The 52,869-nt window shown below is 66.8% G+C and carries 62 protein-coding genes and 1 tRNA gene (1 of these 63 only partly in view); 26 read left to right on the top strand and 37 right to left on the bottom strand.

The genetic code is table 11. The annotated features are described in order from the left end of the window. Positions 1 to 1,330, bottom strand: the 5' portion of a protein-coding gene (locus tag ACS5NL_RS19955) for an aldehyde dehydrogenase family protein (protein WP_439355720.1). It extends 122 nt beyond the left edge of the window; 1,330 of the gene's 1,452 nt are visible here — the first part of the coding sequence; the start codon lies at positions 1,328 to 1,330; its stop codon lies off the left edge, out of view. A gap of 114 nt (positions 1,331 to 1,444) precedes the next feature. Between ACS5NL_RS19955 and ACS5NL_RS19950 the strand changes: the two genes are divergently transcribed. Then, a complete protein-coding gene (locus ACS5NL_RS19950) occupies positions 1,445 to 2,401 on the top strand; it encodes a LysR substrate-binding domain-containing protein (RefSeq protein ID WP_439355719.1) in 957 nt (318 codons plus the stop codon). Positions 2,402 to 2,622: 221 nt separating this feature from the next. On the opposite strand, the gene ACS5NL_RS19945 is transcribed toward ACS5NL_RS19950, so the two are convergent. Next, a complete protein-coding gene (locus ACS5NL_RS19945) occupies positions 2,623 to 3,435 on the bottom strand; it encodes an SDR family NAD(P)-dependent oxidoreductase (protein ID WP_439355718.1) in 813 nt (270 codons plus the stop codon). A 124-nt stretch (positions 3,436 to 3,559) separates the two neighbouring features. On the opposite strand from ACS5NL_RS19945, the gene ACS5NL_RS19940 reads away from it, so the two are divergent. Beyond that, on the top strand, positions 3,560 to 4,483 hold the full coding sequence (locus ACS5NL_RS19940; protein WP_439355717.1) for an SMP-30/gluconolactonase/LRE family protein: 924 nt from the start codon (positions 3,560 to 3,562) through the stop codon (positions 4,481 to 4,483). A gap of 19 nt (positions 4,484 to 4,502) precedes the next feature. Further along, positions 4,503 to 5,432, top strand: a complete 930-nt coding sequence (locus ACS5NL_RS19935; protein ID WP_439355716.1) for an aldose 1-epimerase — start codon at positions 4,503 to 4,505, stop codon at positions 5,430 to 5,432. Positions 5,433 to 5,465: 33 nt separating this feature from the next. On the opposite strand, the gene ACS5NL_RS19930 is transcribed toward ACS5NL_RS19935, so the two are convergent. Next, the gene (locus ACS5NL_RS19930; RefSeq protein WP_439355715.1) at positions 5,466 to 6,452 is read right to left on the bottom strand and encodes a 3'-5' exonuclease; all 987 of its coding nucleotides are present in this window, start codon (positions 6,450 to 6,452) and stop codon (positions 5,466 to 5,468) included. Between the two features lie 13 nt (positions 6,453 to 6,465). Then, positions 6,466 to 6,541 (bottom strand) — tRNA-Arg (locus ACS5NL_RS19925). Positions 6,542 to 6,892: 351 nt separating this feature from the next. On the opposite strand from ACS5NL_RS19925, the gene ACS5NL_RS19920 reads away from it, so the two are divergent. The 11 genes from ACS5NL_RS19920 (at position 6,893) to ACS5NL_RS19870 (ending at position 21,534) form a co-directional block, all read left to right on the top strand. Beyond that, positions 6,893 to 7,804, top strand: a complete 912-nt coding sequence (locus ACS5NL_RS19920) for a carbohydrate porin (RefSeq protein WP_439355714.1) — start codon at positions 6,893 to 6,895, stop codon at positions 7,802 to 7,804. A gap of 150 nt (positions 7,805 to 7,954) precedes the next feature. Beyond that, a complete protein-coding gene (locus tag ACS5NL_RS19915) occupies positions 7,955 to 9,022 on the top strand; it encodes a LacI family DNA-binding transcriptional regulator (RefSeq protein ID WP_439355713.1) in 1,068 nt (355 codons plus the stop codon). A 212-nt stretch (positions 9,023 to 9,234) separates the two neighbouring features. After that, the gene (locus ACS5NL_RS19910; RefSeq protein ID WP_439355712.1) at positions 9,235 to 10,515 is read left to right on the top strand and encodes an ABC transporter substrate-binding protein; all 1,281 of its coding nucleotides are present in this window, start codon (positions 9,235 to 9,237) and stop codon (positions 10,513 to 10,515) included. 65 nt (positions 10,516 to 10,580) lie between these two features. Then, the gene (locus ACS5NL_RS19905; RefSeq protein WP_439355711.1) at positions 10,581 to 11,489 is read left to right on the top strand and encodes a carbohydrate ABC transporter permease; all 909 of its coding nucleotides are present in this window, start codon (positions 10,581 to 10,583) and stop codon (positions 11,487 to 11,489) included. Continuing rightward, the gene (locus ACS5NL_RS19900; protein WP_439355710.1) at positions 11,489 to 12,325 is read left to right on the top strand and encodes a carbohydrate ABC transporter permease; all 837 of its coding nucleotides are present in this window, start codon (positions 11,489 to 11,491) and stop codon (positions 12,323 to 12,325) included. The genes ACS5NL_RS19905 and ACS5NL_RS19900 overlap by 1 nt, the downstream gene beginning before the upstream one ends. A gap of 34 nt (positions 12,326 to 12,359) precedes the next feature. Further along, a complete protein-coding gene (locus ACS5NL_RS19895) occupies positions 12,360 to 14,000 on the top strand; it encodes an alpha-glucosidase family protein (protein WP_439355709.1) in 1,641 nt (546 codons plus the stop codon). A 26-nt stretch (positions 14,001 to 14,026) separates the two neighbouring features. After that, entirely contained in the window at positions 14,027 to 15,166 is a 1,140-nt protein-coding gene (locus tag ACS5NL_RS19890; RefSeq protein ID WP_439355708.1) for an ABC transporter ATP-binding protein, read from the top strand. A gap of 123 nt (positions 15,167 to 15,289) precedes the next feature. After that, positions 15,290 to 16,930: an alpha-D-glucose phosphate-specific phosphoglucomutase gene (locus ACS5NL_RS19885; protein WP_439355707.1), complete on the top strand. Its 1,641-nt coding sequence runs from the start codon at positions 15,290 to 15,292 to the stop codon at positions 16,928 to 16,930. A 17-nt stretch (positions 16,931 to 16,947) separates the two neighbouring features. Next, positions 16,948 to 18,816 carry an alpha-amylase family protein gene (locus ACS5NL_RS19880; protein WP_439355706.1) on the top strand — a complete coding sequence of 623 codons (1,869 nt, stop codon included), beginning with the start codon at positions 16,948 to 16,950 and terminating at the stop codon, positions 18,814 to 18,816. Next, entirely contained in the window at positions 18,813 to 20,588 is a 1,776-nt protein-coding gene (locus tag ACS5NL_RS19875) for a glycoside hydrolase family 13 protein (RefSeq protein ID WP_439355705.1), read from the top strand. Before ACS5NL_RS19880 ends, ACS5NL_RS19875 begins: the two co-directional genes overlap by 4 nt. A 100-nt stretch (positions 20,589 to 20,688) precedes the next feature. After that, entirely contained in the window at positions 20,689 to 21,534 is an 846-nt protein-coding gene (locus ACS5NL_RS19870) for a c-type cytochrome (RefSeq protein WP_439355704.1), read from the top strand. 79 nt (positions 21,535 to 21,613) lie between these two features. Here the strand turns inward: ACS5NL_RS19870 and ACS5NL_RS19865 are convergent, their stop codons facing one another. From ACS5NL_RS19865 to ACS5NL_RS19855, 3 genes are read right to left on the bottom strand one after another with little or no spacing between them, the layout of a single operon-like run. Further along, positions 21,614 to 22,180 (bottom strand): DUF2946 family protein, encoded by a 567-nt coding sequence (locus tag ACS5NL_RS19865; protein WP_439355703.1) that lies wholly within the window; start codon positions 22,178 to 22,180, stop codon positions 21,614 to 21,616. 7 nt (positions 22,181 to 22,187) lie between these two features. After that, positions 22,188 to 23,186 carry a YheT family hydrolase gene (locus tag ACS5NL_RS19860; protein ID WP_439355702.1) on the bottom strand — a complete coding sequence of 333 codons (999 nt, stop codon included), beginning with the start codon at positions 23,184 to 23,186 and terminating at the stop codon, positions 22,188 to 22,190. A 4-nt stretch (positions 23,187 to 23,190) separates the two neighbouring features. Continuing rightward, the gene (locus ACS5NL_RS19855; RefSeq protein ID WP_439355701.1) at positions 23,191 to 23,628 is read right to left on the bottom strand and encodes a YybH family protein; all 438 of its coding nucleotides are present in this window, start codon (positions 23,626 to 23,628) and stop codon (positions 23,191 to 23,193) included. 37 nt (positions 23,629 to 23,665) lie between these two features. Here ACS5NL_RS19855 and ACS5NL_RS19850 point away from each other — a divergent pair, with 37 nt between their 5' ends. From ACS5NL_RS19850 to ACS5NL_RS19840, 3 genes are read left to right on the top strand one after another with little or no spacing between them, the layout of a single operon-like run. Further along, positions 23,666 to 24,265, top strand: a complete 600-nt coding sequence (locus tag ACS5NL_RS19850) for a LemA family protein (protein ID WP_439355700.1) — start codon at positions 23,666 to 23,668, stop codon at positions 24,263 to 24,265. Further along, complete coding sequence (locus tag ACS5NL_RS19845) at positions 24,262 to 25,167, top strand: TPM domain-containing protein (protein WP_439355699.1); 906 nt, start codon at positions 24,262 to 24,264, stop codon at positions 25,165 to 25,167. Before ACS5NL_RS19850 ends, ACS5NL_RS19845 begins: the two co-directional genes overlap by 4 nt. 2 nt (positions 25,168 to 25,169) lie before the next feature. Further along, positions 25,170 to 25,697, top strand: a complete 528-nt coding sequence (locus ACS5NL_RS19840; RefSeq protein WP_439355698.1) for a TPM domain-containing protein — start codon at positions 25,170 to 25,172, stop codon at positions 25,695 to 25,697. 12 nt (positions 25,698 to 25,709) lie between these two features. Here ACS5NL_RS19840 and ACS5NL_RS19835 read toward each other — a convergent pair whose 3' ends face one another. From ACS5NL_RS19835 to ACS5NL_RS19790, 10 genes are all read right to left on the bottom strand, one after another. Continuing rightward, positions 25,710 to 26,285, bottom strand: a complete 576-nt coding sequence (locus ACS5NL_RS19835) for a Crp/Fnr family transcriptional regulator (protein ID WP_439355697.1) — start codon at positions 26,283 to 26,285, stop codon at positions 25,710 to 25,712. A gap of 121 nt (positions 26,286 to 26,406) precedes the next feature. Then, the gene (locus ACS5NL_RS19830; RefSeq protein WP_411366365.1) at positions 26,407 to 26,823 is read right to left on the bottom strand and encodes a F0F1 ATP synthase subunit epsilon; all 417 of its coding nucleotides are present in this window, start codon (positions 26,821 to 26,823) and stop codon (positions 26,407 to 26,409) included. A 72-nt stretch (positions 26,824 to 26,895) separates the two neighbouring features. Then, the gene (gene atpD / locus ACS5NL_RS19825) at positions 26,896 to 28,302 is read right to left on the bottom strand and encodes a F0F1 ATP synthase subunit beta (RefSeq protein ID WP_439355696.1); all 1,407 of its coding nucleotides are present in this window, start codon (positions 28,300 to 28,302) and stop codon (positions 26,896 to 26,898) included. A gap of 38 nt (positions 28,303 to 28,340) precedes the next feature. Beyond that, complete coding sequence (gene atpG / locus ACS5NL_RS19820; protein ID WP_439355695.1) at positions 28,341 to 29,207, bottom strand: F0F1 ATP synthase subunit gamma; 867 nt, start codon at positions 29,205 to 29,207, stop codon at positions 28,341 to 28,343. Between the two features lie 30 nt (positions 29,208 to 29,237). After that, positions 29,238 to 30,800 (bottom strand): F0F1 ATP synthase subunit alpha, encoded by a 1,563-nt coding sequence (gene atpA / locus ACS5NL_RS19815; protein WP_439355694.1) that lies wholly within the window; start codon positions 30,798 to 30,800, stop codon positions 29,238 to 29,240. Between the two features lie 61 nt (positions 30,801 to 30,861). Beyond that, complete coding sequence (locus ACS5NL_RS19810) at positions 30,862 to 31,392, bottom strand: F0F1 ATP synthase subunit delta (RefSeq protein WP_439355693.1); 531 nt, start codon at positions 31,390 to 31,392, stop codon at positions 30,862 to 30,864. A gap of 50 nt (positions 31,393 to 31,442) precedes the next feature. After that, positions 31,443 to 31,913 (bottom strand): F0F1 ATP synthase subunit B, encoded by a 471-nt coding sequence (locus ACS5NL_RS19805; RefSeq protein WP_439355692.1) that lies wholly within the window; start codon positions 31,911 to 31,913, stop codon positions 31,443 to 31,445. A 128-nt stretch (positions 31,914 to 32,041) separates the two neighbouring features. After that, positions 32,042 to 32,290 (bottom strand): F0F1 ATP synthase subunit C, encoded by a 249-nt coding sequence (gene atpE, locus ACS5NL_RS19800; protein WP_374407998.1) that lies wholly within the window; start codon positions 32,288 to 32,290, stop codon positions 32,042 to 32,044. A 73-nt stretch (positions 32,291 to 32,363) separates the two neighbouring features. After that, positions 32,364 to 33,248 (bottom strand): F0F1 ATP synthase subunit A, encoded by an 885-nt coding sequence (gene atpB, locus ACS5NL_RS19795; protein ID WP_439355691.1) that lies wholly within the window; start codon positions 33,246 to 33,248, stop codon positions 32,364 to 32,366. A gap of 28 nt (positions 33,249 to 33,276) precedes the next feature. After that, positions 33,277 to 33,789 carry an ATP synthase subunit I gene (locus ACS5NL_RS19790; protein ID WP_439355690.1) on the bottom strand — a complete coding sequence of 171 codons (513 nt, stop codon included), beginning with the start codon at positions 33,787 to 33,789 and terminating at the stop codon, positions 33,277 to 33,279. 118 nt (positions 33,790 to 33,907) lie between these two features. Between ACS5NL_RS19790 and ACS5NL_RS19785 the strand changes: the two genes are divergently transcribed. From ACS5NL_RS19785 to lipA, 4 genes are read left to right on the top strand one after another with little or no spacing between them, the layout of a single operon-like run. Next, positions 33,908 to 34,786: a D-amino acid aminotransferase gene (locus ACS5NL_RS19785; RefSeq protein ID WP_439355689.1), complete on the top strand. Its 879-nt coding sequence runs from the start codon at positions 33,908 to 33,910 to the stop codon at positions 34,784 to 34,786. Between the two features lie 8 nt (positions 34,787 to 34,794). Continuing rightward, entirely contained in the window at positions 34,795 to 35,079 is a 285-nt protein-coding gene (locus tag ACS5NL_RS19780) for a DUF493 family protein (RefSeq protein WP_439355688.1), read from the top strand. 17 nt (positions 35,080 to 35,096) lie between these two features. Next, positions 35,097 to 35,789 (top strand): lipoyl(octanoyl) transferase LipB, encoded by a 693-nt coding sequence (gene lipB / locus ACS5NL_RS19775; protein WP_439355687.1) that lies wholly within the window; start codon positions 35,097 to 35,099, stop codon positions 35,787 to 35,789. 28 nt (positions 35,790 to 35,817) lie between these two features. Next, positions 35,818 to 36,828 (top strand): lipoyl synthase, encoded by a 1,011-nt coding sequence (gene lipA / locus ACS5NL_RS19770; protein ID WP_439355686.1) that lies wholly within the window; start codon positions 35,818 to 35,820, stop codon positions 36,826 to 36,828. Between the two features lie 280 nt (positions 36,829 to 37,108). On the opposite strand, the gene ACS5NL_RS19765 is transcribed toward lipA, so the two are convergent. Then, entirely contained in the window at positions 37,109 to 37,465 is a 357-nt protein-coding gene (locus tag ACS5NL_RS19765) for a carboxymuconolactone decarboxylase family protein (protein WP_439355685.1), read from the bottom strand. 82 nt (positions 37,466 to 37,547) lie between these two features. Here ACS5NL_RS19765 and ACS5NL_RS19760 point away from each other — a divergent pair, with 82 nt between their 5' ends. After that, on the top strand, positions 37,548 to 38,381 hold the full coding sequence (locus tag ACS5NL_RS19760) for a DMT family transporter (RefSeq protein WP_439355684.1): 834 nt from the start codon (positions 37,548 to 37,550) through the stop codon (positions 38,379 to 38,381). Positions 38,382 to 38,392: 11 nt separating this feature from the next. On the opposite strand, the gene ptsP is transcribed toward ACS5NL_RS19760, so the two are convergent. The 5 genes from ptsP to ACS5NL_RS19735 are packed head-to-tail and all read right to left on the bottom strand — an operon-like array spanning position 38,393 to position 42,654. Then, entirely contained in the window at positions 38,393 to 40,168 is a 1,776-nt protein-coding gene (ptsP, locus tag ACS5NL_RS19755) for a phosphoenolpyruvate--protein phosphotransferase (protein ID WP_439355683.1), read from the bottom strand. Then, the gene (locus tag ACS5NL_RS19750) at positions 40,165 to 40,434 is read right to left on the bottom strand and encodes an HPr family phosphocarrier protein (RefSeq protein WP_411366381.1); all 270 of its coding nucleotides are present in this window, start codon (positions 40,432 to 40,434) and stop codon (positions 40,165 to 40,167) included. The genes ptsP and ACS5NL_RS19750 overlap by 4 nt, the downstream gene beginning before the upstream one ends. Further along, positions 40,403 to 40,849 (bottom strand): PTS sugar transporter subunit IIA, encoded by a 447-nt coding sequence (locus ACS5NL_RS19745; protein WP_439355682.1) that lies wholly within the window; start codon positions 40,847 to 40,849, stop codon positions 40,403 to 40,405. The genes ACS5NL_RS19750 and ACS5NL_RS19745 overlap by 32 nt, the downstream gene beginning before the upstream one ends. Before the next feature lie 9 nt (positions 40,850 to 40,858). Next, positions 40,859 to 42,121 (bottom strand): MFS transporter, encoded by a 1,263-nt coding sequence (locus ACS5NL_RS19740; protein WP_439355681.1) that lies wholly within the window; start codon positions 42,119 to 42,121, stop codon positions 40,859 to 40,861. Next, positions 42,118 to 42,654 (bottom strand): hypothetical protein, encoded by a 537-nt coding sequence (locus ACS5NL_RS19735; RefSeq protein WP_439355680.1) that lies wholly within the window; start codon positions 42,652 to 42,654, stop codon positions 42,118 to 42,120. Before ACS5NL_RS19735 ends, ACS5NL_RS19740 begins: the two co-directional genes overlap by 4 nt. Before the next feature lie 56 nt (positions 42,655 to 42,710). Here ACS5NL_RS19735 and ACS5NL_RS19730 point away from each other — a divergent pair, with 56 nt between their 5' ends. Both ACS5NL_RS19730 and ACS5NL_RS19725 read left to right on the top strand, forming a co-directional pair. After that, positions 42,711 to 43,949: a CaiB/BaiF CoA transferase family protein gene (locus ACS5NL_RS19730; RefSeq protein ID WP_439355679.1), complete on the top strand. Its 1,239-nt coding sequence runs from the start codon at positions 42,711 to 42,713 to the stop codon at positions 43,947 to 43,949. Between the two features lie 65 nt (positions 43,950 to 44,014). Then, positions 44,015 to 44,545, top strand: coding sequence for a TlpA family protein disulfide reductase (locus tag ACS5NL_RS19725; protein ID WP_439355678.1), 531 nt, complete (start codon positions 44,015 to 44,017; stop codon positions 44,543 to 44,545). An 88-nt stretch (positions 44,546 to 44,633) separates the two neighbouring features. Here ACS5NL_RS19725 and ACS5NL_RS19720 read toward each other — a convergent pair whose 3' ends face one another. Next, entirely contained in the window at positions 44,634 to 45,086 is a 453-nt protein-coding gene (locus ACS5NL_RS19720; protein WP_439355677.1) for a c-type cytochrome, read from the bottom strand. A 150-nt stretch (positions 45,087 to 45,236) separates the two neighbouring features. Between ACS5NL_RS19720 and ACS5NL_RS19715 the strand changes: the two genes are divergently transcribed. Then, a complete protein-coding gene (locus ACS5NL_RS19715; RefSeq protein WP_439355676.1) occupies positions 45,237 to 45,911 on the top strand; it encodes a cytochrome b/b6 domain-containing protein in 675 nt (224 codons plus the stop codon). A gap of 66 nt (positions 45,912 to 45,977) precedes the next feature. Beyond that, on the top strand, positions 45,978 to 46,499 hold the full coding sequence (locus tag ACS5NL_RS19710) for a GNAT family N-acetyltransferase (protein ID WP_439355675.1): 522 nt from the start codon (positions 45,978 to 45,980) through the stop codon (positions 46,497 to 46,499). 57 nt (positions 46,500 to 46,556) lie between these two features. Here the strand turns inward: ACS5NL_RS19710 and ACS5NL_RS19705 are convergent, their stop codons facing one another. From ACS5NL_RS19705 to ACS5NL_RS19645, 13 genes are all read right to left on the bottom strand, one after another. Continuing rightward, the gene (locus ACS5NL_RS19705; RefSeq protein ID WP_439355674.1) at positions 46,557 to 47,069 is read right to left on the bottom strand and encodes a peroxiredoxin; all 513 of its coding nucleotides are present in this window, start codon (positions 47,067 to 47,069) and stop codon (positions 46,557 to 46,559) included. 129 nt (positions 47,070 to 47,198) lie between these two features. Continuing rightward, on the bottom strand, positions 47,199 to 47,468 hold the full coding sequence (rpsQ, locus tag ACS5NL_RS19700; RefSeq protein ID WP_411366389.1) for a 30S ribosomal protein S17: 270 nt from the start codon (positions 47,466 to 47,468) through the stop codon (positions 47,199 to 47,201). 11 nt (positions 47,469 to 47,479) lie between these two features. Further along, positions 47,480 to 47,677, bottom strand: coding sequence for a 50S ribosomal protein L29 (gene rpmC / locus ACS5NL_RS19695; protein WP_439355673.1), 198 nt, complete (start codon positions 47,675 to 47,677; stop codon positions 47,480 to 47,482). Between the two features lie 15 nt (positions 47,678 to 47,692). Further along, positions 47,693 to 48,109, bottom strand: a complete 417-nt coding sequence (rplP, locus tag ACS5NL_RS19690; RefSeq protein ID WP_066157696.1) for a 50S ribosomal protein L16 — start codon at positions 48,107 to 48,109, stop codon at positions 47,693 to 47,695. Positions 48,110 to 48,111: 2 nt separating this feature from the next. Beyond that, the gene (rpsC, locus tag ACS5NL_RS19685) at positions 48,112 to 48,972 is read right to left on the bottom strand and encodes a 30S ribosomal protein S3 (protein ID WP_382174890.1); all 861 of its coding nucleotides are present in this window, start codon (positions 48,970 to 48,972) and stop codon (positions 48,112 to 48,114) included. A 16-nt stretch (positions 48,973 to 48,988) separates the two neighbouring features. Next, complete coding sequence (rplV, locus tag ACS5NL_RS19680; RefSeq protein ID WP_411366390.1) at positions 48,989 to 49,324, bottom strand: 50S ribosomal protein L22; 336 nt, start codon at positions 49,322 to 49,324, stop codon at positions 48,989 to 48,991. A 9-nt stretch (positions 49,325 to 49,333) separates the two neighbouring features. Further along, positions 49,334 to 49,609 carry a 30S ribosomal protein S19 gene (rpsS, locus tag ACS5NL_RS19675; protein ID WP_411366391.1) on the bottom strand — a complete coding sequence of 92 codons (276 nt, stop codon included), beginning with the start codon at positions 49,607 to 49,609 and terminating at the stop codon, positions 49,334 to 49,336. Positions 49,610 to 49,621: 12 nt separating this feature from the next. Continuing rightward, the gene (gene rplB, locus ACS5NL_RS19670; protein WP_066261951.1) at positions 49,622 to 50,446 is read right to left on the bottom strand and encodes a 50S ribosomal protein L2; all 825 of its coding nucleotides are present in this window, start codon (positions 50,444 to 50,446) and stop codon (positions 49,622 to 49,624) included. Between the two features lie 2 nt (positions 50,447 to 50,448). Continuing rightward, positions 50,449 to 50,760: a 50S ribosomal protein L23 gene (rplW, locus tag ACS5NL_RS19665; protein ID WP_439355672.1), complete on the bottom strand. Its 312-nt coding sequence runs from the start codon at positions 50,758 to 50,760 to the stop codon at positions 50,449 to 50,451. Beyond that, positions 50,757 to 51,377: a 50S ribosomal protein L4 gene (gene rplD / locus ACS5NL_RS19660; protein WP_439355671.1), complete on the bottom strand. Its 621-nt coding sequence runs from the start codon at positions 51,375 to 51,377 to the stop codon at positions 50,757 to 50,759. Before rplD ends, rplW begins: the two co-directional genes overlap by 4 nt. After that, positions 51,377 to 52,045 carry a 50S ribosomal protein L3 gene (gene rplC / locus ACS5NL_RS19655; RefSeq protein WP_411366393.1) on the bottom strand — a complete coding sequence of 223 codons (669 nt, stop codon included), beginning with the start codon at positions 52,043 to 52,045 and terminating at the stop codon, positions 51,377 to 51,379. Before rplC ends, rplD begins: the two co-directional genes overlap by 1 nt. 209 nt (positions 52,046 to 52,254) lie before the next feature. Then, the gene (gene rpsJ, locus ACS5NL_RS19650; protein ID WP_068174613.1) at positions 52,255 to 52,569 is read right to left on the bottom strand and encodes a 30S ribosomal protein S10; all 315 of its coding nucleotides are present in this window, start codon (positions 52,567 to 52,569) and stop codon (positions 52,255 to 52,257) included. A gap of 11 nt (positions 52,570 to 52,580) precedes the next feature. Further along, the coding region (locus ACS5NL_RS19645; RefSeq protein WP_500684336.1) for an EF-Tu C-terminal domain-related protein at positions 52,581 to 52,869 on the bottom strand (289 nt) is incomplete at its 5' end.

The following is a 52,869-nucleotide window of genomic DNA, read 5'->3' as shown; positions in this document are numbered from 1 at the left end:
CGGTCGGCAGGTTCACCATGGTCATGCCCACCTGCGCGTGGCGACGGAAATGCATCGCGTGCTTGAGCGAGGTGGTGCAGAGGCCGGCGCACAGCCCGAAGGGCGTGTCGTTGGCCAGCGACAGGGCGTGCTCGTAGCCGTCGGCGCGCAGCACGCAGGCGATGGGGCCGAAGATTTCTTCGCGGGCGATGCGGTGCTGCGGTTCGGCCAGCCACAGGGCCGGGCGCATGTAGTGCCCCGGGGTGTCGCTGTCCAGCAGCTCCCCGCCCCAGACATGCTGCGCGCCTTCGTTCGCCGCGATCGCCATGTAGGACTGGTTCTGTTCCAGCTGCCCGCCGTCGACCACCGGGCCCATCTCGGTGCCGCGCGTCAGCGCGTGCCCGACCTTGAGGGCTTGCAGCCGGCGCGTCAGGCGCGCCACGAATTCGTCGTGCACCGGCGCGTCCACGATCAGGCGGCTCGACGCGGTGCACCGCTGTCCGGTGGAGAAGTAGGAGCCCTGCAGCGCGCAGTCGACCGCCTGGTCCAGGTCGGCGTCGGCCAGCACGACCAGCGGGTTCTTGCCGCCCATCTCCAGCTGCACCTTGGCCTGGCGCGCGGCGGTGGCCGTGAGGATGCGGCGCCCGGTGGGCACCGAGCCGGTGAAGCTGATCGCGTTCACGCGCGGGTGCTCGACCAGGGTCTGGCCGACCTCGCGGCCGCTGCCCATGATGAGGTTGAAGGTGCCGGCGGGCAAGCCGCAGCGGCTGAGGATCTCCGCCAGCGCCCAGCCGCAGGCCGGCACCAGCTCGGCCGGCTTGAACACCACGGTGTTGCCGTAGGCCAGCGCCGGCGCGATCTTCCAGGCCGGGATCGCGAACGGGAAGTTCCAGGGCGCGATGATCGCCACCACGCCGACCGGCTCGCGGGTGATGTCGACCTGCACACCCGGGCGCACCGAGGCCATGGTCTCACCCTGGATGCGCAAGGCCTCGCCGGCGAAGAACTTGAAGATGTTGCCGGCGCGAGCGACTTCGGCAATCGCCTCGGGCAGGGTCTTGCCTTCCTCGCGCGCCAGCAGTTCGCCCAGCTCCTCCTTGCGCGCCAGCAGCTCGCTGCCCACCTGGTCCAGCGCATCGGCGCGGCGCTGCGGCGTGCTCAGGCTCCACTGCGGCAGGGCATCGGCGGCGGCGGCGATCGCCAGCTCGGTCTGGTTGCGGTCGGCGCGGGCGAACTCGGCCACCACCTCCCGCGTGTCCGAGGGGTTGGTGCTGATGCCGGTGGTGGCGCCAATCACCCAGCGACCATTGATGAGGTGTCGCGGTTGGTGTCGGATTTCGCCGTGCTTCATGACGTCGGTGCCTTGTGTGTGTGTTGCGCCGGCAGTCTATGAAGCTTTTTGATATCAATCCAATCATTTTTAGGAGAAAATTGATATCGATCCTGGCATTCTGGAAAACCCCCGATGAGCAACTACAACCACTGGTTCATCCGCGCCCGCCTCAAGACGCGCCAGCTGCTGCTGCTGGTGGCGCTGGCGGAGGAAGGCAACATCCACCGCGCGGCCCAGGTGCTCAGCATGACCCAGCCCGCGGCCTCCAAGCTGCTCAAGGACCTGGAAGACGTGCTGGGTGTGCCGCTGTTCGACCGGCTGCCCCGCGGCATGAGCCCGACCTGGTACGGCGAGACCATGATCCGCCACGCGCGCATGGCGCTGGCCAGCCTGAACCAGGCGCACGACGAGCTCATGGCGCTCAAGTCGGGGCACTTCGGGCAGGTCGGCGTCGGCGCGATCACCTCGCCGGGCCTGAGCCTGCTGCCTTCGGCGGTGGCGCTGGTCAAGCAGGAGCATCCCAACCTGCGGATCTCGCTGGAGATCGAGACCAGCCCGGTGCTGCTGGACCGGCTGGAGCAGGGCAAGATCGACATCGTGATCGGCCGCCTGTTTGCCGAGCACGACAAGAGCAGCCTGCGCTACGAACCGCTGACCGGGGAGATGGTGTCGGCGGTGACCCGGCCCGGCCATCCGCTGATGGGCGTGAGCCACCTGAGCCTGCGCGACCTGCACGGCGCCGGCTGGATCGTGCCGCCGGACGGCAGCGTGCTGCGCCACCGCTTCGACCTGATGTTCCAGCAGGAAGGCCTGAGCCCGCCGATCAACACCATCGAGACCTCGGCCCTGCTGTTCATGACGCGCATGCTGCAGCAGAGCGACATGGTGGGCGTGCTGGCGACTGAGGTGGCGAACTACTACGCCGCCCATGGCCTGATGGCCAGGCTGCCGATCGAGCTGCCCTGCCAGATGGACGCCTTCGGCCTCATCACCCGCAACGACCGACTGCTCTCGCCCGGTGCGAAGGTGCTGATGAAGGCGCTCAAGCAGACCTGCCTGACGCAGTACGGCATCAAGCTGGAGGCGTGAGGGCACCCCCTGCGCCGCTTCGCAGCTTCCCCCTCTCTCGCCTGCGGCGGGAGGGGGACGGCACCTGAGGCCCGGCGAAGCCGGTTCCTCGGTGCCACCGGAAAGCGTGGCCGCGGACCGCAGCTTGAGACGGGAATTCAGCGCCGGGCCGCCCCAAGCTGAATTCGCGCTCCCTCGGGGGGCAGCGACCCGCTCAGCGGTGGAGCGTGGGGGTCACATGTTCAGGTCCAGCCGCCGTCGACCACGAACTCCTGCGCGGTGCACATCACCGCATCGTCCGAGGCCAGGAACAGCACCATGTTCGCCACGTGCTGCGGCAGCAGCTTGTCGGGCATGCACTGGTTGCGCGCGATCTCGCGTTCGCCCTCGGCATCCAGCCACAGCCGCACCTGCCGCTCGGTCATGACCCAGCCGGGCGTGACCGTGTTGACGCGGATGCGGTCCTTGCCGAGCGAGGCGGCCAGCCCGCGCGTCAGCCCGTTGACCGCCGACTTGGCGATCGCGTAGCAGGGGTAGTCGGGGTTCTTGGTCTGCCAGCCGACCGAGCCGAAATTGATCACCGATCCGCCGCCGAGCCGGCGCATGCCCGGCGCCACGGCCTGCACCGCGAACAGCGCGGGGCGCTGGTTCACGGCCATGCGCTCGTCGTAGTAGTCCGGCGTGACCGACTCCAGGGTGTGGCGGTCGTCGCTGGCGACGTTGTTGACCAGCACACCGAAGTCGCCCAGGGCGGTGGCCGCGTCGGCGATGGCGCCCTGCAGCGCGGCGATGTCCTTGACGTCGACGGCGCGCCACCAGGGCCGGGGGAGGCCTTCGTCGGCGAGTTGCTGCGCCAGCGCTTCGGCCGCCTGCGCCGCCACGTCGACGAACGCGACCTGGGCGCCCTGGCGGGCAAACGCGGCGACGATGGCCGCACCGATGCCGGTGGCGCCGCCGGTGACAAAGACCTTGCGGCCCGGCAGGCCGGCGTAACGGGAAGCCCGGGCGGCGTCGGCAGCGGCCGGAACGTCCGGATTCGAAGAAAAGGTTGTCATTGCAATATCGATATCAATAGATAAACAAATCAGATCAAATACATATCAATCTGATCGCATAATGCCCCGGACGTCAAGCCCCGGGCCCCTGCCGCAGGCGGCCGACCGCCATTCAGGAGACGACATGCCATCCAACGACCGCCCCTTTCCCAAGCCTGCGCCCGCGGGCGATGTCCGCTGCGTCTGGCCGGCGGCCGCGGCGCTGGGCGAAGGCGGTCTCTGGTCCGTGCGGCGGCAGTGCTTCTTCTGGGTCGACATCCTGTCCCGGCGCATCCACCGGCTCGACCCGGCCACCGGCGCACAGGACAGCTGGACCTTCGACGAAGAAGTCTCGGCCCTGGCCGAGCGGCGCGAAGGCAACGGCCTGGCGATCGCCCTGCGGCGCGGCCCGGCCTTCTGGGACCCCGAACGGCCGGACGAAGCGCCAAGACACCTCTGCCAGCCGGAGCCGGAGCGCGCGGGCAACCGCTTCAACGATGCCAGGTGCGACACCGCCGGGCGCTGGTGGATGGGCAGCATGGACTTCGACTGCCGCGCCCCGACCGGTGCGCTCTACCGGGTCACTCCCGATGGCGGCTGGACCCGCATGGACGACGGCTTCGCGGTCACCAACGGCCCCACCTGGCTCCGCGACGGCCGCACCATGCTGTTCAACGACACCGTGCGCGGCCAGGTGCTGGCCTACGGCAGCGACCCGGCGACCGGCGAACTCGGCGCGCGCCGGCTCTGGCTGCAGTTCGCCCCGGAAGACGGCGTGCCCGACGGCATGACCACCGACGCGCTGGGCCGCGTCTGGATCTGCCACTGGGGCGGCGGCTGTGTGTCCTGCCACGACCCCGACACCGCACAGGAACTGGGCCGCGTGCGCCTGCCGGTGAGCCAGGTGACCTCGTGCACCTTCGGCGGCGCGGACCTGTCCACGCTGTACATCACCTCGGCCAGGATCGGCCTGGATGACGCCGCCCTGGCGAAGGAGCCCCTGGCGGGCGGGCTGTTTGCCGTCGACATGGACTGCCAGGGCCGCGCCGCCGCGGCGTTTGGTGGCTGAACACTCAGGGAGCGACGCGATGAACCCGGCTTTGAACTTCGATGGTGCGCACTGGCTGGACAGCCACGCGCAGCGGCTGTGCCTGCTGCCTTCGGCAGGCGGTGGCGTGGCGGCCTGGCAATGGCTGCGGGGTGGCGAACCCGTGGACCTCTGGCGCCCTTGGGACGGCCGGACCCCGCGCATGCAGGCCCTGGCCAGCTACCCGCTGCTGCCCTGGTCCAACCGCATCGGCGGTGGCGGCTTCGAGCACGCGGGCCGCTTCCACCCGCTGCGGCCCAACACACCGGACGACCCGTACCCGATCCACGGCGACGGCTGGCAGCAGCCCTGGACCCTGGTCGATCCACGGCCCGACGGCGCGGGCATGGTCCTGCACAGCGAACGCTTTGGCGGCAGCCCCTACGTGTACGAGGCGCGGCAGGGGTTCACGCTGTCCGATGGCGGCCTGCAGCAGACCCTGACGGTCACCAACCGCGGCCCCGAGGCACTGCCCTTCGGGCTGGGGCAGCACCCCTGGTTCACGCGCACACCGGGCTGCCGGCTGACCACCGGCGTGGCGGGCGTCTGGATGTCCCGCCCCGACCGGATGCCCACCGGCTACACCACCGAATTCCCCGAGGGCTGGGACCTCAACGCGGGCGCGATGGTCGACCGTCTCGTGATCGACAACGGCTTTGGCGGTTGGAGCGGCGAGGCGCAGATCGAGTGGCCCGAACGCCACCTGACGCTGCACATGCAAAGCAGCCTGACGCTGCCGGACGGCACTCCCGGTCGGCCGGACTGTCTGCTGTACGCACCGGAGGCGCCGCCCGTGTTCTGTTTCGAACCCATCAGCCATCCGATCAATGCGGCGCATTGGCCCGGTCGCCCTGGCTGGGTGGCGCTGGCGCCAGGGCAGTCGATGTCGCTGCTGGTGCACTGGCGCTTTGACCACGTTCGGCCGGGCTGACGCGGCCCCATCGAGGCGCCGGCCCGTCGCCGGTCAGAGATCCCGGCGCTCCTGCTGCCCCGGCCGCAGCGCGAACCGCGTCCGCGCGTCCCGCAACTCCAGCTCGACCTGAGCCCGGCGGTGGCCGTAGACCTCGGCCCTGAGCCAGGCGAGTTCGGCCTCCAGCAGGGCTTCGTCCGCCAGACCGCGGTACCAGACCTTGGCATCCCCGTCCCAGCGGTAGCCGCGGGCCTTGAGCCGGTCCTTGCTGTCGAACGGCGAACCGGTGGCCCGCAGCGTGAAACTCGGCCGGTCGGCGGCGGCGATCAGCTGGCCCAGCCCGGTCGAAACACCGTCGGCCGCGGGACTGGCCAGCACCTGCAACAGGGCATGGCAGTCGACCAGCGCGCGGTGCGCGTCGTAGAACCAGCCGCGGTCCTGCGCCAGTGCGCTGAGCTTGGCCGACTCCGCGCCCTGCGCCTTCCAGTCGATGTCGGCGAACGAACAGGCCCAGGGCTTGGCGGCAAAACCCGGAAAGCGGGCCTCCACGAACGGCCGGTCAAAGCCGGCGTTGTGCGCGACCACCAGGTCGGCTCCGGCCAGCAAGGCCTCGACCTGCGCACCGTCCAGCCGCTGGCCGCGCACCATCTCGTCGGTGATGCCGGTGATCTCCCGCGCGATCTCGGGGATCGGCATGCCCGGGTCTTCAAAGCCTTCGAACGTTTCGACCGGCCCGAAGGGGCGCCCGGTCGCGGCGTCGACCGACACCCGCAGCATGGCCAGCTCGATGATGCGGTCGCTGGCGTGGGACAGGCCGGTGGTTTCGGTGTCGAGGATCAGGACGCGGCACACGGCCTGCGGCGCATCGGGCGCGGGGCCGTAGTCCGGCAGGGGAACCAGCCGGCGCAGCACCCGGTAGTCGGGGTGCGCCTGCAGCTGTTGCGCCATCTCTTCGGGCGCCAGGGATCGAACGGCGGTGGGCTCGCTGGCGGAAGGCTTTCCCGGCGGCGACGCGTCGAATTCGAAACTGAGTTGACCCAAGGGGGAAAGGAGATGGTGCGGCTGGCGGGGATCGAACCCACGACCCTTGGCTTCGGAGGCCAATACTCTATCCACTGAGCTACAGCCGCACTGGCTGGAAAGCCCGCCATTGTCTCACAGGCGCTTTGCCGCCTTCTTCCATGCCCGCACCGGGGCGCCTTCCGCCCATTCGCGCAGCACGGACCTCCGGCGCTATGGTTTTATGTACCTTTATTACAATGCAAACCTTTGCACCATTGAGGTTTTCCCGGGCGCACCGGGATGTTGCATTTAAGCAGTTACGTACTGGTTACGCCGTATTTTTTCAGGGTTTTCACTGAGCGCAATCGTTTGCATCGATGGTCGAATTCCGGGGCTTTCCCAACCGTTTGTTACCGCATCGCTTGAAACATCGGTACAGGAAAGAGTGGTTCACAACATTCACACTCCGGAGATTCCTCATGCAACACAGCTTCAAGATCGCGGCCGCCGCCGCCCTCTGCGCCACCACCTTTGCCGCCCACGCCGAACTGACGATGGACGCCAACCTGGAACTGGACACCACCTACCAGAGCAAGGTCAGCAAGCCCGCGACCAACGCCCGCGACAGCGACCTGAACCAGGGCGGTCGCGTCGAATTCAACGTCGGCGGCAAGGCCACCAACGGTGACGCCTTCGTGCAGGCCCGCGGCACGCTGCTGATCAAGAAGGACGGCGACACCGGCACCGACGACATGTGGGTCCAGTTCGGCAACGCCGGCATGGACGTCAAGATGGGCCGCTTCGAAGCCATGGACCTGTTCCCGCTGGGCAAGGACACCCTGGTCGAGAACTCCGGCTACGGCGGCTACCACGCCAACGCCCTGCGCGGCCGCTTCGGCAAGGACACCGTGCACATCGCCCCCGGCTTCAACGCCGGCCCGGCCCGCATCGAAGTGGGCTTCGTCTACAGCAAGGAAAAGGGTGAGGCCCGCGGCGTGCGCCCGGCCGTCAGCTTCGGTTCCGGCCCGGTCACCGTCCGCGTGGGCGCCGAGTCGGTCAAGAAGGTCGGCAGCACCACCGGCAGCACCAACGGTTTCGGCGCCTCGCTGGGCTACGCCCTGAGCGCCGACAGCAGCCTGAACCTGAACTTCGCCAAGATGGAAGACGACAAGTCGGTCGGCTTCAACGCCACCATCGGCGCCGCCGGTGTCGGCCTGATCCTGGACAAGGGTGCCAACGGCGCCAAGAACAACACGTTCTACGCCGCCTACTCCTTCCCGCTGTTCGGCGTGAAGGGCGCGACCATCACGCCCGCCTTCAGCTACGCCAAGGGTGGCAAGGGCACCGAAAGCCAGACCGCCGCCCGCGTGCGTGTCAACTACGCGTTTTGATCGGGGGTTCCCGATCTTTCCGGGGTGAGAGAACCTGAAAAGGGGATCGAACCCATTTTCCTCTCGGCAATCAGAGTTGGCCCGGGTGTCGCAAGGCTCCCGGGTCTTTTTTCGCCGGCCGCTATCGTTATTGAGTGAAATAATCGGCCGATGCCCCGCACGCCGAACGCCCCCGCTCCCGCCACTCCTGCGCCCGCTTCACCGGCACCCGAGAAGGGCCGCAAGCGCATGCAGATGGCCGACATCGCGCGGCTGGCCGGCGTCTCCGCCTCGACCGTCTCGCGCGCGCTCAGCGGCAGCCCGCTGATTCCCGAGGCCACGCGCAACCGCATCACCGAGCTGGCCAATTCGCTGGGCTACCGCGTCAACGTCGGCGCCGCCAACCTGCGCAAGCGCGACATCCAGACCGTGGGCGTGGTGGTGCTGGGCGACAGCATGCAGATGATCTCGGACCCGTTTCTGCTGAGCATCCTCGGCACCGTGGCCGACGCGCTCGACGAACGCGGCATGAGCCTGCTGCTCACCCGCATGCACGAGAGCCGCCGGCACATGATGAACGAAATGTTCGAGAGCGGCCAGGTCGCCGGCCTGATCGTGATCGGGCAGCTGACCTGGCACGAGCACCTCAACCAGCTCGCCCGCCAGGGGCTGCCGATGGCGGTCTGGGGCGCCTGCCTGCCCGACGCGGTCTACCCGGTGGTCGGCGGCGACAACGCCCAGGGCGGCTACCTCGCCACCCGGCACCTGATCGACCAGGGCTGCCGGCGCATCGCCTTCTTCGGCGACACCACGCACCCCGAAGCGGGCCTGCGTTTTGCCGGCTACGCCCGGGCCCTGGCCGAGGCCGGGCTGCCGCTGGACCCCAAGCTGCAGCAGTCCTTCCTGTTCGGCGACACGCGCATCCGCGAGGTGATCGACGGCTGGCTGGACCAGAACCTGGCCTTCGACGCCATCTTCGCGTCCAGCGACGTGACGGCGATCTCGATCATGGGCGCGCTCAAGGAGCGCGGCATCGCCGTGCCCGAGCGGGTGCGGCTGGCGGGCTACGACGACATCGCGCTGGCGGCCCACGTGCATCCGACGCTGAGCACGATCCGCCAGCCCACCGAACAGGCCGGGCGCGCGCTGGTCGAGCTGCTGTTCGAATCGATCCAGGGCCAGCCCCGCCGCGCGGTGCTGCTGCCGGCCGAACTGATCGAGCGCGACAGCAGCCGCTGAGCCGCACCCTGGCACCGGGCAACCCGCCCCGGTCGCCGGTTTTCACCGTCTGTCGGTTCCTGAGTTACGGATTCGTTACGACCGGCCGGGTAGGTGAAAACCCCATCATGCAATCGTTTGCATCAGTGCTCCAATTTGATCACTGCCCGCTCACACAGGCCCCGCACGCCCGGCAGTTCGAACGGATCAACAACCATCCAAGAGGCAAACGCATGAAACTCAATTCCCTTTCCCTGGCCGCCAAAACCGCCGCCCTGGCCCTGACCGCCCCGCTGTGGATCGCCAGCGCCCAGGCCGCCACCATCACCATCTCCTGCGGCTCGGTCGGCCAGGACTTCGAGTTCTGCAAGCAGACCACGGCCGAGTGGGCCAAGAAGACCGGCAACGAGGTCAAGCTGTTCACCATCCCCAACAGCACGACCGACATCCTGGCCCTGTTCCGCCAGATGTTCGCCGCCAAGTCCACCGACCTGGACGTGATCAACGTCGACGTGGTCTGGCCCGGCGTGATCAAGGACCACCTGCTCGACCTCAAGCCCTACAGCAAGGGCGTGGAGAAGGAACACTTCCCGGCCATCGTGGCCAACAACACCGTGGACGGCAAGCTGCTGGCCATGCCCTGGTTCACCGACGCCGGCCTGCTGTTCTACCGCAAGGACCTGGTCGAGAAGTACGGCGCCAAGGCCCCGACCACCTGGGAAGAGCTGGCCGCCACGGCCAAGAAGATCCAGGACGGCGAGCGTGCCGCCGGCAACAAGGACTTCCAGGGCTTCGTGTTCCAGGCCAAGGCCTATGAAGGCCTGACCTGCGACGCCGTCGAGTGGATCCACAGCTTCGGCGGCGGCAACATCGTCAACGACAAGGGCGAGATCACCGTCAACAACCCCAAGGCCGTGCTGGCGCTCAAGACCGCCGCCTCGTGGGTCGGCACCATCGCCCCGCAGGGCGTGCTGAACTACGCCGAGGAAGAAGCCCGCGGCGTGTTCCAGAACGGCAATGCCGCCTTCATGCGCAACTGGCCCTACGCCTGGTCGCTGGGCAACGCCAAGGACTCCAAGATCTCCGGCAAGATCGGCGTCTCGGCCCTGCCCAAGGGCGGTGCCGACGGCCAGAACGCCGCCACGCTGGGTGGCTGGCAGCTCGCCGTGTCCAAGTACTCCAAGAACCCCGAAGCCGCCGCTTCGCTGGTGATGTACATGACCAGCACCGAGGTGCAGAAGATGCGCGCGATCAAGGGTTCGTACAACCCGACCATCGCTGCCCTGTACAAGGACAAGGACGTGCTGGACGCCAACCCCTTCTTCGGCAGCCTCTACAGCGTGTTCACCAGCGCCGTGCCGCGCCCGGCCACCGCCACCGGCGCCAAGTACCCCGAGGTCAGCGCCGCGTTCTGGAACGCCACCTCCGACGTGCTCTCGGGCAAGGCCACGGCCGAAGACAGCCTCAAGAAGCTCGAAGGCAAGCTCAAGCAGGTCAAGCGCGACAAGTGGTGATGACATGACCCCCACGCTCCACCGGGGCGTGGGGGATCGGATGTGAAACCAGCAGGAGCCCACCCATGAACAGCAAGACCCGCACCGCCTGGACCTTCCTCGCACCCATGTTGCTGGTGCTGATCCTGGTGGCCGTCTGGCCGCTGGGCCGCACCATCTGGTTCAGCTTCACCAACGCCAACATCAACGACCTCGACGCCACGAAGTTCGTCGGCCTGGAGAACTACTTCGGCGAATTCGGCCTGTTCGCCAACCCCAATTACACCGATGGCTTCTTCGCCAGCGACTGGGGCATGGCCATCCTCAACACGCTGAAGTTCAGCGTCGTCTCCGTCACGCTCGAAACCCTGATGGGCCTGGGCGTGGCGATGCTGCTCAACCAGGACTTCAAGGGCCGCACCTTCGTGCGCACCGCGGTGCTGGTGCCCTGGGCGATTCCCACCATCGTCTCGGCCAAGATGTGGGGCTGGATGCTGCACGACCAGTTCGGCGTCATCAACCAGTGGCTGGTCGACCTGGGGATCATCACCACCAAGATCGCCTGGACCGCCCAGCCCGAGTTCGCGCTCTGGACCGTGGTCGCGGTCGACGTCTGGAAGACCACGCCGTTCATGGCGCTGCTGATCCTGGCCGCGCTGCAGACCCTGCCCAAGGACTGCTACGAGGCCGCCGAAGTGGATGGCGTGCATCCGCTGCGCGTGTTCTGGAAGGTGACGCTGCCGCTCATCAAACCGGCGCTGATGGTGGCAGTGATCTTCCGTCTGCTCGATGCGCTGCGCGTGTTCGACCTGATCTACGTGCTGACCTCGAACAACAACAGCACGATCTCGATGTCGGGCTTCGTGCGGCGCGAAATGATCGACAACGGCTACATGGGCTACGGCTCGGCCGCCTCGACCGCGCTGTTCCTGATCATTGGCCTGTGCACGGTGGTGGCGATCAAGCTCAGCCGCATGAAACTGGGAGAAGACTGATGAAAGCAGCCTGGTACTGGCGCGTGGCGCTCTATCTCGCCGCCACGATCGTGGTCGTGGTCTCGGTCTTCCCGTTCATCTACGCGGTCTCGACCTCGCTCAAGTCGGGCTCGGCGCTGTTCGAGTCGACGCTCTGGCCGAAGTCGTTTTCGCTGGACAACTACATCTCGCTGTTCACGCTGGCCGAGCAGCCCTTCGGTCGCCACATCCTCAACTCGGTGATCGTGGCGGTGCTGGTCGTGACGCTGTCGATCTTCCTGGGTGTGACCGCCGCCTACGCGCTGGGCCGCATCCAGTTCAAGGGCCGCGGCCTGCTGCTGACCGCGGTGCTGGCGGTGTCGATGTTCCCGCAGGTCGCGGTGCTGGCCGGCATGTTCGAGCTGATCCGCGCGCTGGGCCTGTACAACAAGTCGCTGGGCCTGGTGCTGCCCTACATGATCTTCACCCTGCCCTTCACGGTGTGGGTGCTGACCACCTTCATGAAGCAGCTGCCCAAGGAGCTCGAAGAGGCCGCGATCATGGACGGCTGCGGCCCCTGGCGCATCATCAAGGACGTGTTCCTGCCGCTGCTGTGGCCCGCCCTGGTGTCCACCGGCCTGCTGGCCTTCATCGCAGCCTGGAACGAGTTCCTGTTCGCGCTCACCTTCGTGCTGGACAACAACGAGCGCACCGTGCCGGTGTCGATCTCCCTGATCTCCGGCGCCAGCAAGTACGACATCCCCTGGGGCAACATCATGGCCGCCTCGGTGCTGGTCACGATCCCGCTGCTGGTCCTGGTGCTGGTGTTCCAGAAAAAGATCGTCTCGGGCCTAACCGCCGGCGCGGTCAAGGGCTGACCCCTTCCTCCTCTTTCCTTCGTTTTCCCCACCCATGAAAGCACCCAACAACGGCTGGTGGCGCGGCGGCGTGATCTACCAGATCTACCCGCGCTCCTTCCAGGACAGCAACGGCGACGGCATCGGCGACCTGCCCGGCATCACGCAGCGCCTGGAGCACATCGCCGCGCTCGGCGCCGACGGCATCTGGCTCTCGCCCTTCTTCAAGAGCCCGATGAAGGACTTCGGCTACGACGTCAGCGACTACTGCGATGTCGACCCGATGTTCGGCACGCTGGACGACTTCAGGGCCCTGGTGGCGCGCGCCCACGCGCTGGGCCTGAAGGTCATGATCGACCAGGTGCTCTCGCACACCAGCGACCAGCACCCCTGGTTCCTGGACAGCCGCGCCAGCCGCGACAACCCCAGGGCCGACTGGTACGTGTGGGCCGATGCGAAGGACGACGGCAATCCGCCCAACAACTGGCTCTCGATCTTCGGCGGCAGCGCCTGGCAGTGGGACACGCGCCGCTGCCAGTACTACCTGCACAACTTCCTGACCAGCCAGCCCGACCTGAACTTCCACAACCCGCAAGTCCAGGACGCGCTGCTGGCCACGGTGAAGTTCTGGCTCGACCTCGGCGTGGACGGCTACCGGCTGGACACGGCCAACTTCTATTTCCACGACGCCGAACTGCGCAGCAACCCGGGCAAGGGCGCGCCCGATCCGAGCAAGCCCGACCCGGCGGTCAACCCCTTCAATCCCTACGCCTGGCAGCAGCACCTCTACGACAAGAGCCGGCCGGAGAACCTGCCCTTCCTGCAGCGCCTGCGCGCCCTGCTCGACCAGTACTCCGACACCACCATGGTCGGCGAGATCGGCGACGACGACGGCCTCGCCCGCGTGGCCGAATACACCCGGGGCGGCGACAAGCTGCACATGGCGTACTGCTTCGACTTCCTCGGCCAGCCGCACGACGCTCCCTTCCTGCACGGCGTGCTGCAGCGCTTCGACACCGTGGTCGGCGACGGCTGGCCCTGCTGGGCACTGTCCAACCACGACTGCGAACGCTCGGCCACGCGCTGGGGCGGCCCGAATCCCGACCCGCGCCTGATCCGCCTGGCCGCGGCCTTCCAGGTCAGCCTGCGCGGCACGGTCTGCCTCTACCAGGGCGAGGAGCTGGGCCTGCCCGAAGCGCAGCTGCGTTTCGAAGACCTGCAGGACCCCTACGGCATCACGCTCTGGCCGCAATACAAGGGCCGCGACGGCTGCCGCACGCCCATGCCCTGGCAGGCCGATGCGCCGCACGCCGGCTTCTCCACCGGCGCCCGCCCCTGGCTGCCGGTCGCCGATGGCCACACCGCGCTGGCGGTCGACCGGCAGGCCGGCCGCGACGGCTCGACGCTGGGCTTCTTCACGCAACTGCTGCACTGGCGCCGCGACCAGCCGGCCCTGCGCCATGGCCGCATGCAGCTGTTGCCCCGGCACCCGCAGGTCGTGGCCTTCGAGCGCGACGACAGCGTGCAGCGCCTGCTCTGCGTCTTCAACTTCAGCGACCAGCCGGCCACCCTGGCCCTGCCCGCCGGCTGGATTGGCGCGGGCACGCTCGCCGGCAGCGGCCTGAGCGGCGCCCGCATCGAGGGCGACACCCTGCATTTCGAACCCTGGGGCGGCCTGTTCCTGCAGGCCCCCTGAGTTCACCCACCGAGGAGACAAGCACCATGTCCAGGATCGACTTCCAGAGCGTCTGCAAGCGTTACGCCCCCAACGCGCCGCTCACGATCAACAACGCCAACCTCACGATCGAGAACGGCGAGTTCTGCGTCTTCGTCGGGCCCTCGGGCTGCGGCAAGTCCACGCTGCTGCGCATGGTGGCCGGGCTGGAAGAGATCAGTTCGGGCGACCTGTCGATCGGCGGCGAGCGCGTCAACGACCTGCCGCCGGCGCGCCGCGGCGTGGCGATGGTGTTCCAGAGCTACGCGCTCTATCCGCACATGACGGTGCGCGAGAACATGGGCTTCGGCCTCAAGGTGTTCGGCGCCAACGCGGCCGAGATCGACAAGAAGGTGCGCGAGGCCGCCGAGATCCTGCAGCTGACCCACCTGCTGGACCGCCTGCCCAAGCAGCTCTCGGGCGGGCAGCGCCAGCGCGTCGCCATCGGCCGCGCGATCGTCAAGGAGCCGCGCGTGTTCCTGTTCGACGAGCCGCTGTCCAACCTCGACGCCGCGCTGCGCGTGCAGACCCGGCTGGAGATCGCCAAGCTGCACCACGCGATCGGCACCGCCAGCATGATCTACGTGACGCACGACCAGGTCGAGGCCATGACGCTGGCCGACAAGATCGTGCTGCTGCGCGCGGGCGAAGAGGTGCAGACCAAGGGTTCGGTCGCGCAGATCGGCACGCCCATGGACCTCTACCACCGCCCCAACAGCCTGTTCGTGGCGGAGTTCATCGGCTCGCCCAAGATGAACATCCTGCCGGCGCAGTTCGAGTCGGGTGACAGCCACCGCGCCACCGTGCGGGTCGCCGGCACGCCGTTCGAGGTCGCGGTCGACGCCGCGCAGCTCGCGGCCGGCACCCGCGTGAGCCTGGGCCTGCGGCCCGAGCACATGCGGCTGGCCGATTCGGAGAGCAGCCCCAACAGCCTGCCCGCGCAGGTGGTCCACATCGAAAAGCTCGGCGAAGCCTCGCTGCTCTACCTCGAACTGGCCGAATCCCTGCCCACGATCACGCTCAAGGTCGAGGGCACCACGCAGCTGCACACGGGCGAGAACGTGCGCCTGCAGGTGGCGCCAAGCGACCTGCACCTGTTCGACGCCGGAGGCGAGGCGCTGGCGCGCACCGTGCCGCTGCCGGTCTGAACCGGTCCGGGCCCGACCGGCGGATACGCCGGCCGCAATCTGCGCGACACTGGCGGTTTTGGCCGCCAGCCCGCGGACAGGCGGCCGCAGACCCTCACCGACACCGCGCCCCCAGGAGCCGCCATGACCATCCTCATCCACGCCACCACCCCGTTCGCCGGCCAGCTGCCGGGCACCTCCGGCCTGCGCAAGAAGGTCACGGTGTTCCAGCAGCCGCACTACCTGGAGAACTTCGTCCAGGCGCTGTTCGACGTGCTGCACGGCGATGCGCCGGCCGCGGGCCAGACCCTCGTGCTCGGCGGCGACGGGCGCTTCCACAACCGCGTGGCGGTGCAGACCATCCTGAAGATGGCGGCGGCGCGCGGCTACGGCCAGGTGCTGGTCGGCCAGGGCGGCATCCTGTCCACGCCGGCCACCAGCGCGGTGATCCGCCGCCGTGGCGCCAGCGGCGGGATCATCCTCTCGGCCAGCCACAACCCCGGCGGCCCCGACGGCGACTTCGGCATCAAGTACAACGGCACCAACGGCGGTCCGGCGCCCGAGAAACTGACCCAGGCGATCTACGAGCGCACGCAGGTGCTCTCCCGCTACCGCCTCAGCGACGCGGCCGACATCCCGCTCGACACCCTGGGCACCTACAGCATGGAAGGCATGGCCATCGAGGTGATCGATCCGGTCGCCGACCACGCCGCCGTGCTGCGCGGCCTGTTCGACTTCGACGCCATCCGCCGCCTGTTCGCCGGCGGCTTCCGCCTGCGCTACGACGCCATGTGGGCCGTCGGCGGGCCGTATGCGAAGGCCATCATCGAAGGCGAACTCGGAGCACCGGCCGGCACCGTCGTCAACGCCGAACCCAAGGAAGACTTCGGCGGCCTGCACCCCGACCCCAACCCGGCCTACGCCGAGGACCTGATCGCCCACCTGATGGGCCCCGACGCGCCCGACATGGGTGCCGCCTCCGACGGCGACGCCGACCGCAACATGATCCTGGGCCGGCGCTTCATCGTCTCGCCCTCCGACAGCCTGGCGGTGCTCGCGGCCCACGCCACCAAGGTGCCCGGCTATGCCCGCGGCCTGGCCGGCGTGGCGCGCTCCATGCCCACCTCCACCGCCGTGGACCGGGTCGCCCAGTCGCTCGGCATCGCCTGCCACGAAACACCGACGGGCTGGAAGTTCTTCGGCAACCTGCTGGACGCCGGCCAGATCACGCTCTGCGGCGAAGAAAGCTACGGCACCGGCTCGGACCACGTGCGCGAGAAGGACGGCCTGTGGGCCGTGCTGTTCTGGCTCAACCTGGTCGCCGTCACCGGCCAGTCGGTCGAGCAGCTGGTGCGCGGCGTGTGGCAGGCCCACGGCCGCTGCGTCTACTCGCGCCACGACTACGACGGCATCGCCACCGAACGCGCCAACGCGCTGATGGCCGAGTTGCGCGCGCAGCTGCCGTCGCTGGGCGGCAGCACGGTCGCGGGGCAGCAGATCGCCTGGTCCGACGACTTCGCCTACACCGACCCAGTGGACGGTTCGGTGAGCCAGAAGCAGGGCGTGCGCGTGGTGCTCGAAGACTCCTCGCGCGTGGTGTTCCGCCTCTCGGGCACCGGCACCGAAGGCGCGACGCTGCGTGTCTACCTCGAACGCCACGAACCCGATGCCACGCGGCAGGACATCCCCGCGCAGGAAGCACTGGCGCCCCTGATCGCGCTGGCCGAGGCCGTGGCACACATCCGCCAACACACGGGCATGGACGCACCCAGCGTCATGACCTGACACCCCCGTTCCTGCCCATGCTCGACCGCATCGAACACCGCCTCGCCCAGTCCCTGCGTGCCCAGCCCCACTGGCCCGCGTTCGCCAAACGGTTGTCGGTGCATGGTCCGCGGCTGGTGCAGGAACTGGCGCAGCTCTACGGCGAACGCGCGGACTTCGAACAGGTGGTCGAGGACCTGCTGCACGTCGCCTACGACGGCTGGCGCGAGCGGCCGGCCGATCTGCAGCAACGCGACGCGCAGCGCGAGCAGACCCCCGACTGGTTCGCCTCGCACCAGATGCTGGGCGGCGTCTGTTACGCCGACCTCTGGGCCGGTGGCTTCCAGGGTCTGCAGGAACAGATCCCCTACCTGCGGGACGAGCTGGGACTGACCTACCTGCACCTGATGCCGCCCTACCGCTGCCCGCAGCCGCACAACGACGGCGGCTACGCGGTCAGCAGCTACCGCGCCACCGACCCCGCGCTGGGCAGCATGGACGAGCTGCGCGCGCTGTTCACCGCGCTGCGCGCCGCCGGCATTTCGCCGGTGCTGGACTTCGTGTTCAACCACACCTCCGACGAACACGAATGGGCGCAGAAGGCGGCGGCCGGCGACGCCGAACACAGCGCCTACTACTGGATCTTCCCGGACCGCAGCGAGCCCGATGTGTACGAGCAGACGGTGCGCGAGATCTTCCCCGACGAGCACCCCGGCGCGTTCACGCAGCTGCCCGACGGCCGCTGGATCTGGACCACCTTCCACACCTACCAGTGGGACCTGAACTACAGCAACCCGGCGGTGTTCACCGCGATGGCGCGCGAGATGCTGTTCATCGCCAACCTGGGCGTGGACTTCCTGCGCATGGACGCGGTGGCCTTTGTGTGGAAGCGCCAGGGCACGCCGTGTGAAAACCTGCCCGAGGCGCACCACCTGCTGCGCGCCTACAACGCGCTGTGCCGCATCGCCGCGCCCTCGCTGCTGTTCAAGAGCGAGGCCATCGTGCACCCCGACGATGTGGCCGGCTACATCTCGACCGGGGAGTGCCAGGTCTCCTACAACCCGCTGCAGATGGCGCTGCTGTGGAACTCGCTGGCCACGCGCGAGGTGAACCTGCTGCAACACGCGCTGGAGCACCGCCACGCCCTGCCCGCGCACACCGCCTGGGTCAACTACGTGCGCAGCCACGACGACATCGGCTGGACCTTCGCCGACGAGGACGCGGTGCACTTCGGCATCGACGGCTTCGCCCACCGCCAGTTCCTCAACAAGTTCTTCGTCAACCGCTTTGACGGCAGCTTCGCGCGCGGCGAACCGTTCCAGGACAACCCGCTCACCGGCGACTGCCGCATCAGCGGCACCGCCGCCTCGCTCTGCGGCGTCGAGCAGGGCGACGTGCACGCCATTGCGCGCCTGCTGCTGATGTACGGCGTGGCGCTGTCCAGCGGCGGCATCCCGCTGATCTACCTGGGCGACGAGGTCGCCACGCTCAACGACCACGCCTACCAGCTGGACGCGCACAAGGCGGTGGACAGCCGCTGGCTGCACCGGCCCGCGCGCGACGGCGCACGCTACGCGCAACGCCACGACCCGAGCACCACCGCCGGCCGCATGTTCACGGGCCTCACGCAGCTCATCCGCCTGCGCCGCCACCTGCCGGCCTTGTCGGGCGGCACGCTGCAGGCCTTCTGGACCCACAACCCGTCGGTGCTGGGCTTCCTGCGCGGCCAGGGCCACGGGGCGGTGCTGGTGCTCGCCAATTTCAGCGAGCAGGTGCAGCCGGTGGAGGCCCGCGTGCTCGCGGCCCTGCCCGAACAGGCGGTGGATCTCGTCAGCGGTGGCGGCGTCGAACTGCGCGAGGGCCTCCCACTGCAGCCCTACCAACAACTCTGGCTGCAGCTCCCATGAACATCCGCAACACCGACTGGAAACGCAGCGTCGTCTACCAGATCTACCCGCGCAGCTTCTGCGACAGCAACGGCGACGGCATCGGCGACCTGCCGGGCATCACCAGCAAGCTCGACCACCTGCAGGCGCTGGGCGTCAACGTGGTCTGGCTCTCGCCGGTCTACGCCTCACCGCAGGACGACAACGGCTACGACATCAGCGACTACCGCGCCATCGCGCCCGAGTTCGGCAGCATGGCCGACTTCGACACCATGCTCGCGGCCATGCACCGGCGCGGCATCCGGCTGGTGATGGACCTGGTGGTGAATCACAGCTCGGATGAGCACCGCTGGTTCCAGGAAGCGCGCCAGAGCCGCGACAACCCGTTTCACGATTACTACATCTGGCGTGAAGGCCGGGATGGTCAGCCACCCACGAATTGGGAAGCCGCGTTCAACGGCTCGGTGTGGGAATGGAACCAGCCCACCGGCGAGTACTACCTGCACATGTTCAGCCGCAAGCAGCCCGACCTGAACTGGGAGAACCCGGCCCTGCGCGCCGAGGTCTACGAGGTCATGCGCTTCTGGCTCGACAAGGGCGTGGACGGCTTCCGCATGGACGTGATCAACATGATCTCCAAGCCCTGGAACGCCGACGGTTCGCTGCCCGACGCGCCGGTGGTGCGCGACGGCTTCCTGCAGCCCGGCTTCGCCATGAGCTGCAACGGCCCCCGCCTGACCGCGTTTCTGCGCGAGATGCGGCGCGAGGTGCTGGACCACTACGACACCCTCACCGTGGGCGAGGCCCCGCTGGCCACGGTGGCCGAAGGCGTGGCCCTGACGCACCCCGAGAACGGCGCGCTCAACATGCTGTTCCAGTTCGAGCACATGGACCTCGATTCCATCGGTGGCCACGTGGGCGGCAAGTGGGCGCTCAAGCCGCTTCAACTGACCGACCTCAAGCGCACCATGCAACGCTGGCAGGACGCGCTCGACGGTCAGGGCTGGAACAGCCTCTACCTGAGCAACCACGACCAGCCGCGCCCGGTGTCGCGCTTTGGTGATGACAGCCCCGAGCACCGCGTCGCGTCCGCCAAGCTGCTGGGCACCTGGCTGCACGGCCTGCAGGGCACGCCCTATGTCTACCAGGGCGAAGAGCTGGGCATGACCAACGTCGCCTTCCCGTCCATCGATCACTACCAGGACATCGAGAGCCGGAACCACTGGCGCACGGCGGTGGAGGAGCGCGGCGAAGACCCGGCCGGTGTGCTGCGCAGCATCCACGCCAAGGGCCGCGACAACGCCCGCACGCCCATGCCCTGGGACGCGTCACAGCCGAACGCCGGCTTCAGCACGGGCACACCCTGGCTGCAACTCAACCCGAACTGGCGCGAGGTGAACGCCGCGCAGGCCGTGGCCGACCCCGACTCGGTGCTCCACCACTACCGCCGCCTGATCGCGCTGCGCCAGCAGCACCCGGTCATGGCCGAAGGCCGCACCACGCTGCTGCTGCCCGGGCATCCGCAGGTGTACGCCGTGCTGCGCACGCTGGGCGCCTCCGCCTGGCTGGTGGTCTGCAACTTCAGCGGCGAGCCGTCGACGGTGGATCTGGCGGCCGAAGCCGGTGCCCGGCGCGGCACCCTGCTGCTGGGCAACCACCCCGCACGCCCCGGCACGACCGAACAGCGGGCCGACGCCCCCGGCAGCGTGTTCCCCCTGGAGGCGCTGGTGCTCGCGCCCTGGGAAGCACTGATCCTCGCACTGCCTGACCAGGCCGCCGGCAGGCCCGCCTGAAAGGCTGGTGCAAAGGGCCGATCGCTATAATTCGAGGCTATTTGCCCTCTGCCGGGCAATTCCTCCCACACTTTCCGCCCTTCTCGCCCCCGAGGACCCCATGAGCGACCACGCGCACGATTCCCACACCGGCCCGATCAAAACGCCCGCCCAGCTGCTCTGGACGTCGTTCTTCTCCTTCGTGGTGCCGGTTTTCGTCATCATCGGCCTGGTGTATTACGTCACCTCCGGCAACAAGCCTGCCGCCGGTTCGGTCGACCCGGAACTGGCCACCGCCCAGCGCATCCAGCGCATCGGCTCGGTCGAACTGCGCGACGCCAACCGTCCGCTGGCCACCGGTGAGGACGTGTTCAAGGCCCAGTGCTCGGCCTGCCACGCCACCGGCGCCGCCGGCTCGCCCAAGTTCGGTGACGCCGCCGCCTGGGGTCCCCGCATCGGCGCCGGCTTCGACGCCCTGCTGAACTCGGCCCTCAAGGGCAAGAACGCCATGGGCGCCCAGGGTGGCGGTGCGTACAACGACACCGAGATCGGCCGCGCCGTGGTCTACATGGCCAACGCCGGTGGTGCCAAGTTCGCCGAACCCAAGGCCCCGGCCGCCGCTGGCGCTGCCGCCGCCCCGGCCGCTGAAGCCGCTCCGGCTGCGGCCCCCGCGGCTGCTGCCCCGGCCGCACCCGCCGCAGCGGCTCCTGCCGCCGCCGCTCCGGTGGCCAACGCTGGCGAAGCCCTCTACAAGCAGACCTGCGCCACCTGCCACGGCGCTGGCATCGCCGGCGCACCCAAGTTCGGCGACAAAGCCGCCTGGGCCCCCCGCGTCGGCCTGGGCCTGGATGGCCTGACCGCCAGCGCGATCAAGGGCAAGAACGCCATGCCGCCCAAGGGTGGTTCGACCGCGTCCGACGCCGACATCAAGGCAGCCATCGGCTACATGCTGGCCGCGGTCAAGTAAGCACCGTTTCACGCACGAAAAAGGCCGGTCGACTGACCGGCCTTTTTTTTGCCCCTCAATGGCCTGCGCGGCGGGGCGCTCAGACCCAGGGACGCGCTCCCAGCAGGCGCTGCGGGCTGCGCACGAAGCCCCACTGCGCCGGCAGCGCCGCCGCATCCACCGGCTCGGGAGTCCACTCCCCCAGTTCCACCCGGTCGGCCGCCAGTGCCATGTCGCTGGTGTGCACCAGGCCCAGTCCGAGGTCGGTCACCAGGTACAGATGCCCCTCGGCGTCGAGCAGGGTGCGCTGGACGGCTCCCGCAGGCACCCCGGTGTGCGCCAGCACCGCGCCATCCGGTTGCAGGCGCCAGACCCAGGGCGTGGCCTCCAGTTCGACATGGACCCGCTGCGGTCCGTTCTGGAAAAACCACTGCCCCTGCGCGTCGGGCAGGTAGTTGCGGCCGATGAAGGCGATCAGCTTGTCGTGCAGCAGGCGCGAGCCCTTGGACGGCACCGCATGCTCACCGGGCTCCACCGCAAAGGGGCCGGTGCGCTGGCAGCGGTCGTCGCGCATGTACCAGTCGCCGCGCGCGTCCAGCCCCAGCCAGCCGTGGCAGTCCGGCACATTGGGCCATTTGGCGAGGGCGGCCTTGACGATGTCGTCCATGAGGTTCTCAGAGTTGGGCCAGCAGCCAGCGGCCGACCGCGGCCGGCATGGCCCGCACATGGCCCGGCAGTCCCAGGGCGCCCAGCGCTGCCGGAAAGCCGACATGCCCGCCCTGCGCCGGTTGCCAGAGCGTGACGTGCGCCCCGGCCTGTGCCGGCGTGGGCAGGGACGCGGCCGGGACGAAAGGATCGTTGCGCGCGTTCAGCGCCAGCGCCGGCACCCGGATGTCGGCCAGCACCGGCTTGGCCGAGGCCCGCGCCCAGTAGTCGTCGGTGTCGCGGAAGCCGTGCAGCGGGGCGGTGAACAGGTTGTCGAATTCGTAGAGGTCGCGCGCGGCCAGCAGGGCTTCACGGTCGAACAGGCCCGGGTGCTGCTCCAGCTTCTTCAGCGCCTTGGGCACCATGGTCGAGAGGAACATCCGGGTGTAGACCAGCCGGTTGAAGCCGCGCCCGATCGCCTGCCCGCCTGCCGCCAGGTCCAGCGGCGAACACACCGCGGCCACCGCGCGCACGGTGCGCGACGCGCCGTGCCCCATCTCGCCGGCCCAGCGCAGCAGCGCATTGCCGCCCAGCGACACCCCGGCGGCCAACATCGGGCGGCCCGGATGTTCCGCCGCGAAACGCCGCAACATCCAGTCGACCTCCTGGAAGTCGCCCGAGTGGTAGGCGCGCGGCGCCAGGTTCAGCTCCCCCGAGCAGCCACGGAAATGCGGCACCGCCAGCGCCACGCCGGCCTGCGCCGCGAAGTCGGCGAAGGCCACCGCGTACTGGCTCGCCGACGAGCCCTCCAGGCCGTGGAACAGCACGATCAGCGGCGCGTCGGGCGCCACCGCGTGGGCACTGGTGTCGACGTCAATGAAGTCGCCGTCGGGCGTCTGCCAGCGCTGCCGCGTCCATTGCGGCGCCACGCCGCCGTGGCGCCGCGCCGCCAGCGCCGCCCACAGCGTCTGCACATTGCCACCCGGCAGCCACCAGGGCGCGGTGTAGGAGAAACCGGACGCGGACATCGGCTCAGTGCAGCAGCGAGGGCGAGGCCGCGGTGTCGACCGGCTCGGTGCCGCTGCCCGGGCTCGCGTGGTGCGTGACCATGCGCCAGCCGTGCACCGTCTTCGCATAGACGTTGGTGGCCATGATCCAGCCATTGGCCGGGCCGTCGTCGCCCATCACGTCGACGCGTTCGACCACGCTGTGCACGCTGCAGCCCCCCGCGTCGATGCGGCGCACCCGCTCGGGGCGGACCTTGACGCTGCCGTGCGCAAACAGGCTCTCGAACGCCGCGCGGATGGCCGCATGCCCCACCAGGCGCTCGCCGCCCGGGTGCACGCACACGATGTCGTCCTCGTCGGCCCAGCATTCCATCAGCCGCTCCAGGTCGCCGTGCTGCAGGGCGTCGTAGAAGGCGGTTTCGGTGTCGTCGGCGGTGCCGGGGGAAAACTTGGGTCGTCGCATGGCGCACTATGATAGGTCTTTGCCCTCGGAGGAGCCCATGAAGTCCCGTCTCTCCCTCGCCGCCCTCGCCCTCTCGGCCACGCTGCTGGTTTCCGGCTGCGGCTACAACGATTTCCAGAGCCTCGACGAAAAGAGCAAGTCGGCCTGGTCCGAGGTGCTCAACCAGTACCAGCGCCGCGCCGACCTGATCCCCAACATCGTCGCCACGGTCAAGGGCGAGGCCAGCTTCGAGCAGGACACGCTGACCAAGGTGATCGAGGCCCGCTCCAAAGCGACGGCGATCCAGATGACACCGGAGATGGTCAACGACCCGGCCGCCATGGCCAAGTTCCAAGAGGCGCAGGCCCAGATGGGCAGCGCGCTCTCGCGCCTGATGGTGGTGGCCGAGCAATACCCCAGCCTCAAGGCCAACCAGGCCTTCAGCGACCTGCGCGTGCAGCTCGAAGGCACCGAGAACCGCATCACCGTGGCCCGCAACCGCTACATCGAGGCGGTGCAGTCCTACAACGTGCTCACCCGCAGCTTCCCGACCAACCTGACCGCCATGGCCTTCGGCTACAAGACCAAGGAAGGCTTCAAGGTCGAGAACGAAGCCGCCATCAGCGCCCCGCCCAAGGTCGACTTCAACAAGCAATGACCGCCCGCGGCTTGCGCGCCCTGTGCCTGGGTGCGCTGTGGTGGATGCTGTCGGCAGCGGTGCTCGCGCAGGGCGTGCTGCCGCTGCCGGCCCTGCACGCGCGCGTCACCGACCAGACCGGCACGCTCGATGCCGCGGCGCTGGCTGCGCTGGAAAGCAAGCTGGCGGCGTTCGAGACCGCCAAGGGCACACAGATCGCGGTGGTGCTGGTGCCGACCACGCAGCCCGAGGACATCGCCGACTACACGCAGCGGCTGGGCGACGCCTGGAAGATCGGGCGCCGCGAGATCGGTGACGGTGTGCTGTTCGTCGTGGCCAAGAACGACCGGCGCGTGCGCATCGCACCGGCCAAGGCGCTCGAAGGCGCCATTCCCGACCTGATGGCGCGCCGCATCATCGACCAGGCGGTGACGCCCGCCTTCCGCCGCAACGACTTTGCCGGCGGCATCCAGGCCGGGGTCGACCAAATCATGGCCAAGGTGTCGGGCGAGAACCTGCCGCTGCCCGATGAGACCGGGTCGGCCGACCCCGGCAGCGGCTTCGCACCGATGGATGTGCTGATCTTCCTGGTGTTCGCCGTGCCCATCGGCTCCGCCATCCTGCGCAGCCTGTTCGGCAACAAGCTGGGCACGCTGCTGACAGGCGCGGGCGCCGGCGGCCTGGCCTGGGTGCTCACGCAGGTGTTCTGGATCTCCGCCGGCGCCGGCCTGCTGGCCATGCTGGCGGCGCTGTTCTTCCAGATGCTGCCGTCCATGCCCTCGTCGGGCCGCGGTGGACGCGGCGGTGGCTGGGGTGGCGGCTCCTCGGGTGGTGGCTGGAGCGGCGGCGGCAGTTCCGGGGGCGGATTCAGCTCGGGCGGCGGCGGTGATTTCGGTGGCGGTGGCGCCTCGGGGAGCTGGTGAGCATGAACAAACTCTTCACCATCCTCAAGCACCGATGGCTCGACAGCAGCGACACGCGCCGGCGTGTGCCCGACGACATGGCGCAGCGGCTGGCCCGCCGCGTCGCCGCCAGCGAAGGCCGTCATTCCGGCGAGATCCGGGTGTGCGTCGAGGCGGCGCTGCCGCTGTCCTATCTCTGGCGCCTGGGCCGCCACACGCCCATGCAGGCCCTGGCGCGGCAGCGCGCGATGAGCTGGTTCGGCCGCCTGCGGGTCTGGGACACGGCCCACAACAACGGCGTGCTGATCTATCTGCTGCTGGCCGAACACTCGATCGAGTTCGTGGCCGACCGTGCGCTGGCGGCGCGCGTCGGGCCCGCGCAATGGCAGGGCATGGTCGACCGGCTGACCGTGCAGCTGCGCGAAGGACGTCTGGAGGACGGGCTGACACAGGCGCTCGAAGAAGTCTCCGCGGTGCTGGTAGAGCACTTTCCCCAGCCGGCCGACGAAGCCAACCCCAACGAGCTGCCCGATCTGGTCGTGCGGGCCTGACGGCCCGGCCCGTCAAGTCTCGGGTTTCGCCCCGCCCCGTGCGGTGCGGTTGTTCATCACCACCTGCAGTTCCTGCTGCAGCGCCTTGTTCATCTGGGCAAAGGTGCGCAGCTTGCGGGTGGTCTCGCGCAGCCGGTCTGCCATGCGCTTGGAGATGGCCAGCAGCAGGCGCGCGCCAACCGCCGGTTCGGCCTTGAGCAGCCGCCGCAGTGCCGACCGCGACAGCACGGCGGCAGCGATGTCGGTGACGGCGGTGCAGGTCGCCGAACGCGGCGAGCCGTCCAGCACACCCATCTCGCCGATCAGGTGCCCCGGTCCGATGATGTTGACGACCAGACTGCCATCGTTGCCCGGGAGCTCGCTCTCGACCGAGATGTCCCCTTCGAGCACCAGCATCATGTAGTCGTTGCCCTTGAGCTCGCCTTCGTGAATGAAGACGGTGCCGGCGGAAATCAGCTGGGGGTGCATGTAGGTGATCACCCGCCGGGCATCGGCCAGCTTGAGCTCATCCAGCGCCGAGGGGGTGACCAGCAGGCGGGCGGCGACCTCTTCGGGTGCCAGGTCCGGTCGTTCGGAGATGGAGGACATGGGGGCTTTGGCGACTCGCTTCACAGGAACAGGATGATTCCACCGTCACTGGCAGGGTGCCAGCCGCGGGCAAAAAAAAACCGGCAGGCGCCGGTTTTTTTCATGAAACGCCAGGGGCGTCTCACTTCTTCTGACGGAACTTGCGCAACGCAGCGATCTGTGCGGCCATGACCGCCAGCTCCGACGTGGCCTTGGCCAAGTCGATGTCGCTCTTGGCGTTCTTGACGGCTTCTTCGGCGGCCTTGCGGGCTTCGGTGGCCTTGGCTTCGTCCAGATCGTGGCCACGGATGGCCGTGTCGGACAACACCGTGATGAGGTGCGGCTGGACCTCGAGGATGCCACCGGCCACGAAGACGAACTCTTCGCCGCCGTCGGCCTTCTCGATGCGCACGGCACCGGGCTTGATGCGGGTGATCAGCGGAATGTGACCGGGCAGGATGCCCAGTTCACCGCTCTCGCCCGGCAGCGCCACGAACTTGGCCTCGCCGGAGAAGATGGACTCTTCGGCGCTGACCACATCGACGCGGATGGTGCTCATAGTTACTCCTGGAAAAGGTGAAAGGGGACTCAGCAGCGCCGGGGCACCCGGTCAGGATGCCCCGCTGGCCGCTCAGGCAACCTTCTTGGCCTTTTCGAAAGCCTCGTCGATCGTGCCGACCATGTAGAAGGCCTGCTCCGGCAGGTGATCGCACTCACCGGCGGTGATCATCTTGAAACCACGGATGGTTTCCGACAGCGGCACGTACTTGCCGGGCGAACCGGTGAACACTTCGGCCACGTGGAACGGCTGCGACAGGAAACGCTGGATCTTGCGGGCGCGGGCCACGGCCAGCTTGTCTTCCGGTGCCAGTTCGTCCATGCCCAGAATGGCGATGATGTCGCGCAGTTCCTTGTAGCGCTGCAGCGTGCCTTGCACGGCGCGGGCGGTTTCGTAGTGGTCCTGGCCCACGACCAGCGGGTCCAGCTGGCGGCTGGTGGAGTCCAGCGGGTCCACGGCGGGGTAGATACCCAGGGCGGCGATGTCACGCGACAGCACCACGGTGGAGTCCAAGTGGGCGAAGGTGGTGGCAGGCGACGGGTCGGTCAAGTCATCGGCCGGCACGTACACGGCCTGGATCGAGGTGATCGAGCCGACCTTGGTCGACGTGATCCGCTCTTGCAGACGGCCCATTTCTTCGGCCAGCGTCGGCTGGTAGCCCACGGCGGAAGGCATACGGCCCAGCAGGGCGGACACTTCGGTACCGGCCAGGGTGTAGCGGTAGATGTTGTCCACGAAGAACAGCACGTCACGGCCTTCGTCGCGGAACGACTCGGCGATGGTCAGACCGGTCAGGGCCACGCGCAGACGGTTGCCCGGGGGCTCGTTCATCTGGCCGTAGACCATGGCAACTTTCGAGTCTTCGAGCTTCTCCAGGTTCACGACGCCGGAGTCGGCCATCTCGTGATAGAAGTCGTTGCCCTCACGGGTACGCTCGCCCACACCGGCGAACACCGACAGACCCGAGTGGGCCTTGGCGATGTTGTTGATGAGTTCCATCATGTTCACGGTCTTGCCCACACCGGCACCACCGAACAGACCCACCTTGCCGCCCTTGGCGAACGGGCAGACCAGGTCAATCACCTTGATGCCGGTTTCCAGCAGTTCCTGCGACGGCGACAGCTCGTCGTAGGCCGGGGCCTTGCGGTGGATGGAGGCGGTCAGGGCCTGGTCAACCGGACCACGCTCGTCGATGGGCGTGCCCAGCACGTCCATGATGCGGCCCAGGGTGGCCTTGCCGACGGGAACCATGATGGGGTTGGCGGTGTTGGTCACCACCATGCCGCGGCGCAGGCCGTCGGACGAACCCAGCGCAATGGTGCGCACGATGCCATCGCCCAGCTGCTGCTGGACTTCGAGGGTCAGCGCGGAGCCTTCCATCTTCAGCGCGTCATAGACGTGCGGCATCTGGTTGCGCGGAAACTCCACGTCCACGACGGCGCCGATGCACTGGACGATCTTGCCTTGTACTTGAGACATGATGGATACCTTCTGTTTTCTCTAGATTCTGTGGAACGTCAAACCGCTGCCGCACCGGCCACGATTTCCGAGAGCTCTTTCGTGATCGCGGCCTGGCGGGTCTTGTTGTAGACCAGCTTGAGTTCGCCGATGACGCTGCCGGCGTTGTCGGTGGCGGCCTTCATGGCCACCATGCGCGCCGATTGCTCCGAGGCCATGTTTTCGGCCACTGCCTGGTACACCTGCGCTTCGACGTAGCGCAGCAGCAGTTCGTCGATGACGGCTGCGGCATCGGGCTCGTACAGGTAGTCCCAGTCACGGCCACCCGCCTGGTCCTGCAGGCTGTCCGAACTCAGGGGCAGCAGCTGCTCCATCACGGCTTCCTGCTTCATCGTGTTGATGAACTTCGTGTAGCACAGATACACCGCATTGACGCGACCTTCGGTGTACGCATCCAGCAGCGCCTTGACCGGGCCGATCAGCTTGTCCAGGTGGGGCGTGTCGCCCAGACCGGTGGCGCTGGAAACGACCTTCGCACCGATGCGGTTGAGGAAGCCCAGACCCTTGTTGCCAATGGCCACGGCTTCGGCGCCCACGCCTTTGGCCTGCAGATCCTTGAGCTGGTTCGTCAGCGCACGCAGCACGTTGGTGTTCATGCCGCCGCACAGACCCTTGTCGGTCGTGACGACGACAAAACCGGCGGTCTTGGCGTCGTTGGGCTTCATGAACGCGTGGGTGTACTCCGGATTGGCCTTGCTCAGGTTGCCGGTGATCTGGCGCACCTTTTCCGCGTAAGGACGGGCCGCACGCATGCGGTCCTGTGCCTTGCGCATCTTGGAGGCGGCCACCATTTCCATGGCTTTGGTGATCTTCTTGGTGTTTTCCACCGATTTGATCTTGCCGCGTATTTCCTTGCCTGCTGCCATTGCTGCTCCTTTATCGGGTCAATGGGCGGTTCAGAACGTGCCGGTTTTCTTGAAGTCGGCGACCGCTGCGGCCAGCTGGGCTTCAGCTTCCTTGTCCTTGTCCAGCGCCTTGCCGGCTTCCATCTTCTGCAGCAGGGCAGCGTGCTTGTCCTTCAGGAAAGCATGCAGGCCGGCTTCGAACGACAGCACCTTCTTGACGTCGATGTCGTCCAGGTAGCCCTTGTTCACGGCAAACAGCGTGGCGGCCATCAGGCTGATGGACAACGGGCTGTACTGGGCCTGCTTCAGCAGTTCGGTCACGCGAGCGCCACGATCGAGCTGCTTGCGGGTGGCTTCGTCGAGGTCGGAAGCGAACTGCGCGAAGGCAGCCAGTTCACGGTACTGGGCCAGGTCGGTACGGATACCGCCGGACTGCTTCTTGATCAGGTCGGTCTGGGCGGCACCACCGACGCGGGACACGGAGATACCGGCGTTGATGGCGGGGCGGATACCGGCGTTGAACAGGCTGGTTTCCAGGAAGATCTGGCCGTCGGTGATCGAGATCACGTTGGTCGGCACGAAAGCGGACACGTCGCCGGCTTGCGTTTCGATGATAGGCAGTGCGGTCAGCGAACCGGTCTTGCCCTTGACTTCACCCTTGGTGAAGGCTTCGACGTAGTCGGCGTTCACGCGAGCGGCGCGCTCGAGCAGACGGCTGTGCAGGTAGAACACGTCGCCGGGGTAGGCTTCGCGGCCTGGCGGGCGGCGCAGCAGCAGCGACACCTGACGGTAGGCCACGGCCTGCTTGGACAGGTCGTCGTACACGATCAGGGCGTCTTGACCGCGGTCGCGGAAGTACTCACCCATCGTGCAGCCGGAGTAGGCCGACAGGTACTGCATGGCAGCGGATTCGGAGGCCGAAGCGGCCACGACGATGGTGTAGTCCATCGCACCGGCTTGCTCCAGAGCACGCACCACGTTCTTGATCGACGAGGCCTTCTGGCCGATCGCGACGTAAACGCAGGTCATGTTCTGACCCTTCTGGTTGATGATCGCGTCGATCGCCACGGCGGTCTTGCCGGTCTGGCGGTCGCCAATGATCAGTTCGCGCTGGCCACGGCCCACGGGCACCATGGAGTCGATCGACTTCAGACCGGTCTGCACCGGCTGGTCCACCGATTTGCGGGCGATCACGCCCGGGGCGACCTTTTCGATCACGTCGGTCAGCTTGGCGTTGACCGGACCCTTGCCGTCGATCGGCTGGCCCAGAGCGTTCACCACACGGCCGATCAGTTCGGGGCCAACCGGCACCGAAAGGATCTGGCCCGTGCACTTCACGGTGTCGCCTTCGGAAATGTGCTCGTACTCACCCAGAATCACGGCGCCGACGGAGTCGCGCTCGAGGTTCAGCGCCAGGCCGAAGGACGGGATGCCGTCCTTGTTGGCCGGGAATTCCAGCATTTCGCCCTGCATCACATCGGAAAGACCGTGCACGCGGCAGATACCGTCGGTCACAGACACCACGGTACCCTGGTTGCGCACATCGCTCGATGCGCCCAGGCCCTCGATGCGGGACTTGATCAGTTCGGAGATTTCAGCGGGATTGAGTTGCATGACTCTTTCCTTCTTTCGTTAAATGGGATGAGGGCGCGCGAGGCAAGCGGGATACCGACGGTCAGGCCGTCAGCGCCACTTTCATTTGTTCCAGACGGGCTTTGATCGAGGTGTCGAGCACTTCGTCGCCCACGACCACCCGGATGCCACCGATCAGCTCGGGCTGCAGCTCGACCTTGAGGTTGAGCTTGCGGCCGAAACGCTTTTCCAGCACGCCCGAGAGGTCGGCCAGCGCAGCGCTGTCGATATCGAATGCGCTGTACACGACCGCATCGGAACTGCCGAGCCGGGCGTTCTTGAGCACACGGAACTGCGCTGCGATTTCGGGCAAGGCAGCAATGCGGCCGTTGTCGATCACGGTGCGCAGGAAGTTCTGGCCCTGAGCGGGCAGAGCATTCTTGAGCACGCCGCTGATGACGCCGAACACCTGCTCGGGGGACGCCTTGGGGCTGTCTGCGAACTGGCGCAGCTGTTCGTTGGCGGCCACGGCGCCCAGCTCGTCGAGCCAGACGGACGCGGCAGCAACGTCAGCGCCGGAAGCCTTGAACAAGGCCTCGGCGTAGGGACGGGCAATGGTTGCAATTTCAGCCATGATCTACCTGTGGATGCCAGCGGTACGGGACAGGAAAGTGGACGCGAGGATCAGAGCTCGGCCTTCAGGCGCCCGAGCAACTCGGCGTGAACGCCGGCGTTGACTTCGCGCTTGAGGATCTGTTCCGCACCCTTGACAGCCAGTGCAGCGACCTCTTCGCGCAGCGATTCGCGCGCCTTGATGACCTGCTGCTCAGCTTCCTGACGGGCGCTGGCCACGATCTTGGCGGCCTCTTCGGTCGCACGGCCCTTGGCCTCTTCGATCAGGATCTGAGCACGACGCTCGGCATCGGCCAGACGCGTGGCAGACTCGTTGCGCGATTTGCTCAACTCTTCTTCCACCCGCTTGTTGGCCACGGCCAGTTCGGACTTGGCCTTCTCGGCCGACGCCAGACCTTCGGAAATCTTCAACGCACGCTCGTCGAGAGCCTTGGCGATCGGAGGCCACACGAATTTCATCGTGAACCAGATCAGGATCGCAAAGACGACGGCCTGCGCAAAGAGGGTTGCATTGATATTCATCGCAACGCCTTTCTGTGTGTTGACAAGAGTGGTGACGCAGCTGCCGCAGGACCCACGGAAACAGGGAGAAAGACCGGCGGGATCACCGGCATTTCAGTAGCCTGCTGCCGAAAGCGGCAGCAAACCGATTAGCCCAGCGTGAAGGGGTTCGCGAAGGCGAACAGCAGGGCGATGGCCACGCCGATCAGGAAGGCGGCGTCGATCAGACCAGCCAGCAGGAACATCTTGGTTTGCAGGTCGTTCATCAGCTCGGGCTGACGTGCACCGGATTCGAGGAACTTGCCGCCCATCATGCCGATGCCGACGGAAGCGCCCAGAGCGCCCAGACCGACGATGAGACCGCAAGCCAGTGCGACGAGACCCAGAACGTTTTCCATGATGACTCCTATGAAATGGAAGTGAGGTGAAAAAGAAAGAAAAGAAACTCAGCGCGCGGAAGGTCCGTGCAACTCAGTGAGCGTCATGCGCCTGACCCAGATAAATCAGGGCCAGCATCATGAAGATGAACGCCTGCAGCGTGATCACCAGGATGTGGAAGATGGTCCACACGGTACCGGCGATGATGTGCCCGACGAAGAACAGGCCACCGCTCAGCGAGAAGGCGGCGAAGCCCCCCAGCAGCGCGATCAGCATGAACACGAGTTCACCGGCAAACATGTTGCCGAACAGTCGCATGCCGTGGGACACGGTCTTGGCGACGAATTCGATCATCTGCATGGCGAAGTTGACAATGCCCAGCAGCAGCGCGAACACCGGATTCTTGCTGGTGCCGAAAGGCGCGGTCACCAGTTCGTGCGTCCAGCCGCCCAGGCCCTTGATCTTCAGGTTGTAGAACAGCACCAGCAGCAGCACCGACATCGACAGGCCCAGCGTGGTGGACAGGTCGGCCGTGGGCACGACACGCAGGTAGGCGTGCTCGGGATCGTGGCCGATCGCGGCGTTGTACTTGCCCCAGAGCATGGGCAGCAGGTCCAGCGGCAGCATGTCCATGAAGTTCATCATGAAGATCCAGCAGAACACCGCCAGCGCCAGAGGAGCCACCAGCTTGCGGCTGTTGGCGTTGTGGATCACGGACTTGGCCTGGTTGTCGACCATCTCGAACAGGATCTCGACCGCAGCCTGGAAGCGGCCCGGCACACCAGCCGAAGCCTTGCGGGCGGCGCGCCACAGGAAGAAGCTCACCAGCGCACCCAGCAGAACGCTGAAGATCACCGAGTCGATGTTGATGATGGAGAAGTCGACGATCGACCCCTGCTTGTGACCCGACGTATTGAGGTGGGTCAGGTGATGGCGGATGTACTCGCCCGGGGTCGGTGAATGTCCTTCAGCAGCCATGTTTGTATGTTTCCGTCAACCGTTTGATTCAACGCCGGGCCTGGATCACGAATCCAAACCAGTACACCTTGAGCACCACCACCAGACCCGCGACCAGCGCGAGCCAGTTGAGATTCGGAACGATCCTGGGAGCGATCCACAACAGGATCACGGTCAGCAGGATCTTCACCCCTTCCCAGAGCACGAAATTCATGAAGACCGTCTCCACCCGCCCCGCCAGATTCCTGGCCAGCGCACTGGAGGTCAGCCCCCAAGCCATCAAGGACGTCGGAAGCGCGGCTGCGGCAGCGCCATACAGCACAGACCAGGCGATCGGGACCTGACGGGTCACGAGACCCACCAGCGCAGCCAGGGACAAGCCCACCAGCCACTGCACCCTCACCACCCGCCACGGAGTCAACTCCGGCTGACTGGCACGCCACTGCTCCGCTTCTTCACGGGTCAGGGGCTTGAACTCGGGCTCTTGCGCCCCATCTTCCCAAGCATCTGCTGTTGTGGCTGCCGTCTCCGGCAACGCAGCCGGGGCATTGTCGACATCCATCTTTACAGTCAGGTTACAAAGGTCGCTGGTCGTCGCAAAGCCAGTGATTATACGTATAAACCCACCCCGGCCGTCAACCGGCCGGCGGTGCGCGGCACTGCGCCGGATAATCCCTTCCATGCTTTCCGACCTCCCCGACACGCTCTGTTTTCTCAACGGCGAGTTCACGCGCGTGCGGGACGCCAGGGTCAGCGTGCTCGACCGCGGATTCATTTTTGGCGACGGCGTGTACGAGGTTCTCCCTGCCTACGCCGGCCGGCTCTTCCGGTTTGAGCAACACATGGACCGGCTCGACCGGTCGCTGGCGGAAACCCGCATTCCGCAACCGTTCGCGCGCAAGCGCTGGCTGGAGATCGCACGGCATCTCATGCATTCGCTGACCTCGTCCACCGGCGCCGCCGACCAGCTGGTGTACATCCAGATCACGCGGGGCGTGGCCCGGCGCGACCATGTCATGCCCGAGGGGCTGACACCGACGGTGTTCGTCATGACCAGCGAGATGAAGCCCCCCTCGATGGCCCAGCGCGCCGACGGCGTGCCCTGCGTCACGGCCGACGATTTCCGCTGGCAGAAGGCCCACATCAAGAGCACCAGCCTGCTCGGCGCGGTGTTCGCGCGCCAGATCAGCGCCGACGCCGGCGCGGTCGAAACCATCATGTTCCGCGACGGCTGGCTCAGCGAGGCAGCGTCCAGCAACGTCTGGGTGGTGCGCGACGGCGTGGTCAGCGGACCACCCAAGGACCACCTGGTGCTGCAGGGCATCCGCTACGACCTGATCGAGGAACTTTGCGCCGAAACAGGCATCCCGTTCCGGTTGCGCCGCATCCCGCGCGAAGACGTGCTGGCGGCCGACGAGCTGATGCTGTCCTCCGCCACCAAGGAGGTGCTGCCTGTCACCCTGCTGGACGACAGACCGGTCGGCACCGGCCGCCCCGGCCCCATCTACCAACGCCTTCATGCCGCCTACCAGGGCGCCAAGACCCGGCAACTGACCTGAGACTCCGCATGGACCTGAACCGACCCATTCCGCCGGACCAATCGCTGATCGAATACCCCTGTCACTTTCCGATCAAGGTGATGGGCGCCAATGTCGACGGCTACGTCACGGCCATGACGCACATCGCCAAGTCCTTCGACCCGGGCTTCGACGCCACGACCATCGAGCTGCGCCCCAGCAAGGCCGGCAACTACATGGGCCTGACGCTCACGGTGTACGTGACCAGCCGCGAGCAGCTCGACGAGCTCTACCGCACGCTGACCACGCACCCGATGGTCAAGGTCGTGCTCTGACGATCCGGCGCCGCCCCATGATCGTCCGCCCGCTCGGTCTGGTCGCGTACCAGCCCACCTACGACGCCATGGTGGCGTTCACCGCGGCGCGCACGCCGGACACGCCCGACGAGCTCTGGGTCTGCGAACACCCGCCCGTGTTCACCCAAGGGCTGGCCGGCCGCGAAGACCACCTGCTGGCGCCGGGCGACATCCCGGTGGTCAAGACCAACCGGGGCGGCCAGGTGACCTACCACGGCCCCGGCCAGGTGGTGGTCTACCCGCTGATCGACCTGCAGCGCGCCGGCTACTTCGTCAAGGAGTACGTCTACCGCATCGAGGAGGCGGTCATCCGCACCCTCGGCCACTTCGGCGTGACCGGGCACCGCGTGGCGGGAGCGCCGGGCATCTACGTGCGGCTGGACGACCCTTTCAGTCATGCGCTGCTGCCCCAGCGCCCGCAGAAACGCGAAGAAGGTTCCCCGCCTCCACAGCCGGACTTCGCCGGCCTGGGCAAGATCGCGGCGCTGGGCATCAAGGTCAGCCGGCACTGCACCTACCACGGCGTGGCGCTGAACGTGACCATGGACCTGCAACCCTTCTGGCGCATCAACCCGTGTGGCTATGCCGGCCTGCAGACGGTCGATCTTTCTACAATCGGGGTTGCCGTTTCATGGGATGAAGCGGCCCAGGTCCTGAGCGAAAAGCTCGGCGCCACCCTCAGCCCCTGAACCCCAACGCGCCACCCGCGCTTCTGCCATGACCCGCCCCGACACCCCCGCGGCCGACGCCAGCCCCACCGTCCGCGACGCCCAGCCCGCCGCCAGCTACGACGCCACCGCCAAGCAGAAGAGCCAGGCCAAGACCGCCCGCATCCCGATCAAGATCGTGCCCGCGGAGGTGCTGAAGAAGCCCGAGTGGATCCGCGTCAAGGCCGGCTCACCGACCACGCGCTTCTACGAGATCAAGGACATCCTGCGCAGCAACAAGCTGGTGACCGTGTGCGAGGAAGCGAGCTGCCCCAACATCGGCGAATGCTTCGGCAAGGGCACGGCCACCTTCATGATCATGGGCGACAAGTGCACGCGCCGCTGCCCGTTCTGCGACGTCGGCCACGGCCGTCCGGACCCGCTGGACGCGGACGAACCCGAGAACCTGGCCAAGACCATCGCCCAGCTCCAGTTGAAGTACGTGGTGATCACCAGCGTGGACCGCGACGACCTGCGCGACGGTGGCGCCGGCCACTACGTCAGCTGCATCCAGCGCACGCGCGAGCTTTCGCCGCAGACCCAGATCGAGGTGCTGGTGCCCGACTTCCGAGGCCGCGACGAGAAGGCACTGGACATCCTGGCCGCCGGCCTGCCCGATGTGCTCAACCACAACCTGGAGACCGTGCCGCGCCTGTACAAGGAAGCGCGCCCGGGCTCGGACTACCAGTTCAGCCTGAACCTGCTCAAGAAGTTCAAGCAGCGCTTTCCCGGCATCCCGACCAAGAGCGGCCTGATGGTCGGCCTGGGCGAGACCGACGAGGAAATCCTGGAAGTCATGCGCGACATGCGCGCACACGACATCGACATGCTGACCATCGGCCAGTACCTCGCCCCCAGCGGCCACCACCTGCCGGTGCGACGCTACGTGCACCCGGACACCTTCAAGATGTTCGAAGCGAAGGCCTACGAGATGGGCTTCACCCACGCCGCCGTGGGCGCCATGGTGCGGTCCAGCTACCACGCCGACCAGCAGGCGCACGGCGTGCTGAACAAGGACTGAGAGGGCCGGCGACTCGCTGTCGGTGCGCCGCTATGGCGCATCCGCAGGCAGCCACGAGCACGAGCACGAGCACGAGCACGAGCACAGTCAGATTCTGGACGACCTCGGAAGCATGCTGAAACCGGAGATCGAAAGCCGCGGTCAGCGCGTGTCCGCCGGTGCCGGTCTGGTGATCGCTCCCATCGACTGCCCTGCCCTGCGCAGCTAGACGCAACGACGCTTGGGCACCCCCTTCAGTGCAACTGCGCGCTAAGGGGCCGCCGGCATCTGAGTTCCATGCTCAGTCCGCACCGGTTGGCGCCATCTGGTCCCAGGCGGCCAGCGCCTCGGCCGTGTACATGAGCGCAGGCCCGCCCCCCATGTACACGCAGACGGTCAGCATTTCCTCCAGTTCGGCACGGGTACAGTTCAGCCGTTGCAAGGCCTTGACATGAAAGCCGATGCAACCCGAGCAACGCTGCGTGATGCCGATCGCCAGGGCGATCAGCTCCTTGTGCTTGGCGCTCACCGCCCCCTCCGCCATCGAGGCCCTGGCCAGCTGGCCGAAACCGGCCATGGCTTCGGGCTGGGACTTGCGCAGCGGTCCCAGTTGCCGGTTGATGTTCTGGATCAGGCTGCTGTGATCGAACGTGCTCATTGTTTGACCTCCAAAATATACCCATGAGAGTATCCTTGAATCCCCGGGCCCACGCATCTGTCCTGCATCAAGGGAGGGGCCGATGAACGCCAACGCCCTGGCACTGGGCGCCATCGTCCTGTGGGCTGCGCTGGCCGCGCTGGGCGTGGCCCTGTCGCATGTGCCGCCCTTCCTCCTGACCGGGCTGTCGCTGCTGATGGGCAGCGCGATCGCCCTGCCGCTTTCGCGTTTCGACTGGCGCCAGTGGAAAGTGCCGGCCAGCACGCTGGCGCTGGGCGTGTACGGCCTGTTCGGCTTCCACTTCCTGCTGTTCATCGCCCTGCGCCACGCACCACCGGTGCAGGCCAACCTGATCAACTACCTGTGGCCGCTGGGCATCGTGGTGATGGCGCCGCTGTTCCTGCCGGACGTGTCGCTCACCCGCCGCCATGTGCTGGCCGCCCTGCTCGGGTTCGCGGGCGCCGCGCTGGCGATCCTGGGCCGTGGCGGTTCGGCCGAGGTGGTCTGGGCCTGGGGCTACATCCCGGCCGCGGCCTCGGCCTTCATCTGGGCCAGCTATTCGCTGCTGACCAAGCGCGTGAAGCCCTTTCCCACCGCCGCGATCGGCAGCTTTGCCCTCGCCTCGGGTTTGTTGTCGCTGGTCTGCCACTGGTGGCTGGAACCGGCCACGGCACTGTCGACGCGCGACCTTCTGCTGATCGCCGTGCTGGGGCTGGGGCCGCTGGGTGGCGCGTTCTTCCTCTGGGACGCCGCGCTCAAGCGCGGCGACGCGCGGCAGATCGGCGTGCTGAGCTTCCTCACGCCGCTGCTGTCGACGCTGACGCTGCTGCTGGTGCGGGGAGAAATGCCCGGTATCCCGGTGGTGGTGGCCGCCGCCATGATCATCGGCGCGGCGGTGCTCGCCACGCGCCGCTGATCAAGGCGGGTTCAGTCCGCCATCAGCGCGGCCGGGTCTTCGGCCGCAAGCACGCTCTGCGCCCAGGTCGCCAGCTTGCCGGTGTCGCAGCGCAGGATCTGCTGCTTGACCGCCAGGATCTGCGAGGGGTGCATCGAGAAGCTGCGCAGGCCCAGGCCGAGCAGCAGGCGCGTCATGCCGACATCGCCCGCCATTTCGCCGCACACGCTCACGCTCTTGCCCTGCGCCCGCGCCTGAGCGATGGTGTTGGCCACCAGGTGCAGCACGGCCGGATGCACCGGGTCGTAGAGATGCGCCACGGCCTCGTCGGCGCGGTCGATCGCCAGCGTGTACTGGATCAGGTCGTTGGTGCCGATCGACAGGAAGTCGAAATGGCGCAGGAACAGCGGGATCGTCAGCGCCGCCGCCGGCACTTCGATCATCGCGCCCAGGCGCACCGGGCCATGCACCGCGCCCTGGGTGTCGAGTTGCGCCCGCGCCTTGTCGACCAGCGCCAGCGTCTGGCGGATTTCGCTGGCGTGCGCCAGCATCGGAATCAGCAGGTTGATCGGCCCCAGCGCCGCCGCGCGCAGGATGGCGCGCAGCTGGGCCAGGAACATGGCCGGATCGGCCAGGCTCCAGCGGATCGCCCGCAGGCCCAGCGCCGGATTGAGGTGGTCTTCGCCGGAGCGCACCGGCGTGCGGTCCAGCGGCTTGTCGGCCCCCACGTCGACGGTGCGGATCGTGACCGGCAGCCCCTGCATGCCTTCGACCGCGCTGCGGTAGGCGGCGTACTGCTCTTCTTCGTCGGGCAACTTGCCGTTGCGCCCCATGAACAGGAATTCGGTACGGAACAGGCCCACGCCGACCGCGCCGGCCTTGAGTGCCCCGACGGCGTCCGACGGTTGCTCGATGTTGGCCAGCAGCTCGATCTTCTGGCCGTCCAGCGTGACGGCCGGCGTGTTCTTCAGGCGCGACAGGCGCTCGCGCTCGACCTCGCCCTGGCGCTGCTTGAAACCGTATTCGGCCAGTAGGATCGGCGAAGGATCGACCACCACCACACCGGCGTCGCCGTCGATGATGACCCAGTCGTCCTGGTTGATCAGGTGGCTGGCCGAGCGCGCGCCGACCACCGCCGGGATGTCCATGCTGCGCGCGACGATGGCCGTGTGGCTGGTCTTGCCGCCCACGTCGGTCACGAACCCGGCGAACACGCTCTGCTTGAACTGCAGCATGTCGGCCGGCGACAGGTCGTGCGCGATCAGCACCAGCGGCACGTCGACCGACGGGTCGAACAGCGCGCCCGCGTCGCCGGAGCCGGCCGTCGCGGCAGCAGGCGCCGCCACCGGCGACACCACCCCGCGCATCATGCGCAGCATGCGCTCGACCACCTGCTCCAGGTCGGCCTTGCGCTCGCGCAGATACGGGTCTTCCATCTCGTCGAACTGGCGCGCGATCACCTCCAGCTGGGTGGTCAGCGCCCACTCGGCGTTGTAGTGGCGGTCGACGATCCAGTGTTTCACGCCGCTGGTGAGCTGCTCGTCCTGCAGCAGCATCAGGTGCACGTCCAGCAGCGCGCTCAGCTCGGGGTGCGCGTCGTGCGAACCCAGTTCACCCAGGCTCGCCTGGACCTTCTCGATTTCTTCGACGACTCCGTTGCGCGCCTGGCGCAGCCGTTCGATCTCGGCCTCGACCTGGTCCTGCTTGACGAAGTAGTGCGCGACGTCCATGCGGCTGGACGCCACGATCACGGCCCGCCCGATGGCGATGCCCCGGGAAACGGCGAGACCGTGAACGGTGAAGCTCATTCGCCTTCGCCGAATTTGTCGTTGATGAGGGCGAGGATGGCGTCCATCGCCGCCTGCTCTTCCGGCCCGTTGGTCTCGATCTCGACCTGGCTGCCCAGCCCGGCCGCCAGCATCATCACGCCCATGATGCTCTTGGCGTTGATGCGCCGGTCGCCCTTGGACATCCACACTTCGCAGTTGTGGCTGCCGGCCAGCTTGGTGAGCTTGGCCGAAGCGCGGGCATGCAGCCCGAGCTTATTGCTGATGGTCACGGTGGTCTTGATCATGTGTCTGTCTTCTCGCCTGATTTTGTGGTGCGGTCACCGCCACCTGGATCACGCCCTGCGTGGCCCCGATCATGGCGCGCGAAACCAGCGCGTCCAGCGATTCGTGCCGGTAGGACACGGTGCGCAGCAGCATCGGCAGGTTGACGCCTGCGATCAGCTTGGAACGCACACCGTCGACGAGCTTGTGCGCGACGTTGCAGGGCGTCGCACCGAACACATCGGTCAACACCAGCACCTGCGGCGTGTCCAGCTGTTTGACCAGCACGCGCGCCTGGGCCAGCGATTCTTCCGGCGGGGCATTGGGCAGGACATCCAGGGCCGACACCGCGTTGGCGCTGTCGGGGAACACGTGCAGCACGCAGGACCGGAGGGCCGACGCGAGCGGAGCGTGTGCGACGATGAGGATGCCGTTCATGGCGCGAGTTTATCCCGCTGCTCTGGCGGGCTGGCGCAGATGCGCGCGCAGAAACAGCCCATAGGCGGTCACACCACACAGACCGAACACCGCGACCGCGCCGCGAAAGCGCGCCACCGTGTCCCAGCCCAGCAGCGCGAACACGTCGATGAGGCCGCCGATCGCCCACTGCACGGCGAACACGCCGGCGAAGATGACCAGGTTGTAGGCCGACAGCGCACGTCCCGCCGCGGCCGCCGGCAGGGCCAGCGCCACCGCCGGCTGCGACAGCGAGACAAAGGTGCTGCTCACACAGAACGCCGCCCACAGGGGCCAGCCCGCCCCCGGCCCCATGGCCACGATCGCCGCCAGCGCCACGAAGCTCAGCGGCAGCCCCCAGGCGATCAGCCGCTCGGCGCGGATGCCGCGCTGCGCCAGCCGTGGATTGAGCAGCCCCCAGAGCCAGAAGCCCAGCAGCATGCACAGGTTGATCGCAAACAGCCCACGGGCGGCCTGCGCTGCCGTGTACCCCGCGACCTGCACCATCCACGGCCCGGCCCACAGGGTCTGCACCGCCACCATGCCGCCGTAGTTGACGAAGCCGATGGGCAGCATCTGGCGGAAGTACGGATGGCGCCAGATCACGCCGTAGCCGGGCGTCTGTGCCGGCCTGGCACCCGGGGACGGCGGAGGCATGCGCCAGTGCGGCACCAGCAGGAACAACCCGAGCATGGACAGCAGCACGAGTGCGGCCAACAGCCAGAACAGCCCGCGCCAGCCGATCATCGGCATCAGCCATTGCACCGGCAGCGTCGACGCCACCATGCCCAGCGAGCCGGTCATCAGCATCCAGGAGTTGGCGCGCATCTGCGTGGCCGGCGACAGCCAGCGGCGGTAGCCCGTGAGCGGCGCCATCAGGCAGGCGCTCACGCCCATGCCGGTGAGCGCCCGCGCAGCCAGCAATCCGGCAAAACTGGTGGCCGAGGCGAAGGCCGCGCAGCCCAGCACCGCGACCCCGAGAAACGCCAGGATCACGCGCCGCGGACCGAAGCGGTCCAGCCACGCCCCCAGCGGCAGCTGGGTCAGCGCAAAACCGAAGAAGTAGCCACCGGCCAGCAGGCCGAGATCCCGCGCCTGCAGCGACAGCTCGGCACTGAGCACCGGCGAGAGCGTGGCAGTGACGGCGCGGATCAGCGCCGAAAGAAAGTAGGCCAGTGCGAAGGACAGGAACACCGCGACCGCGGTGCGCGGCGACAACCGGTCGATGGCCCCAGGCGCCACGGCGCCGCTCATGGCGCAGGCAACTTCAGGCCACCAAAGAATGTCTCGATCGCTTCGCCGTTCAGGCGGGCGCCGTAGACCGCCGCCTGGAACACCTGCGTACCGTGCGCGAAATACACGGTGCGGGACGACACGGCCTGGCCCTGCGGATCGGTGCCCTGGGCTTGCACGCCCTGCGCCTGCGGCACGCCAGCCACCGCGACCGGCCAGTTCAGCGCCGCATCGTCCGGCGATGTGACCGTCACCCGCAGGGTCTGCAGGCTCGCCAGGCGCCAGGCGGCCAGCGCCACCGGAACCTGCGCCGGCTGCCCGACATCGGCCCAGGCCAGTGCGAATCTCAGGCCACCCGTTTCGCAGCTGTGCATGTGCAGCTCCACCGGCGTGCCCAGCATCGGCACCGGCCGGGTCGCACTCTCGGGTTTGCAGGGCATCATGGCCTGCAATGCCGTGCCCTCCACGGACCAGGCGCGCCAGTTGAAGGTCGGGCTGCAGGCGCCCAGAACCAGCAGCACCGCCAGGCCGGCGGCGCGAACAGAGTGCAGCAACGGAGTCTCCGGAATGCGCGGCAGCATGGCGCCACCGCGGCGGGCACAATGGCCCGATGAATGCTCTGGATGGTATCCGCATACTCGATTTGTCCCGTGTGCTCGCCGGGCCCTGGTGCACGCAGACGCTGGCCGACCTGGGCGCCGACGTGGTCAAGGTCGAGCGACCGCCCGGCGCCAATCACCCCGGCGGCGACGACACCCGCGGCTGGGGACCGCCCTTCCTGAAAGGCCGCGACGGCACCGACACCGCCGAGGCGGCCTACTACCTGGGCGCCAACCGCAACAAGCGCTCCGTCACCTGCGACATCGCCACGCCCGAGGGCCAGGCGCTGGTCCGCGAACTGGCGACCAAGGCCGACGTGTTCGTCGAGAACTACAAGGTCGGCGACATGGCGCGCTACGGGCTCGATTTCGACAGCCTGCACGCGCTCAACCCGAAGCTCGTCTACTGCTCCATCACCGGCTTCGGCCAGACCGGCCCGTACAAGGACCGCGCGGGCTACGACTACGCGATCCAGGGCATGGGCGGGCTGATGAGCGTGACCGGCGAGCGCGACGACCTCCCGGGCGGTGGCCCGCAGAAGGTGGGCGTGGCGGTGGCCGACCTGTTCACCGGCCTCTACGCCACGGTCGCCATCCAGGCCGCGCTGCGCCACGCCGAACGCACCGGCGAGGGCCAGCACATCGACATGGCCCTGCTGGACACCCAGGTCGCCATGCTCGCCAACCTGGGCGCCAACTACCTAGTGCGCGGTCGCGAAGAAGGCAAGGTGCCCGGCCGCGCCGGCAACGCCCACGTCAACATCGTGCCCTACCAGGTGTTCGAGGTCGCCCCCGACGCGCAAGGCCAGCCGCAGCACATCATCCTGGCCGTGGGCAACGACGGCCAGTTCGCCAAGTTCTGCGAAGTGGCCGGGCAGCCCGAACTGGCGACCGACGGGCGTTTTGCCCGCAACCAGAACCGGGTGCGCCACCGCGCCGTCCTGGTGCCGCTGCTGGAAGCCATCTTCAAGACCCGCGGCAAGGCCGACTGGCTGTCGGCCCTCGAAGCCGCCAAGGTGCCCTGCGGCCCGATCAACAGCCTGGCCGAGGTGTTTGCCGATCCGCACGTGCTCGCGCGCGGCATGGTCCACCGCTGGGAAGGGGAGCAGGCCCACCCGCTGGCCGACCAGGTCGATCTCGTGGCCAGCCCGATCAGGCTCAGCGCCACGCCGGTGCGCAGCCAGCGCCCGCCCCCGCTGCTCGGTGAACACCAGGCCGAGGTGCTGGCCGACTGGCTGGGACACCGGTGAATGGCGCGCGATTTGTCCTTCGCGTTGAACTCTCCGACAATAGGCGACTCACACCGGGACACCCGATGTTCCGCACACCCATGAAGCGCCTGTCCATTTCCCGCCGCCGTTCGCTGCTGTCCCTGTCCGCCCTGCTCGGCGTTGCCACCCTGGGCCTCGCGGCCTGTGCGGGTGGCGACCAGGCGCCGGCGTCCAAATTCGTCCTGCTGGACGGCTCGACCACCACCACCGAGCAGCTCAAGGGCAAGGTGACCCTGGTCAACTTCTGGGCCACCACCTGCACCACCTGCGTGAAGGAAATGCCTTCCATGGTGGACACCTACAAGAAGTACCAGGGCAAAGGACTGGAAACCATCGCGGTGGCGATGAGCTACGACCAGCCGGCCTGGGTGGTCAACTATGCGCAGTCCCGGCAGCTGCCTTTCAAGGTCGCGCTGGACAACACGGGCGAGCTGGCCAAGAACTGGGGCGATGTGAAGCTGACCCCGACCACCTACCTGGTCGACAAGCAGGGGCGCATCGTCAAACGCTTCGTGGGCGAACCCGACTTCCCGGCCCTGCATGCGCTGATCGAGGATCTGCTGGCCAAGGGCTGACCACCGCCGACGCTCCAAGCAAAAAAGGGCTGGCACCCGAAGGTGTCCAGCCCTTTTTGTTGAGCAGAAATTCCAAGAAAGTATCTGCTCACTCCTTGCGGAAGGTATCGTGGCAAGCCTTGCAGGTTTTCGCCGTTTCACCGAATGCCTTCTTCAGATTGTCCAGGTTGCCGGTCTTGGCCGCCGCGTTCAGCGAGGCGGTGTTTGTCACCAGGTCGTCCGAGGTTTTCTTGAACTTGGCGCCGTCGGACCAGATTTCCGGCTTGGCGCGGGTCTCCCCCTTGTCCGTGCCCGCGCCGAAGGCCGCCCAGGGCAACCGGCTCAGCTCCTCCACGAATGCCGCGTTCTCGGCGGCCACTTTCGCGTCGAACGGCGCCTTGTCGCTGGCCATGGCACCGATGCGACCGATGTGCGCCGACATCAGCGTCATGACGGCCTTGCGGTACTTCACGGCGTCTTCCGGTTTCTGGAACTGGGCCATGGCCGGCACCGACAGCGTGGACACGGTGACGGCGAGCGCGAGAGATGCGAACAGCTTCATGAAGGGACTCCTGAGCGATGGTGTAAATGAATGGGAACCCGTAGCGTCGGCTACCTGGTGCCGGAGCCTATGTCGTGGGAAAAAGTTCCACAGGAACCCGGTTCCGTGTATCGTCTCTATCCGTTTTCAGTGTTTACACCTAGGCTGAACATGCACACCGTCCGTGTCTGGGACCTTCCCACCCGCCTCTTCCACTGGGCCCTCGTGGCCTGTGTCGTCGGCCTGGTGATCACGGCCAATGTGGGCGGCCCCTGGATGGACTGGCATGGCCGCCTGGGGCTCACCGTGCTCAGTCTGCTGCTGTTCCGCATCGTCTGGGGGTTTGTCGGCGGCCACTGGTCCCGCTTTCGCAGCTTCCTGTACGGACCGTCGACCGTGTTCGCCTATCTGCGCGGCGAGGCCCGCCCCGAGCACCGCGTCGGCCACAACCCGCTGGGCATGCTGTCGGTGCTGGCGCTGCTGTCCATCCTGCTGCTGCAGGTCGGCACCGGCCTGTTCAGCGACGACGAGATCGCGTTCACCGGCCCGCTGGCCAGCCTGGTGTCGGGCGACACCGTCAGTCTGGCCACGAAGTACCACAAGTCGGTCGGCAAGCTGCTGGTGCTCCTTCTTGTGGTCCTGCATCTGGCCGCCATCGTGTTCTACAGGCTGGTGAAGAAGGACAACCTGATCCGTCCCATGGTGCTGGGCGACAAGCAGGTCGATGTCCCGCTGCCCAGCGCCGCGGATTCGGCCGGGTCGCGCCTGCTGGCGCTGGTGGTGTGGGCGCTGTGTGCGGTGGCGGTCTACGGTCTGGCGGGACTGGGGCAGTCTGCCGGCGGATGACCGGTCAGCGCCTGCGGGGACACGCTGTCGTATATTCCTTGGCCGAACCGCTTTCTTCGCGCCCCGATGTCCGAACCACGCGCCGCCACCGTCTCACTGATTGAAGTCCGCACCCCGCAGCAGGTGGATGCGATCCGGGCCCTGTTCCTGGAATACCAGGCGAGCCTGGGCATCGACCTTTGTTTCCAGGGCTTCGACCAGGAACTGGACGGCCTGCCCGGAGACTACGTGGGCCCCTCGGGCGGATTGCTGCTGGCCGAGGTCGACGGACAGGCTGCGGGCTGCTGCGCATTCCGGCCGCTGGTCAACAGCGACCATCTGGACGCCTGCGAAATGAAGCGCCTGTTCGTGCGGCCCGGCTTCCGCGGCCTGGGACTGGGCCGTCAACTGGTCGATGCCATCGTGCTGGCCGCCCAGCAGGCCGGCTACACCACCATGTTGCTCGACACGCTGAGCGACATGGAATCCGCCCGCGCGCTCTACCAGGAAGTGGGCTTTGTCGAGACCGAACCCTACTACCACAACCCCCTCGCCGGCGCCCACTACCTCAAGCTGGACCTGCGTTCGCCCGCCCCGGGCACCGCATGAAAAAAGGGCGGCCGCCCGCAGGCAGCCGCCCTCTTCACGAACAGGCCCAGGCGCCCGTCAGACACCGGCCTTGGCCTGCGCCAGCAAGGTCGCCGCGTCGCTCACCTCGAACTTGCCGGGACCTTCGACGTTCAGGGTCTTCACCACGCCGTCCTTGACCAGCATGGAATAGCGGTTGCTGCGAAGACCCAGGCCCTTGCCCGTCAGATCCAGGGTCAAGCCGGTGGCCTTGGCGAACGCCGCATCACCATCGGCCAGCATGCGCACCTTGGTGCCAGTCTTCTGGTCACGCGCCCAGGCACCCATCACAAAAGCGTCGTTCACGCTCAGGCACCAGATCTCGTCCACGCCTGCGGCCTTGAGTGCATCGAACTGCTCCACATAGCCAGGCACGTGCTTGGCCGAGCAGGTGGGCGTGAAGGCGCCCGGCAGCGCGAACAGCGCAATCGTCTTGCCGCTGCTTGCCTTGTGCGTGTCCACCGGGTTCGGCCCGATGCTGCAGCCATTGCCTTCGACTTCGACGTATTCCATCAGCGTGGTCGCCGGAATTTTCTCGCCAACCTGAATCATGTGTTCTCCTCGGGGTGTGATGGCCTGCCGGCCGGAACCGGTGCCAGATGAGCAGGCCCGGAAATGAAAAAAGCGACCGAGAATTCTCGGTCGCTTCCTTGTTTCGCGCTGAGACCAGCGTGAACAGGCTTACACCACGGCGGCCTTTTGAACCAGACGGGTAGCCACCCAGTTCTTGGTCTTGGACAGCGGGCGGCTTTCGGTGATCTCGACGATGTCACCGGCCTTGTACTCACCCTTTTCGTCGTGGGCGTGGTACTTGCTCGACTTGGCCACGATCTTGTCGTAGAGCTCGTGCTTCACACGGCGCTCGACGAGCACGGTCACGGTCTTGGCGCGCTTGTCGCTGACGACTTTGCCGATCAGGGTGCGCTTGAGGGATGTTTTGGCTTCCGTCATGACTTCACTCCTTACTTGGCAACGCGTTGCTTCTCGGCCAAGATGGTCTTGGCACGAGCGATGGCGCGGCGGGTATCGCCCAGCGTGGCGGTGTTGTTGAGTTGTTGCGTGGCCTTCTGCATGCGCAGGCCGAAATGGGCCTTCTGCAGAGACTTCACTTCGGCTTCCAGGCCGGCCACATCCTTCTGGCGCAGTTCAGCAGCTTTCATCTATGTTCTCCTGAATTACTGACCCAGCATGCGTGCCACGAAAGTGGTGCGCAGGGGAAGTTTGGCGGCGGCCAGGGCGAAGGCTTCACGAGCGAGTTGCTCGGGCACGCCCACGATTTCGTACAGCACCTTGCCGGGCTGGATTTCAGCCACGTAGTACTCCACGGAACCCTTGCCGTTGCCCATACGGACTTCGGCAGGCTTCTGGGAAATCGGCTTGTCCGGGAACACGCGGATCCAGATGCGGCCACCACGCTTGACGTGGCGGGAAATCGCACGGCGTGCGGCTTCGATCTGGCGGGCCGTCAGACGGCCGCGATCGGTGGACTTCAGACCGAAGTCGCCAAAGGCCACGGTGGCGCCGCTGGTGGCGACGCCCGTGTTGCGACCTTTTTGCTCTTTACGGTACTTGCGGCGAGCGGGTTGCAGCATGTTTATTCTCCTTTGCCGTCCGCAGGTGCCCCTGCGGGTGCGTCTTTGCGAACGCGCTTAACGGCGGGTTTGTCGGTGGCCTCGGCGGGCTTGTCGGCACCATCGGCCGGGGCGGCATTGCCACCGCGACGCACAGCGGCGCGGGCAGCAGGGCCGGCCGGACGCTCACGGCGCGGACCGCGGGGACGGCGCTCTTCTTCCGGACGCGGGGTTTCCACGGCGGGCAGATCGTTGCGACCCAGGGTGTCACCCTTGTAGACCCAGACCTTGACGCCGATGACGCCGTAGGTGGTCTTGGCTTCCGAGGTGCCGTAGTCGATGTCGGCGCGCAGGGTGTGCAGGGGCACACGGCCTTCGCGGTACCACTCGGTACGGGCGATTTCGATGCCGTTCAGGCGGCCGGCAGACATGATCTTGATGCCCAGGGCACCCAGACGCATGGCGTTCTGCATGGCGCGCTTCATGGCGCGGCGGAACATGATCCGCTTTTCGAGCTGCTGGGTGATCGAATCGGCGATCAGCTTGGCATCGATTTCGGGCTTGCGCACTTCCTCGATATTCACAGCGACCGGCACGCCGAGCTTGGCGGCCAGATCCTTCTTCAGCTTCTCGATGTCCTCACCCTTCTTGCCGATCACCACGCCCGGACGTGCCGAGTAGATGGTGATGCGGGCGTTCTTGGCGGGGCGCTCGATCACGACGCGCGAGACGGCGGCGTTCTTCAGCTTGCCCTTGAGGTATTCGCGAACCTTGATGTCTTCGGCCAGCATGCCGGCGAAGTCACGGTTGCTGGCGTACCAGCGGCTGGCCCAGTTGCGGGAAACTGCGAGGCGGAACCCGGTGGGGTTGATTTTCTGTCCCATATGTCCTCTGACCTCTTCAGTTGCCAACCGTCACGTAGATGTGACACGTGGGTTTGCTGATGCGGTTGCCGCGGCCTTTGGCGCGGGCCGAGAAACGCTTGAGTGTGGCGCCTTGCTCGACGTAGATCGTTTTCACGAACAGTTCGTCGATGTCGGCACCATCGTTGTGTTCAGCGTTGGCGATGGCCGAGTCAAGCGCTTTCTTGACAATGCCGGCGGCCTTCTTCTGCGTGAACGCCAGGATGTTCAGCGCCTGGTCGACCTTCTTGCCACGAATCAGGTCGGCCACGAGACGGCCTTTGTCCACCGACAGGCGCACGCCGCGAACGACGGAGCGGGTTTCTGTGCTCATGGTTGGTCCTTACTTCTTGGCTTTCTTGTCGGCCGGATGGCCTTTGAACGTGCGCGTCAGCGAAAACTCGCCGAGCTTGTGTCCCACCATCTGGTCGGTGATGTACACAGGCACGTGCTGCTTGCCGTTGTGCACGGCGATCGTCAGACCGATGAATTCGGGCAGGATCATGGAGCGGCGCGACCAGGTCTTGACCGGCTTCTTGTCCTTGGTGGCCACAGCCTTTTCAACCTTGGCCATCAGGTGATGGTCAATGAAGGGGCCTTTTTTGAGTGAACGAGTCATTTCTTCAACCCCTTACTTCTTGCGACGCGAGACGATCATCGACTGCGTGCGGCGGTTGTTGCGGGTGCGGTAACCCTTGGTCAGGTTGCCCCACGGATCCACCGGAGCGCGGCCTTCGCCGGTCTTGCCTTCACCACCACCGTGCGGGTGGTCGATCGGGTTCATTGCGGTACCACGCACGGTCGGGCGGATGCCCATGTGGCGCTTGATACCAGCCTTGCCGATCTGGCGCAGGCTGTGCTCGGTGTTGGAGACTTCACCGATGGTGGCGCGGCAATCCACGTGGATCTTGCGCACTTCACCCGAGCGCATGCGCACCTGGGCGTAGATGCCTTCGCGAGCCAGCAGCACGGCGGAAGCACCAGCGGAACGGGCGATCTGGGCGCCCTTGCCGACTTGCAGCTCGATGCAGTGGATCGTCGAACCGACGGGAATGTTGCGGATCGGCAGGGTGTTGCCCACACGGATCGGCGACTCGGAACCGGACAGCAGCGTGGCACCGACTTCAACGCCACGGGGGGCGATGATGTAGCGGCGCTCGCCGTCGGCGTAACACAGCAGCGCGATGTGCGCCGTGCGGTTCGGGTCGTACTCGATGCGTTCGACCTTGGCCGGAATGTTGTCCTTGTTGCGACGGAAGTCGACCACGCGGTAGTGGTGCTTGGCACCGCCGCCCTTGTGGCGAACCGTGATGTGGCCGTTGTTGTTGCGGCCGGACTTCTGGTGCTGGGGTTCCAGCAGCGGCGCGAAACCGTCACCCTTGTGCAGGTGTTCGCGCGTGACTTTCACCATGCCGCGACGGCCTGGCGAAGTCGGTTTCATCTTGATCACTGCCATGATTAGGCCTCCCCACCGAAGTTGAGTTCCTGACCCTCGACCAGCGTGACATAGGCCTTGCGCACATGGTCGCGGCGACCCACGGTCTTGCCGAAGCGCTTGGTCTTGCCCTTTTGGTTGAGCACGGACACGCCCTTGACCTGGACCTTGAACATCAGTTCAACGGCGGCCTTGATTTCGGGCTTGGTGGCGTCCTGCAGCACCTTGAACAGCACAGCATTGGACTGCTCGGCGGCTTGGGTGGCCTTTTCCGACACGATCGGTGCCACGAGCACCTGCATCAGACGGCCTTCGTCGTATTTCGTGACGCTCATGCGAACATCTCCTTGAGCTGGTCGATGGCACCCTTGGTGACCAGCACCTTCTTGTAGTGCACCAGCGACACCGGATCGGCGTAACGCGGCTCGACCACGAGCACGTTGGCCAGATTGCGCGAAGCCAGATACAGGTTCTCGTCGACTTCTTCGGCAATCACCAGAACATTGTTCAGGTTCATGGCCTTGAACTTGGCGGCGAGCTGCTTGGTCTTGGGCGAATCCACCTTGATGGAATCGACCACGGCCAGGCGGCCTTCACGGACCAGTTGCGAGAAGATGGACGCCATGCCGGCGCGGTACATCTTCTTGTTGAGCTTCTGGGTGAAGTTTTCGTCCGGGCTGTTCGGGAAGATGCGGCCGCCCCCACGCCACAGCGGCGAGGAAGTCATACCGGCACGTGCGTTGCCCGTGCCCTTCTGCTTGAACGGCTTCTTGGTCGAGTGCTTGACCTGTTCACGGTCTTTCTGGGCACGCGTACCTTGACGGGCGTTGGCCTGATAGGCCACCACGAGTTGGTGGATCAGGGATTCGTTGTAATCGCGACCGAAGATGGTTTCGGGCACATCCAGCTTGGACGCGGCCTGACCCTGGTCGTTCAGGAGTTCAACTTGCATCAGTTAGCTCCCTTCTTGGCCTTGACGGCGGGACGGACGGTCAGGAAACCGCCGTTGGCGCCAGGCACGGCACCACGGATCATCAGCAGCTGACGGGACTCGTCGACGCGGAAGATGTCCAGGTTCTGGATGGTCTTGGTCTGATCGCCCATGTGGCCGGTCATCTTCTTGCCCGGGAACACGCGACCCGGATCCTGGGCCATGGAGATCGAGCCCGGCACGTTGTGCGAACGGCTGTTGCCGTGCGACGCGCGCTGCGAGCTGAAGTTGTGGCGCTTGATGGTGCCGGCGAAGCCTTTACCGATCGAAGTGCCCTGCACGTCGACCTTCTGGCCGGCGGCAAAGATGGCGTTGGCGGCCACGGTAGCGCCCGGCTGGTACTGGGCAGCCACGTCGGCGGCAACGCGGAATTCCTGGATGATTTCACCCGCTTCGACACCGGCCTTGGCCAGGTGGCCCGCGATGGGCTTGGTGACGCGGGAGGCGCGGCGCTGGCCAAAAGTGACCTGCAGCGCGTCGTAGCCATCGTTGGCTTGGGTTTTGACTTGCGTCACGCGGTTGTTCGACACATCGACCACCGTGACAGGCACTGCGTCCCCGTCATCGGTGAACAGACGCATCATGCCCACCTTGCGACCCAACAACCCGAGGGAGTTGCTAAGACTCATTGTTTTCTCCGTTCCCGACTGCAATTGGCCGGGGCTGATGTTTGACCCGATCACCCGAAGGCAACCAGGACGGGAATGCGACCCTGAACATTTTCATGAACCGGACCGACAAACGAAAATTTCGGGCCAAGAGCCCGAAAAGCCCGCCAGTATAACCGGCGGGCCCGATCATGGCAAGCCCGGACTTTCGCCCCGGCCCGCCACAGTCATCACTGCAGCTTGATTTCGACGTCCACGCCGGCCGGCAGGTCCAGCTTCATCAGTGCGTCCACCGTCTTGTCGGTCGGGTCGACGATGTCCATCAGACGCTGGTGGGTGCGGATTTCCAGCTGGTCGCGCGAGGTCTTGTTGACGTGCGGCGAACGCAGGATGTCGAAGCGCTTCATGCGGGTCGGCAGGGGCACGGGGCCCTTGACGATCGCGCCGGTGCGCTTGGCGGTGTCAACGATTTCGGCGGCAGAGGTGTCGATCAGCTTGTAATCGAAGGCCTTCAGACGGATGCGGATCTTTTGCTTGGAAGACATGTGTGTGCTCCTTAGGCAATGATCTTGGCAACCACGCCGGCGCCGACGGTACGGCCGCCTTCACGGATGGCGAAACGCAGACCTTCTTCCATGGCGATCGGGGCGATCAGCTTGACCGTGATCGACACGTTGTCACCAGGCATGACCATTTCCTTGCCTTCGGGCAGCTCGATGGCACCGGTCACGTCCGTCGTGCGGAAGTAGAACTGCGGGCGGTAGTTGTTGAAGAACGGCGTGTGACGGCCACCTTCGTCCTTGGACAGCACATACACCTCACCGGTGAAGTGCGTGTGCGGCTTG

Source organism: Hydrogenophaga sedimenti (assembly GCF_051857515.1).
Taxonomy (GTDB): Bacteria; Pseudomonadota; Gammaproteobacteria; order Burkholderiales; family Burkholderiaceae_C; genus Hydrogenophaga.
Note: the sequence above shows the minus strand (reverse complement) of the source record. Positions and strands in the feature narration are given on the sequence as shown.

Excerpts from the sequence above, each read along its gene's own strand:
- ACS5NL_RS19950 (WP_439355719.1), top strand. The coding sequence starts at position 1,445 with ATGAGCAACTACAACCACTGGTTCATCCGCGCCCGCCTCAAGACGCGC.
- ACS5NL_RS19945 (WP_439355718.1), bottom strand. The coding sequence starts at position 3,435 with ATGACAACCTTTTCTTCGAATCCGGACGTTCCGGCCGCTGCCGACGCC.
- ACS5NL_RS19940 (WP_439355717.1), top strand. The coding sequence starts at position 3,560 with ATGCCATCCAACGACCGCCCCTTTCCCAAGCCTGCGCCCGCGGGCGAT.
- ACS5NL_RS19935 (WP_439355716.1), top strand. The coding sequence starts at position 4,503 with ATGAACCCGGCTTTGAACTTCGATGGTGCGCACTGGCTGGACAGCCAC.
- ACS5NL_RS19920 (WP_439355714.1), top strand. The coding sequence starts at position 6,893 with ATGCAACACAGCTTCAAGATCGCGGCCGCCGCCGCCCTCTGCGCCACC.
- ACS5NL_RS19915 (WP_439355713.1), top strand. The coding sequence starts at position 7,955 with ATGCCCCGCACGCCGAACGCCCCCGCTCCCGCCACTCCTGCGCCCGCT.
- ACS5NL_RS19910 (WP_439355712.1), top strand. The coding sequence starts at position 9,235 with ATGAAACTCAATTCCCTTTCCCTGGCCGCCAAAACCGCCGCCCTGGCC.
- ACS5NL_RS19905 (WP_439355711.1), top strand. The coding sequence starts at position 10,581 with ATGAACAGCAAGACCCGCACCGCCTGGACCTTCCTCGCACCCATGTTG.
- ACS5NL_RS19900 (WP_439355710.1), top strand. The coding sequence starts at position 11,489 with ATGAAAGCAGCCTGGTACTGGCGCGTGGCGCTCTATCTCGCCGCCACG.
- ACS5NL_RS19895 (WP_439355709.1), top strand. The coding sequence starts at position 12,360 with ATGAAAGCACCCAACAACGGCTGGTGGCGCGGCGGCGTGATCTACCAG.
- ACS5NL_RS19890 (WP_439355708.1), top strand. The coding sequence starts at position 14,027 with ATGTCCAGGATCGACTTCCAGAGCGTCTGCAAGCGTTACGCCCCCAAC.
- ACS5NL_RS19885 (WP_439355707.1), top strand. The coding sequence starts at position 15,290 with ATGACCATCCTCATCCACGCCACCACCCCGTTCGCCGGCCAGCTGCCG.
- ACS5NL_RS19880 (WP_439355706.1), top strand. The coding sequence starts at position 16,948 with ATGCTCGACCGCATCGAACACCGCCTCGCCCAGTCCCTGCGTGCCCAG.
- ACS5NL_RS19875 (WP_439355705.1), top strand. The coding sequence starts at position 18,813 with ATGAACATCCGCAACACCGACTGGAAACGCAGCGTCGTCTACCAGATC.
- ACS5NL_RS19870 (WP_439355704.1), top strand. The coding sequence starts at position 20,689 with ATGAGCGACCACGCGCACGATTCCCACACCGGCCCGATCAAAACGCCC.
- ACS5NL_RS19865 (WP_439355703.1), bottom strand. The coding sequence starts at position 22,180 with ATGGACGACATCGTCAAGGCCGCCCTCGCCAAATGGCCCAATGTGCCG.
- ACS5NL_RS19860 (WP_439355702.1), bottom strand. The coding sequence starts at position 23,186 with ATGTCCGCGTCCGGTTTCTCCTACACCGCGCCCTGGTGGCTGCCGGGT.
- ACS5NL_RS19855 (WP_439355701.1), bottom strand. The coding sequence starts at position 23,628 with ATGCGACGACCCAAGTTTTCCCCCGGCACCGCCGACGACACCGAAACC.
- ACS5NL_RS19850 (WP_439355700.1), top strand. The coding sequence starts at position 23,666 with ATGAAGTCCCGTCTCTCCCTCGCCGCCCTCGCCCTCTCGGCCACGCTG.
- ACS5NL_RS19845 (WP_439355699.1), top strand. The coding sequence starts at position 24,262 with ATGACCGCCCGCGGCTTGCGCGCCCTGTGCCTGGGTGCGCTGTGGTGG.
- ACS5NL_RS19840 (WP_439355698.1), top strand. The coding sequence starts at position 25,170 with ATGAACAAACTCTTCACCATCCTCAAGCACCGATGGCTCGACAGCAGC.
- ACS5NL_RS19835 (WP_439355697.1), bottom strand. The coding sequence starts at position 26,285 with ATGTCCTCCATCTCCGAACGACCGGACCTGGCACCCGAAGAGGTCGCC.
- ACS5NL_RS19830 (WP_411366365.1), bottom strand. The coding sequence starts at position 26,823 with ATGAGCACCATCCGCGTCGATGTGGTCAGCGCCGAAGAGTCCATCTTC.
- atpD (WP_439355696.1), bottom strand. The coding sequence starts at position 28,302 with ATGTCTCAAGTACAAGGCAAGATCGTCCAGTGCATCGGCGCCGTCGTG.
- atpG (WP_439355695.1), bottom strand. The coding sequence starts at position 29,207 with ATGGCAGCAGGCAAGGAAATACGCGGCAAGATCAAATCGGTGGAAAAC.
- atpA (WP_439355694.1), bottom strand. The coding sequence starts at position 30,800 with ATGCAACTCAATCCCGCTGAAATCTCCGAACTGATCAAGTCCCGCATC.
- ACS5NL_RS19810 (WP_439355693.1), bottom strand. The coding sequence starts at position 31,392 with ATGGCTGAAATTGCAACCATTGCCCGTCCCTACGCCGAGGCCTTGTTC.
- ACS5NL_RS19805 (WP_439355692.1), bottom strand. The coding sequence starts at position 31,913 with ATGAATATCAATGCAACCCTCTTTGCGCAGGCCGTCGTCTTTGCGATC.
- atpE (WP_374407998.1), bottom strand. The coding sequence starts at position 32,290 with ATGGAAAACGTTCTGGGTCTCGTCGCACTGGCTTGCGGTCTCATCGTC.
- atpB (WP_439355691.1), bottom strand. The coding sequence starts at position 33,248 with ATGGCTGCTGAAGGACATTCACCGACCCCGGGCGAGTACATCCGCCAT.
- ACS5NL_RS19790 (WP_439355690.1), bottom strand. The coding sequence starts at position 33,789 with ATGGATGTCGACAATGCCCCGGCTGCGTTGCCGGAGACGGCAGCCACA.
- ACS5NL_RS19785 (WP_439355689.1), top strand. The coding sequence starts at position 33,908 with ATGCTTTCCGACCTCCCCGACACGCTCTGTTTTCTCAACGGCGAGTTC.
- ACS5NL_RS19780 (WP_439355688.1), top strand. The coding sequence starts at position 34,795 with ATGGACCTGAACCGACCCATTCCGCCGGACCAATCGCTGATCGAATAC.
- lipB (WP_439355687.1), top strand. The coding sequence starts at position 35,097 with ATGATCGTCCGCCCGCTCGGTCTGGTCGCGTACCAGCCCACCTACGAC.
- lipA (WP_439355686.1), top strand. The coding sequence starts at position 35,818 with ATGACCCGCCCCGACACCCCCGCGGCCGACGCCAGCCCCACCGTCCGC.
- ACS5NL_RS19765 (WP_439355685.1), bottom strand. The coding sequence starts at position 37,465 with ATGAGCACGTTCGATCACAGCAGCCTGATCCAGAACATCAACCGGCAA.
- ACS5NL_RS19760 (WP_439355684.1), top strand. The coding sequence starts at position 37,548 with ATGAACGCCAACGCCCTGGCACTGGGCGCCATCGTCCTGTGGGCTGCG.
- ptsP (WP_439355683.1), bottom strand. The coding sequence starts at position 40,168 with ATGAGCTTCACCGTTCACGGTCTCGCCGTTTCCCGGGGCATCGCCATC.
- ACS5NL_RS19750 (WP_411366381.1), bottom strand. The coding sequence starts at position 40,434 with ATGATCAAGACCACCGTGACCATCAGCAATAAGCTCGGGCTGCATGCC.
- ACS5NL_RS19745 (WP_439355682.1), bottom strand. The coding sequence starts at position 40,849 with ATGAACGGCATCCTCATCGTCGCACACGCTCCGCTCGCGTCGGCCCTC.
- ACS5NL_RS19740 (WP_439355681.1), bottom strand. The coding sequence starts at position 42,121 with ATGAGCGGCGCCGTGGCGCCTGGGGCCATCGACCGGTTGTCGCCGCGC.
- ACS5NL_RS19730 (WP_439355679.1), top strand. The coding sequence starts at position 42,711 with ATGAATGCTCTGGATGGTATCCGCATACTCGATTTGTCCCGTGTGCTC.
- ACS5NL_RS19725 (WP_439355678.1), top strand. The coding sequence starts at position 44,015 with ATGTTCCGCACACCCATGAAGCGCCTGTCCATTTCCCGCCGCCGTTCG.
- ACS5NL_RS19720 (WP_439355677.1), bottom strand. The coding sequence starts at position 45,086 with ATGAAGCTGTTCGCATCTCTCGCGCTCGCCGTCACCGTGTCCACGCTG.
- ACS5NL_RS19715 (WP_439355676.1), top strand. The coding sequence starts at position 45,237 with ATGCACACCGTCCGTGTCTGGGACCTTCCCACCCGCCTCTTCCACTGG.
- ACS5NL_RS19710 (WP_439355675.1), top strand. The coding sequence starts at position 45,978 with ATGTCCGAACCACGCGCCGCCACCGTCTCACTGATTGAAGTCCGCACC.
- ACS5NL_RS19705 (WP_439355674.1), bottom strand. The coding sequence starts at position 47,069 with ATGATTCAGGTTGGCGAGAAAATTCCGGCGACCACGCTGATGGAATAC.
- rpsQ (WP_411366389.1), bottom strand. The coding sequence starts at position 47,468 with ATGACGGAAGCCAAAACATCCCTCAAGCGCACCCTGATCGGCAAAGTC.
- rpmC (WP_439355673.1), bottom strand. The coding sequence starts at position 47,677 with ATGAAAGCTGCTGAACTGCGCCAGAAGGATGTGGCCGGCCTGGAAGCC.
- rplP (WP_066157696.1), bottom strand. The coding sequence starts at position 48,109 with ATGCTGCAACCCGCTCGCCGCAAGTACCGTAAAGAGCAAAAAGGTCGC.
- rpsC (WP_382174890.1), bottom strand. The coding sequence starts at position 48,972 with ATGGGACAGAAAATCAACCCCACCGGGTTCCGCCTCGCAGTTTCCCGC.
- rplV (WP_411366390.1), bottom strand. The coding sequence starts at position 49,324 with ATGAGCACAGAAACCCGCTCCGTCGTTCGCGGCGTGCGCCTGTCGGTG.
- rpsS (WP_411366391.1), bottom strand. The coding sequence starts at position 49,609 with ATGACTCGTTCACTCAAAAAAGGCCCCTTCATTGACCATCACCTGATG.
- rplB (WP_066261951.1), bottom strand. The coding sequence starts at position 50,446 with ATGGCAGTGATCAAGATGAAACCGACTTCGCCAGGCCGTCGCGGCATG.
- rplW (WP_439355672.1), bottom strand. The coding sequence starts at position 50,760 with ATGAGCGTCACGAAATACGACGAAGGCCGTCTGATGCAGGTGCTCGTG.
- rplD (WP_439355671.1), bottom strand. The coding sequence starts at position 51,377 with ATGCAAGTTGAACTCCTGAACGACCAGGGTCAGGCCGCGTCCAAGCTG.
- rplC (WP_411366393.1), bottom strand. The coding sequence starts at position 52,045 with ATGAGTCTTAGCAACTCCCTCGGGTTGTTGGGTCGCAAGGTGGGCATG.
- rpsJ (WP_068174613.1), bottom strand. The coding sequence starts at position 52,569 with ATGTCTTCCAAGCAAAAGATCCGCATCCGTCTGAAGGCCTTCGATTAC.